Consider the following 57,671-nt stretch of genomic DNA (forward strand, 5'->3'; position numbering starts at 1 on the left):
TCCTTCTGAGGCAAGGGGATAATAGTACGATTGTTCCAAAATGACACGTAAATTAGGATAAGCCTAGATGAGTAGATGTCCATAAAACCTATACTTTCTGATCCTTCAAGCAAAAACGCCTTCGGCGTCCTTCGGACGTCGGAGTAGCTTTGCGGAGGTTATTCAGAAATGGATAAGCGTGAAACTTATACATTCTGAATAACTCAAAAAAAGCTCGTTACACCGTCCGTCAAGACGGGGGAACGAGCTTTTCGTTCTTCTCGGGCGGGCAGCCGAACGACGGTCTATTCGACTGAAACTTCAGCCACCTCTCCGCTGTATGCTTCCACTGGAACTCGCTCAGCACGCGCTCCTTTCCCTTTTTGCCCATCTCGTTGCGAATCGATTCATGGGCGAGCAGGTAGCCGATCCGGGAAGCCAGCTCCGGCACGATGTCCGGCTGATCGTCTGTCACAAGATAACCTGTCGAACCGTCAACGACGATTTCCTTCATGCCTCCGGCTCTCGTCGCCACGACCGGAAGCTCGGCAGCCATCGCCTCGATATTGACGAGCCCGAACGCTTCCTGGCCGACGGACGGTACGACGGCAATATCCGCCATCGCGAACCAGCCCGTGATCTGATCGTGCGGAACATACGGTTGAAAATGAACATGCTTTTTCCAGTGCTCCGCCTGTTTGTACAACCTTCTTACATATTCCGTCTGACGATGGAAGCCGTATTGCGCGCTGCCGACGATCACGAATAGCGCATCGGGCTCCGCAGCGATAATCCCTGGTATCGCCGACAGCAGATGGTGCACGCCTTTCTGCGGAACGAGCCGCCCAACGTACAATATAATCGGTCTTAGGCCCCATCCCATTTTCGTCCGCCATTGCTTGCGAGCAGCCATTCCTTTCGGAGTAGATTTTCCCGGGAATCTCGACGCGTCTACGCCCAGATGGTTAACCAGAATCTTCTCCGTGACCTGAGGGACACTGCCGCAAATATAGGACTTCAGAAACTCGCTGTTCACTTGAATATCGTCCGCGGCACGAAGACATTCCAGCATCTGGGCTTCATTTAAGTACGGCGTGCCGATGTAAGTCGTCGAGTGCAGGTTTACGATGATGCGGGAATAAGGAAAATCGCGTTTAAGATAAGGTACCCACAGCGGACGGTTCTCGACTTGAATAACGTCCGGCCGGAATTTCGCCAGCCTGCCGCATACGAGCCTAAAGTACCTTTTTTTATCCGTTGCGGGAAACCGCTCGATCCGAACGCCGTTAAGCCGGTCTCGGGCGGGCAGCCTTTTGCCGAGACGGCCGTAGATTCTGGCGTCGATATCCGGCAACAGGCAGGGTACGACTTTTTCCACCACGCGCTCGACCGAGCCGCCCATCGACGACGGTACGGTATACGCTCCAGGGGTTACGAATGCCGTTTTCAGCATCGTCGCACTCTCCTCGCCTGACCTAATCTAGGCTGACAAAACAGCATATACGAATACCGTGCGATCCGTCACGGCGTCTACCCGCCGCTCCTCCGCCCATCGCGACTATTGCACTTTGGCGATCAATGTGTCACAATTCACGGGAATGTAATTTACGACAAAGGAGTGCACGGCCGCATGGCTCGCTCGCTGCTGCGCTTGATGACGGAGCTGTCCTCTCGCAAGTTCGTGTCCCGCATTACGGGACGTTTCGCTAAATCCTCGCTAAGCCGCCGATGGATTCCCCGCTTCGCCAAAATGTACAACATTCCTGTCGAGGAAGCGGAGAAACGGCTGAACGAATATGTATCTCTCAATGATTTCTTTACGCGCAGGCTAAAGCCGGGCAGACGTCCGATCGACGCGGCCGCCGATGCTTTGGTAAGTCCGGTCGACGCGCGCATTACCGGTTGCGGCGTCATCGAAGACGGGATGCTGCTTCAGGTGAAGGGCCAGGATTATACGCTGGAGGAGCTGCTTAACGGCTCTCCCCGGATTTCCCAATACAGGCACGGCTATTATTGGGTACTTTATTTGAGCCCGACGGATTATCACCGCATCCATTCGCCTTGCGAAGGCGAGATCGTCGAAACCGAGCACATTCCCGGCAAAGTGTATCCCGTCAACGAATTCGGCTTGACGTCCATGCGCCGCGTGTTGTCCCGCAACGAGCGTCTCGTCACCTACGTCCGCAGCGACGTCGGGGAAACGGCCGTCGTCAAGGTAGGCGCGCTGAACGTCAGCAGCATCAAGTACGTGGAACCGATGCCGAAGACGCTCGGTCGCGGCGACGAACTCGCCTATTTCGAGTTCGGTTCGACGATCGTCCTTCTCACCGAAGACGGAACGTTGCAACCGCGCCCGGATCTCCGTACCGGCGACAAAGTGCGCATGGGCGAGAAGCTCGGCACGTTGATCCGCCGTTCCTGAATCTATCGATCGTAAAAAAGCTCGTCCGACAGGCCATTAGGCCGACGGACGAGCTTTTTTACGCGAGGTCGATTCCCGCTATTCCGGCGGCCTATCGGATTTCCGAAGGACTTTTGCCGGTGTACTGCTTGAATTGACGGCTGAAGAAAAAAATATCGCGGTAGCCGAGCGCGTCGGCCACCTCCGTCACGTTCATCCCCGCGTGCATGAGCAGATGCTGCGCCCGTTCGATCCGCGTCCGGATCATGTAAGTCTGCACGGACATGCCGATCAATTCCTTGAACTTGATCGAGAAGTAACGCGGGGACAGTCCCGCCCGCTTGCCCAAATCTTCGACCCGATGCACGACGCCCGGATGCTGCTGGATGTAGTTGGCGACTTCGCGGATGCTCTCGGTCAACTGGTTGCTCGCCTTGCGCTCGACGGGTTCCTCGCGATCATGGCGTAACAGGTGGATGAGCAGTTGCTTCAGGATGAGCTGCGCCTCGATTTCGGCCGCGAACGTACGCACGAGGAACAACCGGACGTACTTGGCCAGCATGTGCTCGAAATCGAACGTATCCTTCAATTCCCTGTAAGGGGCGGGAACGTCGGACACCGATTCGTCGACGTCGAAATGGATGTACGTCAGCACGAGCGGCTTTTGCGGATTGTGGGTCGCGCTCGTATGGTCGCCGGGACGGAAAAGAAAGCAGCTCCCCTTGCCGAGCTCGTAAGGCTTGCCGTTCAGGAAAAGCTCGCCTTCGCCGCTCCAGACGTAGAACATATCGTAGTTCGCGAGCGGCTTTTCCCGCTTCTGCCACTTCCAGCCCGGCTCGCACGATATTTTGGCGAACGCCGGCAACAGCCGAAGCGACGACGGGGATACGTTAAGCATGAACGGTTCCTCCTTGGACTATGTCGATGTCGATCCATCCGAGCCGGGTCGCCGCGTCCCGAATTTCCAGCACGCCTCGGCCGATGCTTTCTTCGTTCAAATGCGCGAAGCCGAATACGGCCGACCTGCCTGGCGCCGGAGCGCCTTCCGTATCCGGCGCGTAGCCGTATGCCGCTCCGTCTTTCCAAGCGACGCCTCGTTTCGCGCATTCCTCTACGAGCTTATCGTAACGATCTTCGTCCAGTTTCCACTTCGCGTACAGATGTAGCCCCGCGTCCGAAGGCACGACTTCGAACATTCGCCCGAGCTTCTCTTCGATACCCGTTCTCAGCTTGCGCTCCAGTTTGCCGAACGTTCGGCGCATGCGCCTCATGTAGCGGTCGTATCCGCCCCCGGACATCCAGCTCGCGAGCGCCTGTTGCTCCGCGATGCCCGTCGGGTACGGATCGTACAACCCCTTCGCCGCGGCGAAAGGACCTAGCAACTCGTCCGGCAGAACGGCGTAGCCGATCCGGACGCCCGCTCCCATCGAACGGGAGAACGTGCCGACGTAGACGACTCTGCCTTCCTTGTCGAGCGACTTCAACGGCTCGATCGGGCGGCCTCCCCAGCGGAAGTCGCTGTCGTAATCGTCTTCGACGATCCACGCGTTCCGGCGCGCCGCCCAAGCGAGCAGCGACCTGCGGCGTTCGTAGCTGAGCACGACCCCGGTCGGAAAATGCCTCGTCGGCGTTACGAACAGCAAGCCGGCGTCCCAATCGTCGGTAATGATGCCGTTGGCATCGACCGGCTGCGCGAGCGTTCTCGCCCCCGTGGCGCGAACGGCGAGCCGGATGCCGGTATAGCAGGGATTCTCGACCACCGCGGTCTTCCCTTCCTCCAGCAGCAGCTGGGTTAGAAGCGCGATCGCCTGCATCGAGCCGCCCGTAACGACGACCTGGCCGGCTTCGCAAGAGATGCCCCTCTCCCGTCGCAGCCGTTCCGCGATCGCTTTCCTCAGCTCGAAGCTTCCTTCCTTCTCCAAGCCGGCTCTTCCCGTCTCGCCCAGAACCTTCCATTGATGAGCGACTTCGGCTTTCCACTCCGTCCAAGGAAACCAATCCCGGCCGACCCCTTCGGGCACGAACGATACCGTTGCTTCCGGAAGCTTCGCGGCGCGCGCCTCTTCCTCGGGCGGTGTCCCTTTCCGTCCGGCGCGTTCGGGAAGCATCGACTTCCGGTCGGCGACTTCGGCCATAAGCCTTCGCGCCCAACCGGTCAACGCGGGAGCCGCTTGGGGAAGCGGTTCTCTCTTCGCCGCGCCGACCGGCTTCGCCCAGTCCGGTTGCCCGTCCGAATCGTCGAGGCCCGCGACGAACGTTCCTTGGCCGATGCCCGCCTGCACGAACCCTTCCGCCGTCAGCATCTCGTAGGCGAGGCTGACGCTGCCCCGCGACAAGCCGTACAGCGAAGCGAGCGTTCTCGTCGAAGGCAACCTCTCTCCCGGGGCGAGCTTGCCTTCCGTGATCGCTTCGCGAACGGCCAAGTAAAGCGCCAGATGCTTGCTGCCGCACTCGGCCAGCTTAACGGAATACGCGAAAGGGGAACTCAACGGACTCGCCTCCTGCCGATCATAATGGACTAGTGTTTTTAATGTAAATTGGATCTTTTCACTTGTCAATGCCGACGATAAACTTAGCCTCAACCAATCGGTGCGGGAGGCATGCAAGATGAGAAGAAAAGAATTCGAAGTGACGGAAAGCGAGCTCTGCGAAAGCTTCCTGAAGGAAAAAAACGACGGCGTCCTGACGTTCGCCGGGGCCGACGGATGGCCAAAGGCGGTTCCGCTCAACTACGTGTTTCACGGAGGAGCGATTTATTTTCACGGCAGCAAGCAAGGGGAAAAAATGGCCGGCCTCGCCGCGAACCCGCGGGCCGAATTCGTCGTGTACCAAGCGCACGCGTTTATCCCTTCCTATTTCTCCGATCCGTATTTGGCTTGTCCGGCTACCGTCTTCTTCCGTTCCGTCCGCGCGAGGGGCAATGTCGAGCAGGTGACCGACGCCGCGGAGAAAGCGTCCGCCCTGCAAGCGCTCATGACCGTGATGCAACCGGAAGGCCGGCATGCGCCGATCGACGCGGCGGACGCGAAATATTCGGCTTCTCTTAAGGGCGTCGCCGTACTCCGGCTCGACCCGATCGACATCGCAGGCAAGTTCAAATTCGGCCAAAACCTGTCCGACAAACGAAGGGATCAAGTCGTAGGCGGACTAAGCGAAAGAGGTTTGCCCGAGGACGAAGATGCGATAAAGCGTATACGCGACAGCGCGTTAAAGTGTCCAATGCGTGACAACTAGGAGGACCGGATTGTTTTTTATGGCGAATCGCGCCGATTGCAATGACGCTCCTCCTTCAATGGTGTATAATATCACCTAATGAATATTGGAAGGATGGAAGTTATGAACCCGCTCGCGCAGCAATTGAACGACACGCTTTCCCGGGACAATCCTCATGTCGCCGAGATGTTGTCCGGTTTGGGCAAAGCCATCTACATGCCTAAGCTGGGCATCCTTAGCCAATCCGCAGAAGCCAAGCAAAAGGCTAAGCTATACAACGCCACGATCGGCATCGCGACCGAGAAGGGCAAGCCGATGCATCTGGAAGTCATTCAAGAAACGTTGTCCGCTTACGATCCGAAGGACATTTACGAATATGCGCCGCCTGGCGGCAAACCGGAACTACGCAACATCTGGCGAGACAAAATGCTGACGGAGAACCCGTCCGTCGCGGGCAAGAACATCAGCCAGCCGGTCGTTACGAACGCGTTGACGCACGGACTTAGCATCGTTGCCGACCTGTTCGCCGAAGCCGGGGACGCCGTCGTCGTTCCGGACAAAAACTGGGAAAACTACGAGTTGACGTTCCACATCCGCCGCGGCGCGGACATGGTGACGTACCCGCTGTACGACGCCGACAACCGCTTCAATTCCGCCGGCCTGCGCAACGCGCTGCTCGCCCAGAAGGAACGCGGCAAAGCGATCGTTCTGCTGAACTTCCCGATCAACCCTACCGGCTATACGCCGGGCTTGCAGGAAGCTCGCGACATCGTCGCCGCGATCCGCGACGCCGCCGAAGCCGGCATCAACGTCGTGGTCGTGACGGACGACGCGTACTTCGGCTTGTTCTTCGAAGATTCGTTGCAAGAGTCGCTGTTCGGCCAACTCAGCGGCCTTCATGACCGCGTGCTCGCGGTCAAGATCGACGGAGCGACGAAAGAAGAGTACGTTTGGGGCTTCCGCGTCGGCTTCATCACTTACGGCGGCCTGACCGAAGCGAGCCTGACCGCATTGGAACAGAAGACGATCGGCATCATCAGAGCGACGATCTCGAGCGGCCCTCATCCGTCCCAGACGTTCATCCTTCGCGCTTTGACGTCGGACCGGTTCCAAGAGCAGAAAGAACAAAAGTTCCAAATCATGAAAGGCCGCGCGAACAAAGTGAAGCAGCTGCTCGACAGCGGCAAGTACGGCGACGAATGGGCTTACTATCCGTTCAACTCCGGCTACTTCATGTGCTTGAAGCTGCTCGTCGCGGACGCGGAAGCCGTTCGCCAGCGCCTGCTGAACGAATACGGCGTCGGCACGATCGCCCTCGGTGAGAGCGATCTGCGCGTCGCCTTCTCCTGCATCGAGGAAGAGAACCTCGAAGACTTGTTCGACCGGATCTACCAGGCGGTTCTGGACGTGAAGAACGGCCGGGCTTAAGCGGATAGTTTCTATTCTCGGCTCGGCTCGGCTTGCGCGGGTGAAAGAGCACAATTGCGGAACCGAACTTCGCTATTCGAACCAACCCCCGCCCCTCTGTCTGACAACCTGCAAAAATGCAGTTTGATCGCCTCGAAATTAACAAATCGGCTCAACAACCTGCAAAAATGCAGTTTGTTCGGCTCAAATGATGAAAATCTCGCTAGAAACGGCAAACAACCTGCAGATTTGCAGGTTGTCGGCGAACGAATATAAAATGGATCCAAACAACCTGCAGAAATGCAGGTTGTTTGCGTTTAAAGAGCGAAAATCGGCTTCGCATCCGACGCCAGGCGTGGCGGCATCGAGAAGTCGGAACACATACGGCTTCCTTACTTCCCTACTCGCTGAATCGGCAAGAAAACGCCTATCCCCTACAGATCGTCCTCTTCGTCGTGCGCCGCGATCTTCCGCGGCACTCGCCAGCCGCACCAAAGCAGCCCGAACGCCGCGAGCGGCAGCCACAGGTCGAGGCGGAACGCCCCGCCCCAGCCGGCAATCCCGTCGCCCGCGACGAGTCCCGACGTCGCGATGCCGATCGCCGCCAAAAGCAGCGCGGCCAAAATCCCGGCGGACCGGGCGATCGAGGCCGCCGCGAGGAGGCGGCCTTCCGGAGGCAGCGGCAGCGTCGCCGCCGTCTCGACGAGCCTGACCCTGCGCAGCTCGCCGAGCTGCAGGCCGAACAGGAAGATCGCCAACACGTACGCGATGCCGTCCGCCCATGCGTTATCGGAGACGGCGAGCACGATGCCGGACAAGACGATCAAGCGCCATAAGGCGCCGAACGTCTCTCCTCGCAGGAATACCTTGGCGTGCAAATACGCCCATGCGCTCGAATGCCGCCACGGAAGCCGGTCCGCCGTCCAGGCGATCCATCGGCGACGCGAAGGCTTGGACGTCTCGGTCGGCACGTCGACGAACCAGCCGAGGAACGCCATCCAGCGGCGACGGATCGCCGCCTCTTCTTCGATGAGAGCGTCCCAGGGCATCGTATGCCTTACGGGCAATCGCCACAGCAAAGCCATTATCGCCATGCACGCCGCCGTCAGCAAGACGGCGATCGCGAGCGGCTTGAGCAGCAACAAGGCGAAGATGATCCCCGTCAGCAGCCATCTCGCGAGCCGCAGGCCATGCCGCCAGCCCTTCGACGCGCATTGGCGTTCCTTCCAGCCGGCGTAGACGTTGCCCCCCGAGAGAATCGCGGCCAGCGCGGCCAGAAGCGCGACCGGATGGCTGCCCGCCAAATCCGCCGTCTTCGGGGCGTCCATGTAGATCGGCGCGTATACGCAGAAGACGGCGACCGCGCGTAGCGCGGCCGCGACGATCGCGCGGATCAGGCTCGGCTGGATATATGCGCTTAGCACGCCTTCTTCCATCGGCAGCAGGAAGACGGTGTCCGCAGGACGCAAGTACGTACGCAGCGGCGCGCGGACGGATGCCAGCGTCAGCGCCGCCGCTCCGACGGCGCCTGACGGCCATTCGGCCGGAATCGCCTTGATGAAATCCAAGTACCACGCGAGCGCAGCGAAAAACAATGCCGATACGAAGAGACCGAAGCCGCTCTGGAACACGTAACGAAAGTGCGGCACGATTTCCCCGCGGAACGCGGCCGCCCGGCTTCCCCGAAGGCCGGCGAGAAATCGCCGTTGCTCTTCCGTCGTCCTTTCACGCACGCGGCACGCCTCCTTCCTCCGCCGCGACGAGCGACTCGAACGCGTCGTCGAGCGTCTCGCCCGGACCGCTCCGTCCCGCGAACGCTTTGACTTGTCCCGGCGTTCCTTCCGCGATCAGCCTGCCCTTGTGCATGACGACGAGCCGATCCGCCTTTCTTTCGAGCGCCGGAAGAATATGCGAGCTGAGCAAAATGCCGGTTCCGCCCGCCCTAGCATGATCGAGCGCTTCAAGCAGTCCTCGGATCGCGAGCGGATCCAAGCCGAGGAACGGTTCGTCGATGATGAGGAGGGGAGGGCTAACGAGCAAAGCGTTCATGAGCATCACTTTCTGCTTCATCCCTTTGGATAGCGTATCCGGCAGCGATGCCAGCGCCTCCGTCATGCGGAACGTCTTAGCGAGTTCCTCCGCCCTGGCGTTCGCCGTCCGTTCCTCGATGCGGTACGCCATCGCCGTCCACCGCAGGTGTTCCTTCACCGTCAATCCGGGGATCAGCGAAGGCTGCTCCGGCACGTAGGCCGCGGATGACCGGAACCGATCGCGATCTTCTTCCAACGTCGCTCCCGCCACTCTGACCTCGCCGCTATGGGGCACCATAAGCCCGAGAATATGTTTGATCGCCGTGCTTTTTCCGGCGCCGTTCAGTCCGATCAAGCCGACCATTTCGCCCGGCATGACCGTGATGGACACGCAGTGCAGCACCGGCCTGCGCGGGCTGTAGCCGCCGACGACGTCTTTCATGCTTAGCGCCGGCGCGCTCCCGTCTAGCCGATTTCCCGTCCGATCCTGCTTTGCCGCCAATCCGTCGACCTCCCCGAAGCTTCCGCCGTTTACGCTCTATTATACCGGGCTCGGCTCGCGGACACAAAAAGAGAGAACCGCCCGGTGCGCTCGGCGCGCCCGCGGCGGTTCTCTACTCCCTTATCGCTTTTGGCGCGCATTCGCCAATAGAAACCCCTTTTGCGTTAAGCCGTAACGTCGATCTCTTGAATGACGCCGTTGTTGCCTCTGACGACGACGTTCAGGTCCGTAGACAGAATGCCGTTGTTGCCGGTCACCTTCAAGTTCGCGGAATCCACGTTATAAATCGTCGTTTGCTGCGTGCCGTTCACCGTTTTCACGATCGTCAGCGTCGCGATTTTTCCTTGCGCGTTAAGCGAAATGTTGCTGATTTTGCCGGCGTCGTTCAGCGTGAAAGCGACCGCGTCGGCCGTCTTGGTCACCTCGATGAAGACCGCTTTGCCTTCGAACGTGCGTACGAGCGCTTGGTCGCCGACTTGCAGCGAGGACAGCGGAGATTTCACGTCCTTGCGGAAAATGAACACGTTGGCGTCTGCCGCCACGGTAACCGACGTATTGTCCGCTTTCTTCACCGTCAGGTTGCTGCCGTCGATCGCCGTGATCGTTCCGATGATCGCCTGCGCGTTGCCGGTTTCGGGCAGCTGCTGGTCGACGCGGTCGAGCAAGGTTGCCAGTTCGGCGCGGGTTACCGGCTTGTTCGGCAAAAAGATTTTATTGTAGGAATTAGATGCCGAATCGTCGTTATCTTCGTTATCGCCATCATCGTCGTTATCATCGTGATCGCGATCATCGTCGTCGCGATCATGATCTTTTTTGTAAGCCGGAACGTCGATGCCAGTAATGATATTTTTCTCCAAAGCTACGGCTATGTAGCCGACGGAGCCAGCAGGAATGTCTTTCGCGTCCCTGAAAGGAAGCTCCGTATCCATTTTCGTTTTCGCTTCGGCTTCGAGCTTCATCGCCTTCACGAGCAAGACGGAAGCCCAAAGACGGGTAGCCGGCTTTTCCGGTTGGACGGACATTTCGTACTCCGAGAACAAATCGTTCTCGAGCGCGACGGCAACGTAACCGACGGCCCAGCCGTATTTTTTCTTCAATTGGTCGAAGTCTTTGAAGTTCAACTTCGCGTTCATGTTCTCCGGCTTCTCGGCTTCTTCCTTCAGTCCGAGCAAACGGACGGCCGCGACGATCGCTTCGATGCGGGATATGTTGTTCCGCGGCTTGAAGCTTCCGTCATCATAGCCGTTGAATACGCCTTGCGCGGCCAGTCGGATGACGTGGTCGTACGCCCATTTCCACTCTTTGTTATTCAGATCGCCGAAATCGAGATGAATGGATTTTTTATTGCTTTTACCTTTGTCTTTGCCGTTCGCCGAAGCCATCAAGCCTGTCGTTCCGCCTACGAGCATCGTTAGAGCAAGCGTCGCAGCCGCCGTTTTTTTCAACATCGATTGTTTTTGAGCCATTGGAATCTCTCCTTCGCGAGTTCAACGTATTTGGATGAGGATGGTTGGGATGATTTCCCCTTCGCCTATACGTTTCGCGCAAGTTCGCGATTTTGTGAGGGTCCTACCGGAAAAATAAGCCTAAAGTACGAGAAAAGACCCTTTCCCGGGCAAATCGGGAAAGGGTCCTTCATCCAAACGAGGTCGCCGGTCACGGTTTGCCGTTGTCTCCGGGCGCGTTCGTTTCGCGTTTTTCTTTGAGCCATTTGGGCGCGCCTTTGTTTTTGCGTTCGCGCTCCCGTTCGGATTTGGATTTGCCCGGTTTGGCGGCAGGCGCTTTGACGGCCGCTTTGACCGGCGGCTTCTGCGAGACGTCGTCCCGCTTGTCCGCCTTGTCCGGCGTCCGGCGCTCCGGCTTGCCCGGGCGCGCTTCGTCCGACGGCTTGGCCGCCAGCCGGCCCCGCAGCTCCGCCGCCGGTTTCCCCGGTTTCGCTTCAGGCTTCGCTTGACGGCCTGCAGCCGGCGAGGAAGGCCGCGTCTCCGCTTGGCCTTCCGGCTTGCGAGGCGCTTGCGCTTCCTTCCGTTCCTGCGACTTCAAGTACTCGGCCTTCGATTTCCATTCGAACTTCGGCTTGCCGGACGCCGACTGGCTCCGTCTCGCGTCGCTCTCCTCCAGCGTGACGACTTTGCCTTCGTAAGTCGTTCGAGGTTCGATCGTAATGCCGAGCTGCTTCTCCAGCTTGTCGACGATGAAGCGCTCCTCCGGGGAGATGAGCGTGATCGACGTTCCTTCCCGTCCCATTCTCGCCGTGCGTCCGGAACGGTGCACGTAATGGTCGGCGTCGAGCGCAGGCTCGTATTGGATAACGAGCGTTAATCCCGGCAAGTCCAGTCCGCGCGCCGCCACGTCCGTCGCGATGAGCAGCTTCGTCTTGCCGCCGCGGAATCGTTGCATCGTCTCTCCGCGCTCCTGGCCTCTCGTATCCCCGTACAAAGCGTCGACCGACAAGCCTTCGTAGCGCAGCTTGGCGAGCAATTCGCCGATTTTCTCCGTATCGTTGACGAACAGCAATGCCGAAGAAGGCTTCATATGCAGCACGAGCCTGCGGATCAAATCGATCTTCTCCCTGCGGTCGGACAGGAAGTACCAGTGCTTCAGCGTCTTGGACAAGCCGTTGTCGTTCTCCGCTTCCGTCACGTCGGACACCCACGGATCCTTCTGCCACTTGCTCTCCGCTTCCCTCATCGCCTGCGAGCGGGTCGCGGAGACGAAGACGGTCTGGCGATCGCGCGACGTCTTCTTCATTAGATGCTCGACGTCGGACTTGCCGCCGAGCGAGAATACGCGGTCCGTCTCGTCGATGACGACGTAAGTAACGGCATGCAGCGACAGCTTCCGCGTGTTCGCCACTTCTCTCACCCGTCCGGGCGTACCGACGACCAGCGCGGGTTTGCTCTTCATCCGTTCCAGCTGCCTCGCGATCGAAGCGCCGCCGATGAGGGCGACCGCTTTCACCCCGAGCGGTTGCCCGTACGTCTCCGCCTCGCGCATGATCTGCATCGCGAGCTCTTGCGTCGGCGCGAGAATGAGCGCCTGCGTCTCTTTGCGGGCGCCGTCGATCCGTTGAAGCGCGGGCAGCAAGTACGCGAGCGTCTTGCCCGTTCCCGTCGGCGACACGATCACGCCGTCCTTGCCCGAGAGCAGTTCGGGCAACGCTTGCCTTTGCACCTCGGAAGGTTCGTTGATGCCGGATGCGGCGAGCTTCGCCGCGAGTATCTCGTTTAATCCTAATTCTTGGAATGCCATTTCTCCAGCCCCTTTATCGGTCTTGCCTATTTCTTGTTCATCATCCGACCGAACAACGCGTCCGTCGCGCGCGGGAACAGCTGCATGATCTTCGCCCCGGCCGAAGCCGCCCACGGCATGTCGAGCTCGGGCTTGCGCCTCTCCATGACCCGGACGATCGCGTTCGCGACCTTGTCCGGAGAAAGGATGAACCGTTCGATGTTCTTAAGGTACGTCCCCTCCGGATCGGCCCTGTCGAAGAACGGCGTCGCGATCGGGCCCGGATTTACGGCGGTCACGTAGACGCCGCTGATCTTTAGTTCTCTGCGCAGCGCGTTCGTAAAACCGAGAACGGCATGCTTGGTGGCGGCGTAAGCGGTCGATTTGGCGGTCGCGACTTTGCCGGCCATCGACGCGACGTTCACGATATGGCCTTGCCCCGCTTGCAGCATGATCGGAAGAACGGCGAGCGTCGCGCGCACCGTGCCCAAATAGTTCACGTCCATCATATCCTTGAAATGCTCGATCGTCGTCTCCGCGAAAGGCACGAATTCCCCGTAGCCCGCGTTGTTGAGCAGTACGTCTATGCGCCCGTATTTCCGAACGACTTCGGAGACGACTTCGCCGACTTGTTCGTCGGAAGAGACGTCCATCGCGTATACGGCATGCTCGCCCGGAATCGAAGCGGCTTGGGCCGACAGCCTACCCAAGGAGCGAGCCGTCAGCACGGGAATCGCCCCCCGCTCGGAGAGCCGCTTCGCCGTCAACGCGCCGATACCGCTGGACGCGCCTGTGATGAGCACTACTTTGCCTTGCAACGTCGCTTTCATGGCGATCCTCCCCGGGAACTCGATAGATAGGGCACGACTTCCCCATTCATGAAAAAAGCCCCTGACGGGGCTGTAGCGATAGCTCGTATGACGCCGTATGAATACTAGCATAGGTCAACGCTACGCGATCAATACTTGAATTTCCATTTCGCCGATTCCGTCCATGATTAGGGGAACGGCCAACGCCCGGCTTGCGCCCGTCGCGGATGCGAAATGAGAGTTCATGATCTTCGGCGGCGTAATGTCCACGTGAACGCCTTGGTTGTACAGCATCGTGCTTGCGTTGCCGCTGATCATGTTGCCAAGCTCCGATATCGCGCTTTTACCCATTTCGTCGATCTCTGTAATGGCGTAGCCGCCCATCATGGCGGAGACGATTTTTAGCGCTACCGATTCGCTTAATCCGAACACGATATCCCCGGTCATATGTCCGGTCAGTCCGATTTGAATCCATACATGGTTTTCGGCGAACTTGATGTCCCTGATCGCCAGTTGTCCGGTGCTGGGACGGATTTGTACCATCTGCTCGATGACCATGCGCGCGGATTCCAAAAACGGGTTGATGTACTCGGCCTTCATGTCTGAACGCGCCCCTTTTCCACCTTGGATTGTACCGCTAGCCGTAATCGCTTTCCCTCATTATACTGAAATCGTAGGTACAAGTATACAGGTTTTTGTCAAAGGAGGATGAACGATGCCGAATGTTTGGGCCCATATTCAGTTCGGACGCGAGGTACTTTCGGCCCTGGGAATGGAAGGCGCGCTGGACGACCGTCGGTGGAAAACCGCGTTCCAGCTCGGCTGCCAAGGCCCGGATTTCCTGTTCTACGACCGCTTTCTTCCTTGGCAATCGGCTTCGGCGCTGAACCGTCTCGGCACCCTGATGCATAACGAGCGTTGCGGCCCGTTTCTGCTCTCCCTGCTCGGCCGTTCCGCTTCCCGCCCCCTCTCCGATCCGGCTTCGGGCTATGCGATCGGTTTCCTGCTGCACCATGTGCTCGACCGGCATCTGCACCCTTTCGTCTTCAGCCGTTCCGGCTTCAAGAAGTGGCACCATCAGCGCTTCGAGACGGCGATGGACGCGGTCGTCATGTTCCGCCGCGCGGGCATCCGCACGGGCCGGACGCCCGTCGCGCCCGAGCTCGACACGGACGGACGGCTGCCCGGCTCGGAAGACTTCGTCGCGGCCGCGGCGGAGCATTATCCGGCCCTCGCGGCCGCAATGACGGCGGAAGGCCTGAACGCCGCCGTCGCCCAGATGATACGCGCCCAGCGCTTGTTCTTCGATCCTTCCGGCTGGAAGGGCATCGCGCTGTTCGGGCGGATCGCTCCGTTCTCCCCGCCTCGCTGCCTTCCCGAGTGGGATGTTCTGAACGACGCGCGCCTTCCTTGGATCGATCCGACGGACCGGACGATCGTTCGAGAAGAGAGCTCCGATGAGCTATGGGACCGCGCGCTCGCCGATGCCGGGGAAACGACGCGGGCCGCGCTCGATTGGCTGGATTGCGGGTACGGCAAAGAAGCAGCCCGGCTGAGAACGAAGTTCGCCGGACTGCTTCGGGACGTCTCCTATGAAACCGGGCTGCCGTGCGGTGCCGCGGTCATTACCTTCGCGGATTCGGTCGTTCCTGACCTTTAAGACCGAATCAGCCTAGCTGCTTGCTCTTCCGCTTTGGTCAAGTTGACGAATTTCAGCAGTACGATCCCGACGAGGAAGAACATGGCGACCGCCAGCAGCGCCAAGCGGCTTGAATCGCTGAAGAGCTTAACGATCCCGAACAAGAGCGGTCCCATGAATGAGAACAATCGAGTCGTGGAACTCAGGAATCCGTTGAACTCCGTAATTCTCCCCTGCGGAATGATTTTGCTGAAGATTGCCCTTGCCGTCGCTTGCGAGCCGCCTTGCACAAGTCCGACCAAGCAAGCCAGCAGCAGAAAATGAAGAGATGTCGTCATGAAGTAACCGAGGATCACAATCATCAAATAAGTGACGAGCGCGCCGTAAAGCATTTTCTTGCTGCCGATCTTTTCCGCCATCCGTCCGAACAGCAACGTTGCCGGGAAGCCGACAAATTGCGTAATGAGCAACGCTTGAATCAAATCCTCGTTCTCGATGCCGATCGTCTTGCCATAACTCGCCGCCATAATAATAATCGTATTGATGCCGTCAAAGAAAAACCAACACGCGAACATGAACTTCAACAGCTCTGGATATTGCTTTATTTGCAAGAACGTTACCTTTAATCTGCTTGCGCCGGATTTCAAGCTGCCGATGACGTTGCCCCCTGCCTTCGCGAGCGGGACGTCTTTCACGTTCCGGAATAAGGGCAACGAAAAGACGAACCACCAGATGCCGACCATAACGAAGGAAATTTGCGAAGCGGCCGTCTTATCCGGCAAGCCGAGCTCCTCCCAGCCTAAAATCATCCCAAGGTTGACGGCCAGCAATAGGCCCCCGCCCAAATATCCCATCGCGAAGCCGCGCGCGCTCACCTTCTCCCGTTGTTCCGGAGTCGTAATATCGTTGAGGATGGAATCATAGAACGTGTTCCCTGTGGCGAAACCGACCATCCCGATAACGACGAGTACCGAAGCGACCCACATGTCCCCCGTTCCAACGTATGCGAGTGAAGCGCTCGCGAGAGCGCCGATGATACTGAATACCCTTAATAAAAGAACTTTTCTTCCGCTTTGGTCCGCAATGGCGCCAAGTAGCGGCGCAATCAAAGCGATGGCAATCGCCGATGCCGTCTGCGTAAAGCTCCAACTGCCGTCCGAGCCGCCTGCCACGTCAATGAAATAAATGGGCATGACCGCGGCCATGATCGTCGTCGCGAAAGCGGAGTTCGCCCAATCGTACATCACCCAAGAGCGGATTTGTTTCGCAGTATCCATTAAGTTGTCGCCTCTCCCGCTATTCGCTAGCGCCGTTTGCCGAAATCATTCGACGGATCGGGCGTCTTTTCCTTCGGGTTCGGGTTGTTTTTAACGGGATTTAATAAAAGCCGCGAGTTTACAACTCAGGACGAGGACCTTCGGCCAGTCTTCTGCTCCAGGCTTCCTCCAGCATGTCCTCGAGCCATTCCTTCTCCGTCCTGTTGAAGCGCAGCACGCCTTCAATCAAGATGACGGAACCCCTCGGCAGCTTCTCTCTCTTGATATCCAGTACCGATTCAATATGCTCGATTCGCCCCTTGCACGATTCCAGCTGCTTTTGCACGAGTTCCTCCACGCGTCCCAGATCCATATGCCGGACGAAAGGAAGCGTCATGAACAGCGGGTGCTGCGGATAGAAGATTTGCCCCATCTGGGCATAGAGCATATCGAGCATTTGCGCCTTCCCGCTCTCCGTAATGCGGTAGACGGTTTTATCGGGGCGGTTGTCGCCGGGAACGGGAATCGTCTCCGACACTTCGATGAAGCCGTCCTGCCGGAGCTGGTCGACCGCGTAATAGAGCGAGCCGTCCTTCACCCGGAACGTCTGGTCCCAATTCCTTCCCTTGATCGTCTGCCGGATATCGTAAGGATGGCGTTCCTTCTCCAGCAGGAGGCCGAGGACGAGCAGCTTAATGGACATGGTCCGCTCGCCTTAGTGGAACGACGGTTCCGGTTTGCCCGCGCCGCCGCCTTGCGGGTTGGACGAGCCGGGAGCGCCTTGCGCGCCCGGCTTCGGAGCCGCCATTCTCGCGTTCCCCATCAGGAAGACGAAGACGAGAGCGAGGATCGGCAGAAGGAGCGACCACTGGAAAATGAACAGGATCGAGTCGGACAATTTGCCGAGAAGCGCGTTGACGATTTCGGGCGACAAGCGCATCTGCGCCTGAACGTCCGGATCGAGCAGCGCCTGGCCGCCTTTGATCTTCTCCGCCATCTCCGCGGGAATGTTCGGCAGTTGCTTGATGCCTTCCTGGAACTCGTGCTTCTGCAACGTGCCGAATACCGTGATGCCGAGCGCCGAGCCGATCGTCCGGAAAAACGTGATCAGCGACGAAGCGGAGCCTTTATATTGAGGCGGCACCGCGTTCAGCGTCGAGATGTTGAGCAGCGAGAACGACACGCCCATGCCAAGGCCGACGATGACCATGAACACGCCGATCAGGAACTGGCTCGTCGAAGGATCCATCACGAAGCCGAGCAGGAACGACCCGACGATCAGCGTAATCGCGGAGACGAGCATGACGTCGCGGTACCGGAATTTGATGCCGATCCGTCCGCCGAGCTGCGCGCTGACGACGACGCCGAGCATCATCGGGGTCAGCACGGTGCTCGTTTCCGTCGCCGTTTTGTGGAACACGCCTTGAATGAAAATCGGGATATACGTCGCGGACGCCATCATGACGCCGCCGTACAAGACGCTGATGCCCATGCTGCTCGTAAACAGCTTCGTTTTGAACAGGCTCAGCTTGATGATCGGATCTTTCGCGAATCTTTCCGCGATCAGGAACAGGACGGTCATTACGCCGGCCGCGACGAACAGGGAGATCGTTTGAGCGGAGCCCCATGCCCAGCCGTCCGTTCCGCCCAGCTCGAGGCCGAACATCAGGAACAGAATCGCCGCCGTCAGCAGAATCGCGCCGAACCAGTCGATCGATTGCTTTTTCGACACTCTCGTTTCGTGATAGCCTTTCAAGATGAAGATGATGGACAAGATGCCGATCGGCACGTTAATGTAGAAAATCCAGCGCCAACTCAGGTTGTCGGTAATCGCGCCCCCCATAATCGGACCGAATACGCTGGAGAGGCCGAACACCGCCCCGAACAAGCCCATCATTTTGCCGCGCTTCTCCGCCGGGAACAAGTCGAAGATGATCGTGAACACGATCGGCATGAGCGCGCCGCCGCCGATCCCTTGAATCGCGCGATAAATGATCAGCTGATCCATGTTCGTCGCGGTGCCGCACAAGATCGATCCGACGAGGAACAAAGCCAGGCCGAGCAAGAAAAACCGTTTGCGACCGTACATATCCGACAGCTTGCCGAAGATCGGGGTCGATACGACCATCGCGATCATGTAGGCTGAATAAACCCAAATAAAGCTTTCGAAGCCTCCGAGCCTCTTGATAATCGTCGTCATCGCCGTCGAGACGATCGTCTGATCGAGCGATGCCATGAATAAACCTAGCAAAAGCCCGGCAACGACGAGCTTGACGCTGCTGTTTTTCGTATCCATGCCTGTAACTCCTCCTGAACCTTCTTCGTCTATCTGTATACTCTAATTTGAGTACTCACCCATTAGTATACTCAAATTTGAGTAAGCTTCAACCCCTTTGCGACGCTTTCGATAATCCCCTATAATGAAAACAGCGACAAAACCTTTTTATATGATAAGTACATCGCGATAAATTTATTCAATGCAGCGGGGGAGATCAAATGAACATCAGCCAATTGGAGACGTTAGTGACCATTTCCAAGACGCTAAGTTTCCGCAAGGCGGGCGAAGTGCTCAACTTGACGCAACCGGCCGTTTCCGCGCAGATCAAAAGCCTCGAAGACGAATTCAAAGCGGTGCTCGTCGACCGGAACCACCCAGTCACGCTAACCGACAGAGGCCAGGTATTCCTCGAGCATGCCGGTCAAATCCTTACGATCGTGGAGCAGCTCAAACAGAAGCTGTCCGATCTGAATCATGTGCCTCAAGGGCACATTTCGCTCGGCACGACCGCATCGATCGCGATTCAAATTTTACCGCGCGTGTTATCCTACTTCCAGAACCAATTCCCTCTTATTCGAACGAGCATTGTCTCGATGCCCTCCACGCAAGTGCTGTCCAGCGTCGTGAACGGAACGATCGACATCGGCATCGGCTACTTGCAAGACCGGAGCGCTCACGTGGAAACGTCGGTGCTTTACTACGACACATTCGATTTCGTCGTGGCGCCGCAGCATCGGCTCGCGAAGGAAAAGCGCATTACGATCGGCATGTTGAAAGACGTGCCTCTCATTTTGCTCTCCCCGGATACGCTCGGTCGCCGGTTCGTCGATCGCATCTTCCGCGAGCACGGCCTGGAACCGAATTTGGTCATGGAGCTCGGCAGCAGCGAAGAGGTCAAACGAATGGTCGAATTGAACATGGGCGCGGCCATCGTATCCAAGTTGTCGATCGCCGGAGAGCTCAAGCGCGGCACGTTGAAAATGATTCCCGTGACCGAATTCGAGGTCAGCCACCCGGTCGGCGTCATGACGAAGTCCGGAAGATACGTCAACAGCGCCATGAGGCAATTCCTGAACGACTTGAAAGGAATGCCGGAAGATCAGTTCATCGGCAGCGAATAACGAACCCGCGAGGAGAGATAACATGAAATTCGACCTGCATACGCATCACGAACGTTGCGGACACGCGACCGGAACGATCGCCGATTACGTCGAAGCGGCGATCGGCGCCGGCTTGACCGTCGTCGGCATTTCCGATCATTCGCCTTATTTTGCCCACGAAGACGACCAGCCTTTCCCGCGTATCGCGATGGCGCGCAGCGACTTTCAGCGTTACGTATCGGAGGTACTGCGGCTGAAGGAAGAGTATAAAGGCCGCATCGAGGTGCTGCTCGGCATCGAATCTGACTTCTTCGTTGACAAGCTCGACGCCTATCGCGAGGCGTACGCCGCTTATCCGTTCGACTACGTCATCGGCTCGGTCCATCAGACGAGGGGAGTGAGCATTTTTAACCGAAACCGGTGGAAAAATCTGGGCCCGAAAGAGCAGCTGGAGGAGAAAAAGCACTATTACGAGCTTATTCGCCTATCCGCGAACAGCGGGATGTTCCAGATTCTTGGCCATATCGACGCGATGAAGGGGTATTACCCGGGCTTCGCGGACATCGCGGGGGCGGAAGCCGAGATCGACGAGGCGCTGAAGGCGGTGGCGGCGAACGATCTGGCCATAGAGATCAATACGAGCGGCAAAACGAAGGACGTCGGCGGCTGGTATCCATCCGACGCGATTCTGGAGCGCGCGCTGCATTTCGGTGTCGACGTGACGTTCGGGTCAGACGCCCACGTGCCGGAGCGCGTCGGCGACGAGCTGGAACTCGTCCGTCAACGGTTGATCGAGATCGGTTTCGATCGCTGGGTGTTTTTCAGGAACAAAGAGAAAGTCGCCGTTCCGATTTGAGCGGTATGCAAGCAAAAACGCCTTCGGCGTCCTTCGGACGTCGGAGTAGCTTTGCGTAGGGATCGGATGGGTATAAATCGGTCCGAAATTTATACTATCTGATCCTTCATGCAAGTCCGTCTCCGAATGTCGGGGACGGACTTTTTTTGGGGCTAACTACCGAGAGGCCAGAATCGAGTCAATCTGCAAAGCGCTCTCGCGCATCGCCTCGGCCGCCGGCTTCTCTCCGACGAATATTCTCGTGACCATGCGGGAGAACACGTCGTCCACTTCGTCCCATTGCGGAACGGGCGGACGCGGTTCGGCATGCTGAAGCTGTTCGACGTAAATCCGATATACCGGTTGAAGCTTGGCGCGGTCGAAGTCCTTGATCGAAGGGATCAGTCCCGTCTCTGCCATCATTTCCTGCACGGGCTCGGACACCATGAATTTCATGAAAGCCCACGCCTCTTCGGGATGCCGGGATCCCCGGAACAGCACAAGGTTCTCTCCCCCGATGACGGACGTTCCTTCGCGAACGTCCGACGGGAATAATCCGGTCACCATGTCGTTAAGCAGCGGTCCGTTGTTCGTATTTTCATTGGAAGTGAAAAACCAGTGGGCCTCGTCGATCATGAGGATTTTGCGATTAAATAAGCCGTCCCATCCGCCGGGCTCCCCCCCGACGACGGTCGGGCTCATGAGCCCTTCGTCGAACCATCCCTTCAGCTTCTTCATCGCCTCCACGCTGGCGGGACTGTCTAAATAACCGCTCGCCTTATTCAGCGAAGGACTGAGCAACTCGCCTCCGAGCGTGCGGAAATACGGCAGCATTCCCCATGTGCTCGAACAGCAAACGCTGATGCCGTATAAGCCGGCATCCTTCGCCTTTAGCCTCCGCGAAGCGGCTATAAGCTCGTCGAACGTGCTCGGCGGCGCCGATAACCCCGCTTCTCGAAGCAGCGATTGATTATAAATCGGCACCATCGTCGTCGCGTCCAGCGGTATGCCGTAATAATGGTCGTTATAACGGTTCGTTTGTATGAGCGAGCCGGTGAACCGATTCTCGTAATCGGCGAAGTCGTTCATCTCCGTCAGATCGGTTAGCGCGCCGCTGCGCGCGAACTGAGGCACCCAAATAATGTCCATCCGCATAACGTCCGGTTGCTTGTCGTCCGCGATGGCCGCAACTATGTTGTCGTTCAGTTGGGACGTGTAGTTCTGACGTACCGCATGCACGACGATATTCGGATGCTCCCGCTCGAAGATCGGCAAAATACGCGTCTCGAACACTTTCGATTCTACGTCGCTGTAAGTATGCCAGAATTGCAGATCGACCTTTGGTCCCTCGGGCGCATCACTCCCTTGCGCGGCGGGATTTTCCACGAGCGAGTACGAGGAGCACGCCTCGCATAGCGCAAGAACGAGCAGAAGAAGAGGCAACCAGACAGCCCGGTGCCTTCGTCGTTTTCTCCTATCGCAACCGTTTTGCTTTATTCTCACGTGGCTCCCCCCTCTCCATGCTGCGAACGGCTACGATACTCTGCAGGCGTGCTGCCGGACTCTCTCTTGAACATCTTGAGAAAATGCTTCGAACTGTTAAACCCGCTGTGGATGCCGATATCGTACACCTTAAGCGTCGTCGTCTCGAGCAGATGGCGAGCATAATGTATTCGGAGCCGAATAACGTAATCGATAAAATTAAGCCCCGTACGCCGCTTAAACAGTTCGCTGAAATAATTGCGGCTCATATGAACGCTATCCGCTACTTCTTGCAGAGAAAGCTCGGATCGGTAATGCTCGTGAATGTAACCGAGCGCGGTTTGAATCGCATAAGCGCCCCCCGTGTCGTCGGAGGCGGCGGGCATCGCGAACGATCCGCTAATCCCTTTGCCGCCTTGATAGCCTGCGAGGACGATTGCGAGAACGTCGTCCAGAACGCCGGCCTGACGTATCCGCTCATTCTCTTCCATTAGCAGCTCCAGCTTCTCCTCGGCTTTCAAATAGAGCTGTCCGGATGCGATCCTCAGCAGTACGTCGCCGGCTTGCTTGCGAATTTCTCCAGGGGCGACCGCCCGCGATCGCCACAGTTCGAACAATTGCTGAAGCGTCCGTTCGCAGGCGGCATCGTCGGAATCGGCGAGCTTGCGGGAGAATCGATCGCGGAGCACCGCCGATTGTTCTCTCGCCTCGGATTCCCTGGCAGCGGCTTGCGGACTTCCGGGCAAGCCGACCGTTCCGTCTTCGTTACGCCTTCGTATCTCCCCGTCGTAACATTCGCCTAGGCCCCCGAAGAAAGCGAGCGTAAACGCGCTTTCCGCCCAAGCGTAAGCATCTTGCAGCCGATCCAACCGATGAAACGGAGGACTGACGCCTACCGTAAAGCGCATTCCCGCGGCGTCATTGCGAAGGGCGAGCTGCGCCTCGCGCACGAGACTGGCGGCCGTGGCCGCAGCTCCCCCTTGTGTCCGGTCCGGCAACAGCAGCGCTAGCTCTCGATCTTCCATCGCGCATACGGCGCTATCGGGCAGAAGCGCCGCCAGCATCTCCGCATAACGTTCAATGCCGCGTCCCGATTCCTCCGTTCTCCAGACGGAGAGTACGTAGGGACCGGGAAACTCTCCCTCATTCCGGATAAGGTCGGCCGCTTGACCGTTCAGCGCCCGATGGATCTCCATCTCGAATCCATGACGCCTTCGCCGTACCTCCTCTTTCGAATAGAGCACGGATTTCTCCTCAAGGGAAAGTTCTTCATCGAGCTTGCGCCTGCAGTCAACCAATAATCGGGTAACGTCCTCCGGCTCCATCGTCGGCTTAAGCAGGTAATCTACGACGACGCCAAGCTGTACCGCTTGGCGAGCGTAATCGAAATCGCTATAGCTGCTGATAATAATCGCTTTCAGGTGGGGACGGTGGAGCTTAGCAAGACGGATCAACTCGAGTCCGTCCATCTTGGGCATCTTGATGTCGGTAATCAGAATATCGATTTCCCGCTCCGTCACCATGCCGAGTGCCGTCTCTCCATTGCCGGCTTCGCCCGCGAGCTCAACGCCCGCTCCTCTCCAATTGACCGTCGATGCGAGACCATACCGAATGATTGGCTCATCGTCGACGATTAGCGCTTTATAGGTCATTTTCCGCTTCTCCTCTCGGCACCAACGTCAGTTCCACGATCGTGCCGCTGCCCGGCTCGCTCCGAATGTAGACGCCGCTTCCAGGACCGTAATAGAGTTGAAGCGTATCGTGAACATGCTTCAGCCCGATCCCGAACATGCCCGACTTCGACGATTCCCCGCCTTCCCGCAGCAGCGATTTCAGGCGAGCGGGTTCCATGCCTACTCCGTCGTCCGAGACGGTAATGAAGACCGCTGCCGGTCGAATATGCGCTAACTTGCCGACCGTTAGCGAAACCGTTCCCCTTTCGTTCTTCAGGGCAAGCCCATGAAAGATCGCATTCTCCACGATCGGCTGCAGCAGCATTCGGGGGATTTCGAAATCAAGCAACGTCTCGTCCGCCTCTATGTCAAGCTTCAGCTCCGAACCGTAACGGAATTGCTGGATGACCATATATTTATCCAGCATTTCCAACTCCCGGCGAATCGTCGTAAACACGCCTTCCCTGCCCATGCTCGACTCCATCAGCTCGACGAGAGCGGCGATCCCTTTGTACGCTCCGTCCGCGCTCCCCAGCTTGATCATCCAACGAACCGTAGACAGCGTATTATACAGAAAATGAGGATTGATCTGGTGCCGCAGGGCACGGATTTCCGCTTCCCGCTTCCTTGCGCCTGCTTCGTCCACCTCTTGGATCAGCGTTTCGATTTGGCCGGCCATCTGATTAAACCGAAGGCTCAGCTTGCCGATTTCATCCCGCGAGCGAATGCGGGAGCGCGCTTTGAAGTTGTTGTTCTCGATCGCTTCCATTTGGCGGGTCAGTTCCTTGAGCGGTCGCGTAATTCGCGTAGAAAATAACAGACCGACCAGCAGCGCAACGAGCAGGAACAACGCCGTGTAGCGAGTTATTTTGCTTTGCAGCGATTCGATATCCCCGATGATTTCCTTCACCGGCACCTGTCCGACGAGCTTCCAGCCGTTCGCCATCCGGACGGAAACGACGTAATGTTCCTCCCCATCTTGGTAGGATTGAAATTCAAGCTCATCCTCGTTCTGGGCGTTGATTGTTTGAGCGACCGATGCTTCCCGGAGCGGTTGTCCCCACTGGTTAGGATCGGAATCGATCAGGACTTGGCCCGTACGGTCCACGACGGACCAGCGTCCGGTTCTGCCGAGCTTGATCCGCTGCGCGGCGTCGAGCAGCAGTTGACCGTCCAAATTAACAAGAATGACGCCTTCAGTCGCCTTCGTCTTCAGATTGCGGAACGCGTCAACCAACGTAAGCACGATCTCGGTATTATCGCCGCCTCCGCTAAAAGGGTCATAGCCGAGCGGCAGCCACGTCTCGTTAACCTGGTCGGAGACGACTCTGCTGTACCACTCATGGCTCGAAAGCGTATACCTTTTGACTTTTGAAGCATTAAACAAGCCGCTGCCCCAACTTTCCCCATCCTCCCGTAAAATATAAATGCTGCGAACGAAAGAACTGGAGTAAATCGTGTTGTTGAGCGTTTGACCGATGGAATCTTTGATTTCGAACTTATCGTCCACGGACAAGTTTCCCTGCCGTTCCCGATTGAGGGCATCCTGCAGCCGGGAATTGCGGAAAATTTGCTGGCCCATGTCGGTGCCTATCGTCAGCATGAGCGACAAATAATCGGCGGTCTGTTTGGCTCCCTGCTTCGTGGAGGCCCTCACTTGATCGCCGATTATGGATACGGTAGAGCCGTAATAAGTTGTGCTGATGAACGTCGCCGACAGAAAAATGAGGAGGATAACCATAGAGGTCAGCTTTGTGGAAACCTTCTCGAAGAGCAGCCTCTTGAGCCATTTGATCATGCGCGCCACAGCCGTTTTCGAAGGAATTGGTAATTTGAGTATAACACAGGGCTTGCTTCGCGAGTGGCGCGATTCCTTATGAATCTTTAACCTTGCCGACCTTGACCAGTGCTCGAAACGTACCTTTCCGAAGGCGTTCCGGCGAGAAGCCGGATGTAAACGACGGACCAATAATCAAGGCGTTCCAGCGTGAAACGGGCGTAAAGACCTGCGTTATCCCCATGGCGCACCCAATCGAAGCTTAGCGGAATCGAGCGAATAGAATCGCCGTCCGGCGAAGCGACATAGATCCCTTCGATTTGTTCGACGATTTCCACCGTCAAGGTAATGCCGGCGATCGGTTCGGGGTCGCGCGCTTTCGGCGCATGCCAGATCTCGTTGTCGAGTCCCGTTAGATTGACAAGATGGATGACGTAGGCGTCCGGTTTTTCCTTGGCAAGCGTCCACACGGTACCCGCTTTTGCTTCGGTCGAGAAGGTGGCGTTGCCCGAAGACGTTCCGAATTTGAGCTCGTTATTGATTCCGCCGGTGAATGCATCCGTCCAGTCGTCGAGCGTCGGATCGAAAAGCAGTTCGCGGTACATGACGATAAAATCGTAAAAACGGCCGAGCCGTTGCCGGAAAGCCGACGAGGCTTGACCGTACTTCGGATAATAGGGATCGGCTAATAATCCGCCGTTCTCTCCGAGCAGCAAATGATAGGCGCCCGAAGCGAATATGACAGCCATGGCAACTGTCGCGCCGATTTCCGCTTCAATCGGATTCGCGGGATGCTCCGGATGGAATGCGGGCAAATAGGCGGCAAGTATGATCGGTTTGCGCGATAAAGCCCGCGTTCGCCTGACGAGAGCGTAGAGATCCCGAAACCGCGAGATCGGGTCCCACACCTCGATATAGATCGCGTCTTGCGCGGCTTCGGCCGTCGCATGGACGGGATACGTGCCGACGTTGTTGAAGATGAGACCGGCTTCCGGCAACTTCTCCCGGGTACGGCCGATTAGCGCCGGATAAAGTTCGGACAACCTTACCGCCTCGGAACAGCCGTCGTTCGTCTTTCGAATCGCCCGTTTAGGAAACCCGTATTGGTCGAGGTGGAGCCCGTCGAACCCCCATTCGATCGCGGTACGGAACTCGTCCGTCACATGTTCCGTCCAAGGCGAGCCCGGCGAGATGTCCATGATGTAGAAATAATCGCCAAGGCTATAAGGAGTTCCATCTCCCCGATACAGCAGTTGATCCGGATGATTGAGCGCGTAGTCAGGCAAACTTGCGTAAACGGCAGCGTAAGCGAAAGAGGCGATGCCCCTCTCCCGAAGCAATGCGATTTTCCGGCGTACGGCCGCCAACGAAACGGTTCGCCCAAGCGGATCCGTAAACGGCTCCTCATCCGTCAGCAGTTTATCGTGCCGGTACATCCAATCGTAAAATTGCACGATATTCAAATGGTGGCCAAGCAGGAAATCGGCGGAACCCTCATCGTGATCGCCCGGCGAGAAGTCGCTAAGGAAGCCATAACGGGGCGCTTCGCTCCAATGCCCGGCGACGTCGAACGCTGTTTCTCCCCACGTTTCGGACTCTCCCTCCATGCCTTCTCCCGCATCGGCAAAAACACCGTAAGCCCCCGAATCCGCGAATCCAGGCAGCACGATCTCGCCAGCGAGCTTATTCTGCGGGCCGGGCAGCAGTTCGCCTGCCCCCTGGAGAATAGGCCGATCCAACTCGCAAACTTGCCATTGGAAACTCGCTCCACCCTCGACATCCGATGAAGCCCGCGTTTCCACGCGAATTCTCACCTCCTCTCCCGGCCGGTACTGGGCTTTGTCCGGTAGCAGATGGAGCCGCCGAATTTTTTTCAAAATGAGAACCCCCTAGGTTTTCAAGCTGCCATCCGAAAGGTTGGCCCGCACGAACTGTTTTTGAAAAACGAGAAAAATAGCGATCGTCGGAACGAGCGCGATAATCGATGCCGCGAAGAACAGTCCGTAGAACGAAACATATTGTCCGCGGAACATTTGCAACGCGATAGGCAGCGTCCGATGGGCTTCCGATTTCATGACGGTGAGCGCGACGACGAATTCGTCCCACGTGCCCTGGAACGAGAAGATCGCGAGCGTGCCGAGAGCGGGCAACGACAGCGGAATGTAAATGGAACGGAAGATGGTGAAGCGTCCCCCTCCGTCGATGACGATCGATTCTTCCAGTTCGCGGGGGATGCGCTCGAAAAACCCTCGCAAAAAAAACGTGCTTCCGACAAGCCCCGAGCCCACGTATAGCAGGATAAGCCCGGAGTAGCTGTCGACTAGGCGCAGGCTTCTGAGAATGGTGAATTGAGGGATGATATTGATGATCGCCGGGACGAACAGCGTGAAGATGAACAGCCGGAACAGCTTTTCCTTGCCGGGAAATTCGAATCTAGCGAACGCATAAGCCATACAGGACGACAAGGTCAACGAGAACAACATCGTACAGCCCGTGACGACAAGACTATTGCGAAAATAGAGCTGAAAATGGTTTTTCCCCCACGCTTGCGTAAAGTTGCTTATCGTTTTCGTGTCCGTCATAAGCTTCTGCGGGCTAGGGAGGCTGTAATTGTCGGTCGTAAGCGAAGTGAGGACCATATACGCGAAAGGACCGATAACGGCGACGATCCCGACGGCGAGCAATAGGTGGACGAGCGTCGTTCTGACATTCATCATCATGGGCGCTTCTCCTCTAAAATTCAATCCGGTCGCGTCCGATGGAGCGTTGCTGCGAATAAGTCAGCGCGAAGATGAGCAGCCCGAGGCAAACGCTGATCGCGGATGCGTAACCGAAGTCGAAATATTGGAACGCCTGCTTGTAGAGATACGTGTTTAACAATTGCGTGCTATCCATCGGTCCTCCTTGCGTAATTGCGTATACTTGGATAAAAGCTTGGACGGCACCGTTAACCAGATTGATGATGACGTAAGCGGTTAGCGGGCGGACCAGGGGCAGCGTAATATTCAAAAAGGAGGCTGTTGGCTTCGCCCCGTCGATCTCGGCGGCTTCATAGAGCGACCTGGGTATCGACTGAAGCGCGGCAAGGTAGAGCACCATAACCCATCCCGCTCCTTTCCAAATGCTGACGAGCCAGATAACGAGGTTGGCCGACCACGTATTTTGCAGCCAGCCGATCGGCTCGCCGATCAAATGAAGGATGTCTACGAGTATATAATTGATTACTCCCTCGTGCCCATCGGCGAACAGAAACCGGAACAAGTACGAGACGACGATCCATGAGCTAATGACGGGCACATAATAAACGAGCCTCCAGAATACTTTGAGCCGCACGGTTTTCATTTGGATGAGCAACGCGAGCACGATGCCGGCGATCCATTGTCCGGGCACGGTGACTACCGCCATGAGCAGCGAGTTGCGCAGCGCGGTACCGATCATCGGATCGGTGAAAACGTTCTTGAAATTGGATAATCCGGCCGCTTCGCTCGTCTCCGGTTTGATCACGTTGTAGTGGAAAAAGCTGATATACATTCCTTTCGCCATTGGATATAACACGAAAGCTAGCGTTAGCGCGAGGCCGACGGCGAGATAGGGCGACACTTGGGCATATTGCTTGAATGCTTTGCGCATGGGCGGAGCCGTCCTTTCCGGAAAACAAGCCGCGGCCGGCCGCATACAATCTTCGGCAAGCCGCCGCTCGTCTCATTCTGTTGCGGTTTGCGGTTTCAGTCGGTTACTCGCTCAGGAATCCGTCGATTTGCGACGCCGCTTTGTCAAGCGCATCCTTCGGTTTCGCTTTACCGCGGAATACGGATTCGAACGCGGCTCCGATGGCGTCGTTAATTTTGTTGGCATTCGGACTTGGCGTACGGGTATATGCCGTCCCGAGCTGGTCGACGTACGATTGCAGGTACCAGATGTCTTTGAGGTCCGGCGATTGAGCCGCTTCTTTGTTCGTCGGGATTTGGCCGGTTTGCTTAACCATAAGAATCTGGATTTCCGTTGAAGTCATGAATTGCGCGAACTTCCATGCCGCATCCGGCTGCTTAGCTCCGTTGAATATGACTAGATCCTCTCCGCCAATGACGGAATGGCTTTGACCGTCGGGACCGGACGGAATAAGAGCCGGAAGCATTTTGTCTTTCGTATCGGCGTCCCCGATCAGCGAGTAGAACCATGGGCCATCGGTAATCATCATATAGGAAGCGGCTTTGCCTTTGTCGCCGCGCAGCCCCTCCCACGTTCCGGGCTGGCCGCCGAGGATCGGAGGCGCGAGCAAACCTTCCTTGTACCATCCGTAGATTGTATCGAGCGCTTTGAGGCTGGCGTCGGAGTTCAGGAAACCGGTCGCTTTCGTATATTCGGGATCCGTGTATTGCCCGCCTAACGTCCAGAACCATGCCGAGAAATCCCATACGTTCGTGCCGCCGATCGTAATTCCCGAGAATTTGCCCTGCTTCTTGATATTGCGGGCGAGCGTCACAAGTTCGTCTATCGTCTTCGGAGGCTCGGAAGCTCCGGCTAGGGCAAGCAGTTCTTTGTTATAAATGGCGACGCGAGTATTCGTATCGAGCGGAATGCCGTAATATTTGCCTTTGTATAAATTCGTGTCGACAGTCCCCTTGAATGAGTTGTCTAAAATGGCCTGGGCATCCGGGAAGCCGGAAATCTCTTGCAACGCGCCTTGTTTCGCCATATTGGAAACCCAAGTATTGTCCATACGCATAATATCCGGAGGCGTGCCTCCCGCTACGGCCGTAAGCACCTGTTGATCAAGGTTCTCGGTCGGCATGCGGGTAGCGTGGATTTTAACGCTCGGGTAAACCGCCTCGAACTTCGGAATGACTTGCTCGAGCAGCACCTTTTCTTCGCCTTCGCCGTATGCGTGCCAGAATTCCACTGTCACCTGAGGCTCATCGCTCGCCGAAGCCGATGCCGACGGGCTGGCGCTAGGACTTGCCGGTACGTCGGCCTTTTCCGTGGATGAAGGAGCGACGCTTGCGCTGGGCGAGGCGTCTTTGTTGTTATTCGAGCCGCAAGCCGACAGAATGGCGGCCGACAGCGCGAACAAAGCGATTCCTTTCGTGAACTTGAGAACGCTACTCACTGAATTTCCCCCTTGAAAGCATGAATGGTTACGCTTTCAAGTATAAAGCGCGGACGGTCGTTCCAACATTTCACAGTTTTCCGTTTTGGTACGTTTTATTCCGCACTTCGCCGGGCAATCGTCAGCTCCTCTTGGCCTGTAACCGGTTTCTTTTGATTTTGGTGCGTTTTGTTCCGTTTTAGCGGAACATAAACGACCAAGCAAAAACGCCTTCGGCGTCCTCCGGACGTTGAAGAAGCTTTGCGGAGATGATTCAGAAATGGATAAGCGTGAAACTTATAAAATCTGAATCATTTTAAAAAGCCCAGACGGTAAAAATCCCCGCCCGGGCCCCGCATTTTACTGTACGTTACCGTAGAACCACGCTTCCCCCGTCGTCATCTTCCGGTCGTGCAGCGCCTGCACGTCATCCTCCGACCAAGCGGAGGTTGACGGGTTTTGACGGACGAGCACGACGTTGAGGTTGGAATAGTCACCTGTCGCTACCGCCCCGGTGCTAGACAATTCGGATAAAGGGATAACCATTTCGATATCCCCGCTGGACGTGCTCCACTGCGGAGCGATAACGCTTGTGATGAAATGGTCGAACGTCCACGTCCCGCCGGACACCTTGAACATCGCATAGGTACTGCTGTCGCTCCAGCGACCGACCATATACTGCGCGCTATGGTCAAGCGTTCCGCCATACATGCCGGTTCCGAGCGACGCGGCGGCGCCGTGCTTGTAATCTTCGGCGTACACCATCATCGCGAAACGCGGCGCGGTGTTATACGCCGACAGGCTACCGCTTTTGTTCTTGATTCTCACGTACAAGTTGCTCGCGTCATTGCTAATATAGACTCGCTGAATGTCCGTGTCTCCCGAACCCGATACGCTTGCGTTGTTGTCGAGATAATAAGGCACGTTGCTGTACTGCGAGAGGTCGTTCGACACGGTTGTCGTAACCGTGATCGCTTTGTACGCGCCCACGTTCTCCTGCGGCGGAATGACGCGCAAGTCGGCCTGACCGCCGTAAGCGAGCGCCGTCACGACGAACCAGGCGGCCGTGACCGGCTCGACCATCGTGCTCGGGAGCGGCTTCAGCGTAATCCGAGAAACGGCTTCCCCAGGCGCCATATAGCCGACGCCCATTCTCGACACCATCCACTTAAGCTCCGCCAGCGCGGTCGTCAAGTCTCCGTTGTAGATGGAATAGAGCGCATGGTACGAAGTCATTTGCGGCCAAGACGGCTCGTCGCTTTGGGCTTCGTTGCCCGCCGGGCTATAGGGCGACGTGTAGTAGAAGTTATCGCTGTCGTAACGGGCGATTCCATAGGTGTCGTGCTGGAGGTGGGACAGCACGGTCGACACATGGCTGCTCGCGCGGGACGAAGCGGAGTCGATCGTACCATATACGAGCGCCGCCATAGAGGAAGCGTCCACTAACGTATTGGCCGTTCCGCTCGTCGACACCGCCCGGTTGAAGCTCGTTCCGTTCCACATCCCTTTCGGGCTCCAAGAGTCGCTCTTGTTGATGTTGGTGCGGATTTGGCTGGCTACTCCGTTATAATTGTCCGCCAACGCAGGAAGAGTCTTCGCTCTCGCCATGTACTGCGCGGAATCGAGCCCGGTCGCATAGAGCGATTGGGTGAAAATATTATACTCGACCGTTTCCTCCCAGATGCTCGCATCCGCCGGGCCGAAGCCGTATGGATCCGTTCCGATCGCGTTGTAAATGAAGTCGGCGGATTTCTTATAACTCGTCCAGATGTTCGTCAGGAAAGTCGAGCTACCGGTTATTTTGTAGTGCAAGTACGCTCCGATCAGATAGATTCCGATGGAATCGTGCTCGGGCTCGACGAAGGAAACGTAGCTGCTATCCCATAAATTAAACGTCGTCTTGAAACTGCCGTCGCTTTGTTGCCTGTCTTTCAGCCAGTACCAATACTTCTCGGCATCGGCCGTAAACCCCGCCTGGTCGAGAATCATCGCCGTCACCGCGCTATCCCTCGCCCACACTTTGTAACCGTAAGCGATCGGATTGGTCGCGGCAGGCATCGCGCCGGATACGGGATTGATCGAATTTTTGATCGCGATCAACGATCTCTTGTACGTTTTGTTGATGCCGTCGTCGGCGAAGCTTACCGATTTGCCTCCGCTAAGCCACGTAGCGTAGGAGTTCTGCGTCTGCGTGAACCAGTAAGACGCCGTTTGGGCGCGCGCGGTGTCGATCGAGCTTTGGGCATGGGCTAGCGTGTCGCGTACGGTTGCCACGAAGGATAACGTGACCGAGCCGTTGGCGGGAATCGTAATCGAATTCTGGAACGCTACGCTGATATCCGTCGCCGTTACGCTAGCGTTGTTCTTGAGCGTACCGTTGTTGTCGAACGTGTACCACGGAGCAACCGTGCTGCTGCTCGTGTTGGACACGGTGTCGTCCCCGGCCTGATACCCCGTCGCGGTCTGGAACGCGCCAAGCGCCACGTAATATTGCCCGGAATTACTCATGTTGACGATAAGAGCGTTACGGGTGCTATCGTACGAAGCGGAGTTGGTTGAATTCGCGCCGCCGATCGTCTTGTTATTGACGTGAATTTGCTCTAGCAGGTTGTAATTGACCGCGCTTCCCCCGGCATTCGTGAACGTGTAAGTGGCGACGGTAAAGTTCTGATTCGGCACCATGGCGTAGTCTTTCGTCACCGTCACTGGCATGCTCGAACCGTTATAGTCCAAATACTTCGTCCGCAATATACCCCCGTCGTCGTAGTACGCCTCGGAGTTGAAGTTATGAATCTGATCGTACTTGACCGAATGCGACTCATCCCGGAAAAACCCCGAATAGTCCTTGATCTGGTTCGTGTTGAAATCGTTGCTGATTCGCATCTCCCCGATCCGCGGGCCGAACGTTCCGGTATCGTTCTGAGATAGCTTGCTGGCCATCCAGATATTCATCGAATCCGTCCAGTTGGACATATAGAGGCTTGTCGCGGATTGCGTCGATGGCGAAGTCGGCGGATCGGCGTGAACGACGGGAGCCAGCATCTGCAGCGTCGTACCCAACAATACCGCCGCGAGCGCAACCATCCCGCTTTTTTTCCAACCTTTGCTTTCTCTCATGGGAAACCCTCCCAAGAATGATTTTTAACTAACGGTTATCGAGAAATTCGTACCTTCCCACCTATCCGTACCCGTTTCCATAATGCCGTTGCCGTTATCGTCCCAGAGATAAGTGAAATTAACGGTCGTGCCCGAAGTAAACGGTCCGATCGAATTTTCGAAACTATGGCTCGCATCCGTTGAACCATTGCTCCACATCGGCGTATCGGTCACGCCGGTCCAGCCGTTAACGCCCCAATGCAGCCAACCGAATTCGCCATTGCGCACAGTGATCCGATAGCCCGCGGGCACAGTCGTTATCTGCCGGTCAAATTGCCAAATATACGTTTTGTCCACGTTCAGCCTGTCGAGATTGATCGCTCCCGGACTTGTCGCGCTCTCCCAGATGACGATCGAATGAATGCCCGGCTTCAGATGCGCGGTCAACTCGCCGTCTGCCCATGTATCCCAATTCGCCGTTGCCGGAAACTGAACCGTGCCCGCGTAAGCCCCGTCGACGTATACGTCGCGCGCCGCAGCAGAACCTCCGTTCGCGTAACGGAACCGCAACGAGTAATCATCGTCGGTTACCGCCTTCACGAGGAAGGAAACCCCTTTGCCGCTACCGCCGCTAAAGCCGTCAACGAAGCCGCTCCCCGTGTATCCCGAATGGTTCGTGTTCGTCGATACTCCTGTTTTGATCGCCGACTCGGCTTCGTATTGATTGCCCGAAGGAACGGTAAACGTACGTTTAACGTAGATCATGTCCCAATACTGCAGCGACGGCACGGTGAACGAGATGTAGTTGCCGCTGGCGTCCGACCCGGTCGTGAACGACAGTTCGGAGGTAAGCCCGCCGCCGATGTCCGGTGACGCGACATAGACGTGGCTGACCGATTCGTTCGGACCGACGTAAACTTTGGTTGCCAGACTCGATAGCGTCGTCGGAGCCGTCGCGCTGTTACGCCATTGGTTGTCGTTGCCCTTCAGATTAAGCAGATGGACGATATCGTAATCCGGCGTTCGCTTATTGATCGTCCAGATCGTATTGCCCGTTCCGTCTCCGCTAAGCGTCTGGCCCGCAATCGAGACGAACTGGTTGCCCGAATCGTTATTGATGACATCGGAGTCGAACAGCAGGTTTTCGTAAGCGGTAATGAACGAATAGTGATCTTTCATCGCGTTTACGAGCAAGCTGCGCATGCTCTTGCTGCGGTTCGGGTAGTATTCGTGCGGCAGCATCTGGTTGTCGTCTCCGAGCTCGATATGCGTCGCTCCGCTGGCCGCCATCATCGCGTCGGCCAACCGGACGGACGCGTCGTCGAACGTGCCGAGCGTAAGACTGTCCAGGTTGATCGCCCCCGCGTTCGCCGCGTCGTACGCAACCTTAACCGTATGCGTGCCCGCGGTCAGATCGACCTGCAGCCATGCGTCGCTTGCCCAAGCGTTCCAATTCGGTTGGTTGTAGAAGCCGATCGATTGGACGAGCGTGCCGTCGACGTAAATATTGCGGGTCGCCATGCTGCCGATGTTGTTGCCATAGGCGAACACGAGCGAGTAATGTCCTTGCTCCGGCGCGCTCACCGAGAAGGTGACCGAATCGCCGACGGCGTCGAATTGGTCGACGAAACCGGTACCGGAATAGCCTGCATGGTTCGTATTCGTCGTCACTCCGACCTTGGTCGCGGATTCCGCTTCGTACCGCGGCCCGATGTTCTCGGCATAGTCCATGTACCCCGCGAGAACGACCGCTTTTCCGCCGCTATTCGCCCGCAGGGAGTCGATATAATTTTTGAGCTGGCCGTAGCTGTTCGAGTTGTACCATATTTCGCTATAGTTAAAATCCGTGTTCGCGTTTTTGCTTACGTCGTTCGCCGCCCAACCGCCCACGGAGCCGTCGACGATGTTGAAAGCAAGCTTATTCTTGGAGGCATTATTGGAGGTCAAAGCGGTTTTCGCCGCGTTAAGAAACGGGGAAAAACGCGCGGACAAATCGATAGAGCTGCCCCCGTAGTTGTACACATTGTTGCGTTGTCCCATCTGATCCACGTGGATGCCGTCGAATCCGGCAGTGTTGACCGCGTCCTTGTATTGATTCTGAATGTAAGTTTGCCAACTCGTATTCGCCGGGTCGAACATCCACAAGTACGTCGATCCGTTGCCGAAATCCACGTTCATTTGGCTTGCGTGCGCCGTATCGGAGTAAATGCCCCATGTCGGACTGATTCCGTACGTGCTGTAACCTTCGCGCGCGGCATACACCATCGCATACGCCATGGCAGCCATATTCTGATTATGCGTGGCGGCGACTTGGTTCTGGATCGTGGACCAGGAGATCGTCCGGTTGAACAGATCCTGCCAAGTCGCATCCACCGTTCCGCCCGTGCGCTTGAACAACGTATCGTGCCGCCACATCCAGTCGTAATATTGCAGGGCGTTCAAGTGGTAGTCTTGCGCAAGCTGATCCACTTTCGCCGTGCTCTGCGTCGAAGTCTCGGATGAAGGGAAAACGGAGAGGTAACCGTAGCGCGGGTATTTAGCGAAATCCGAAGATACGTCGATCGCTGTCGTCCCTGTTCCGAACGCTCCGCAGTCGATTTTGACGAAGTAACCTTGGAAGTCGGTGGCCGGAGCCGTCCAGCTGAATGTGATCGTGGTCGTCGCTCCGCTAGCCAATGTAACGGATTGCGAAGCGGTATAGACGGAAGTTTCCAAATGCGATATGGCTAGCGCTGCAGTACCTGACCAGCTTGTACCGCCGTGGTTCGTGAGCTGCGCTTTGATCTGCACCGTATTGCCCGGGCCGTAGCGGGCTTTGTCCGTATACACCCGGTCTACGTTTCCCGTTACTTGGGCGTGGGCGGTATTCACTGAAAACGCTGGGACACCCGGATAAAGACAAACAACGATGAGCAGAGCGATCAGTGCCGGGAACCCGAATCGTCTGGCGCTTATCAATCTAACCAACTCCTTTGCCGATTGGTGATGCGGTCGTGCAAGCTTGCGGGCTTGAGGTTGACCGATGCCGATGACGGCTTGAACAATGAAACTTGAATTATCACCTCCTGAGACGATGGTTTATGACGGGAACCAATAAACCGTAACTGTCGCGTTGCCGAAACAGCCATAATTCCCGTTCAGACATTTCCAGTATAAGGCATTCCGTCTATGGCGTAGAGGATAGGATATTCCTATTTGGTGTCGTCTTTTCGGGAGAAAATGAAAACGGTTACCAATCCGAGCAAAATAATAAACGAGCCCTTGGGCTCGTTTCGCATAAAAAAAGGAAGCCCGCCAACGGTGGCAGGCTCCAAGCATATGAAAAAAGGGGGTCTTGCTTATTATAATAGCCCGTCACTGAGACAGGGAGATCACAGGAATGTTTCATTTGTGTAACAAATGCCATGAAACCGCGCCGATTCGTGTTTTCGAATTACTTACTTTTCGGAAGTGAGTATGTTAGAATAAGAGCAAAGGGGGAATCGGCATGGACTATTCCAAAATGTGCCCCAAATACGAATCGGCAGCCGAGCTGCTCGGCAAAAAATGGACGGGACTGATCATCCGCGTGCTTCTCGGAGGTCCGAAGAGGTTTAAGGACATCAAAGAGCAAATTCCGGAGATGAGCGACAAAATGCTGACCGACCGGATGAAGGAGCTCGAAGCGTCGGGCATTCTGACGCGGACCGTCTATCCGGAAATGCCGGTACGCATCGAATACGAACTGACCGAGAAAGGCCGCCACTTGGATGAAGTCATTCATTCCATTCAAAATTGGGGCGAGAACTGGATGTAACGGTCGGCGTTCAGCCGGCAATGTAGAAGGACCCTGCAGTAGTCATCCTCGATGACTTCGCGGGGTCCTTCTTCGTTCGCGCGACTATAGCTTAAACTTGTTGACCGCCTGCTCCAGCTCGCGAATGCGGCCGGACAAGGAAACCATCGCGTCCGCCACCATCCTGACGGATCCCATCTGCGTGTCCGAGATGTCCGCCACTTCCTGCGACCGCTCCGCGATCGACTCCGAGATCGCTTCCGTCTGCGCGACGAGCGCCGACAATTCCTCGACCTGCGCTTCGATTTCCTGCCCAGCCGCCGCGATTTCCCGAAGTTCCGATTCCATGTCCTTGATGCCGTTCGAAATATCCTCGAACACGCCGCCGGCCTCGCGAACGACGGCCGCCCCGCTTTTGCGATGCAGCGACGATCGCGAGTCCATTGGACGTCTGCAACAACCCGTACGTATCCGTCGATGCCTTCACCTTATCCACGATGGACAGGTCTTTAAGCTTGTCCGAAAATTCTTCCGGAACGTCGCCGGCTTGGCTGATCACGTTTCCGTCGAAGCCCACCGTCGTCATGAAGCCCAGATGAGGAATGATCAATTGTTCGCCTAGTTGCGCGATCAAGCGTGCCGCGGAATCGCCGACCTCGAGCGCGTGCGCCTTTTCGATTGTTCCGGGACGTCATTCTCTATTTCCCCCATATCCATCCATATCTATCCTTAACCAATTTGATGTCCCTCTTCCTTGTCCTCCTCGGTTCGACAGAGATTACTGGAATTCGTCGAATGCGCGCAACTTTTTCGATAGTTTTTTAGTTTAGTATGTAGAATGCTGTCGAATATCGTCATTCCTCCTCGTCATCTTAGGTTCCGAACCGCGCTTAAAAGGAGAGAGCAAGTTGAAAAAAATCATCTATATCATTATCGCCGCCACGATCGTCGGCGGTTTATGGTCACACGTTCACGCGTTAAACGAAAAATCCACGGACAAGCCCGACGCCGTGGCGACCGCTACCGTCATGCCTGAACCTTCGGTAGATCCGCTTGCGACAGAGACCGCCACGCCGGATCCGTCGAAGGAACCCGAAGACCAACCGACCGACGAGCCGTCGGAGCCTGCTAAACCGGCCGAGACTTCGAAACCGCCGAGCAGCGACGGCTTCGACTTCGGCAAAGTCATCTCCGCGGAAGATTTGCCGGCGTCGACGATCGAGAAACAAGGCGATCTCGGTGTCGTGACGAACGCGACGAGCCTGTTCGTGCTCGCCAATAAGAAGCGCAATCTGCCGTCCGACTACGTGCCGCCAGATTTGGTCGTACCAGACGTGCCGTTCTCGTTCTCCGGCGACTCGCCGAAGAAAAAAATGCGCAAAGCCGCGGCCGATGCGCTCGAGTCTCTCTTCCAGGCGGCGAAAGACGACGATATCGAATTGAAAGCCGTATCCGGCTATCGTTCTTACGCAACCCAGAAAGCGTTGTTCGCCGCGAACGCGAAGAAGAAAGGCGAGGAAGTCGCCAACAAGACAAGCGCGCGTCCCGGACAAAGCGAACATCAAACCGGCCTCGCCATGGATATTTCGAGCGCCAGCGTCGGTTACGCCCTCGAAGAAACGTTCGCGGATACGAAGGAAGGCAAGTGGTTAGCTTCCCACGCGGCGAACCACGGTTTTATCATCCGTTTCTTGAAAGGCAAAGAAAAAATCACCGGCTATTCGTACGAGCCTTGGCACGTCCGTTACGTCGGCCAAGAAGTCGCCAAAGCAGTCGTCAAGCAAAAAGTGACGCTCGAAGAGTACTTGGACGAAGCGGCCGAAGTGATCGGGCGGTAAGTCTCCGGCGCGACGGCGATTAACCGGACTCCGCGACTCGCCGAGTTCCGGCCTCGCGTTGCAAGACTTTCTCGGATCGAGTACACTATCCACAAGACGAAGAACGTCCTTTTCCAACGGCTGTTGGGAGGGGCGTTTTTTATGATTGGGGGAGGAACCGGAATGAATATCGAAACCGCATACTCCGATTTCATGCTTACGCATATTCGGATGAGATCGGGAGAACGGAAAGGAAGGCTGGAGTCGCGCGATTTTCACGGGGAAAAGCTTTTCCTGAAGCAAGTCTGGTGGCCGCTCAAAGGAAACTTGCTGGGCCTACACCCCGAATATGAAATCGCCGACTGGCGCGGACGTTCATACTTCGCGGATTTCGCTTGGAAGTCGCCTTGGGGGCTGACCATCCTCTTCGAAATCAAAGGATTCGGCAAGCACGTCAGGGATATGGACAGGAACGGCTACAACAACGAGTTGAATCGCGAATTGTTTCTGCAAGCGATTGGATATCGGCTCGTCTGTCTCACGTATGACGACGTAGCCGAGCGCCCCAACCAATGCATCACCTTGCTTCGCTTGTACTTCAGCCAGTTTCATGCCTCTGACGCTCCAGTAACCCTTTCTTTATTCGGCGAAAAAGAAGTATTGAGGTTCGCCCTTCGGCAATCCGGCGCGATTCGCCCGATAGACGTAAGCCGATATCTGCAGACGGATCCCCGCACGACGAAAAGGCTGCTCGAACAGCTCGTCGCGAAAGGATGGCTAACGCCTGTGCGAGTAGGAAGCGGCGAGCGGATCGTACGTTACGAAGCCGCTAAAGAAGCAATCAAGTATTTGAGCTAGCCCGCCTCTCATCACTTCAAGTTAGTTCTACGCAGCAAGCTGCGGGGAATTAGACCCAAAGCGATTCAACTAAAGGGAAATCACGCATTTAAATAAGGCGTATTTCGAAATCCTGACATTCTAAAAGGAAAAAGTACGCTTATTTTCCTCCTCATGACCAAATGGAGGCGTTTTGGAAGTATTAAATGCATATTTTCCCTTTAGTTCTCAGTTAGCCGATTCTTCGTGGAAATTAGTAGTATTTTTTCCACTTAAGCTACGTTAGAGAGGTTAGTCTAAGCATGTGCATGGGTAGCTACAGCGTCGAGGTTAGTCTAGGTTCGTACATGGGCAGCTATAGCGTCGAGGTTCAAAAAATGAAAAAAAACCGCCGGGAGAGCCTAAGCTCTCTTCGACGGTCGAACAAATAAACTTACATGCCCAGCCATTGCTTGAACAGTTGCTTCGTCGTGTCGCGGTTCATGGCCGCGATGGACGTCGTCAGCGGAATGCCTTTCGGGCACGAGCGCACGCAGTTCTGCGAGTTGCCGCAGCCCTCGATGCCGCCCTCTTCCATGAGCGCTTCCAGGCGCTCGTGCTTGTTCATCTCGCCCGTCGGGTGAGCGTTGAACAGACGCACTTGCGAGATCGACGCGGGGCCGATGAAGCTGTTGCGGTCGTTAACGTTAGGGCACGCCTCGAGGCAGACGCCGCAAGTCATGCACTTGGACAGCTCGTACGCCCACTGGCGCTTCGATTCGGCCATGCGGGGACCCGGTCCGAGATCGTACGTGCCGTCGATCGGGATCCACGCTTTGACTTTCTTCAGCGCGTTGAACATGCGCTCGCGGTTGATGACGAGGTCGCGAACGACCGGGAACGTCGACATCGGCTCGAGCCGGATCGGTTGTTCCAGCTTATCGACGAGAGCGGAGCACGCTTGGCGCGGCTTGCCGTTGATAACCATCGAGCAGGCTCCGCACACTTCCTCGAGACAGTTCGATTCCCAGCATACGGGAGCCGTTTTCGCGCCGTCGGCTTTAACCGGGTTTCGTTGAATTTCCATGAGCGCGCTAATGACGTTCATGTTCGGACGGTACGGCACCTCGAACTCCTCGGTGTAAGAAGCGGCTTCCGGACTGTCCTTACGCGTGATGACAAACTTGACTTTGCGTTGCGCGGTTGCCGTTGCTGTTGTCGTCGCCATGGCTTAGCCCTCCTTCTTCTTGTTGGTGGAGTAGTCGCGTTTACGCGGCTTGATCAAGGACGTGTCGACCTCTTCGTACGAAATTTGCGGACCTTCCGCCGTCCAAGTCGCCTTGGACGTCTTGAGGAAGTTGTCGTCGTCGCGTTCCGGGAATTCCGGCTTGTAATGCGCGCCGCGGCTCTCGTCGCGCAATAGCGCGCTGACGGTCATCGATTCGGCCAGCTCCAGCATGTTCCACAGCTGGCGGGTATAAGCGGCGCCGGAGTTGTTCCAGTTCGCTACGTCGTTGATGTTGATTTTCGCGTAACGCTGCTTCAGTTCTTTGATTTTGCCGACCGTTTCTTCGAGCTTCTTGTTGTAACGAACGACGGTCATGGTGTTCGTCATCCACTCGCCAAGCTCTTTCGCGATGACGTAGGCGTTTTCCGTGCCGTCCATCTTCAGGATCGACTGGAATTTGCTCGACTGCTTGTTGCGCTCGCGCTCGAACACGCTTTCGGATACGTCTTCCGCCGACTTCTTCAAGCCTTTGATGTATTCGACCGCTTTCGGTCCCGTCACCATGCCGCCGAAGATCGCGGACAGAAGCGAGTTAGCCCCGAGACGGTTCGCGCCGTGATATTGGTATTCGCACTCTCCGCAGGCGAAGAGGCCCGGGATGTTCGTCATTTGGTTGTAATCGACCCACAAGCCGCCCATCGAATAGTGGACCGCAGGGAAAATTTGCATCGGGATCTTGCGCGGATCGTCGCCCGTGAACTTCTCGTAAATCTCGATGATGCCGCCGAGTTTGACGTCGAGTTCCTTCGGGTCTTTGTGGGAAAGATCAAGATACACCTTGTTCTCGCCGTCGATGCCGAGCTTCTGGTTGACGCAGACGTCGAAAATTTCCCGAGTCGCGATATCCCGCGGTACGAGGTTGCCGTAAGCCGGATATTTCTCTTCGAGGAAGTACCAAGGCTTGCCGTCTTTGTACGTCCAGATGCGTCCGCCTTCGCCGCGCGCCGACTCGCTCATGAGGCGGTTTTTGTCGTCGCCCGGAATGGCCGTCGGGTGAATTTGGATGAACTCGCCGTTCGCGTAATGAACGCCTTGCTGGTACACCGCGCTCGCCGCGGTTCCCGTGTTGATGACGGAGTTCGTCGTTTTGCCGAAAATAATGCCGGGACCGCCGGTCGCCAGAATGACCGCATCTCCGCGGAACGTGACGCATTCCATCGTGCGCAGGTCTTGCGCCGAGATGCCGCGGCATACGCCGTCGTCGTCGAGGACGGCTCCCGTGAATTCCCAATGCTCGAACTTCTGAACGAGCCCTGCCACTTCCCAGCGGCGAACTTGCTCGTCCAGCGCGTACAGCAGCTGTTGGCCCGTCGTCGCGCCGGCGAAAGCCGTGCGGTGGTATTGCGTGCCGCCGAAACGGCGGAAATCAAGCAAGCCTTCCGGCGTGCGGCTGAACATGACGCCCATCCGGTCCATCAAGTGAATGATGCCGGGCGCCGCTTCGCACATCGCCTTGACCGGCGGCTGGTTCGCGAGGAAGTCTCCCCCGTATACCGTGTCGTCGAAGTGTTCCCAAGGGGAGTCGCCCTCGCCCTTCGTGTTGACCGCCCCGTTAATGCCGCCTTGCGCGCACACGGAGTGGGAACGTTTCACCGGCACGAGCGAGAACAGGTCGACCCGCACGCCCGCTTCGGCCGCTTTGATCGTCGCCATCAGTCCGGCGAGACCGCCGCCGACGACGATTACTTTTTGAGTAGCCATCTATGTTTTCCTCCCAAGTAAACGGCTTCGTTCCGATGGGGAGCGAAACCCGTTTGTATCGAGCGATTCATGCTTATCCTTGCGTCGCGAAACCGATCAACGCCGCCGCGTCCGAAGAGAATTCGTCGCCGCGGAACGCCACGAGGGACAGCAGGAACAACGCGGACATAATCACGAATATGACCATGCAAATATTAGAAGATACCTTCTGAGCGCGAGGGCCTACCGTAATGCCCCAGCTGACGAGGAACGCCCACAAGCCGTTGGCGAAGTGGAACATCGCCGCCACGACGCCGATGACGTATGCCGTTAAGGCGACGGGATTGCTCAGAATATCGTTCATATGCTGGCCGAGATCCTCGTGCCGAACGTTGCCGAGCGTAATTTGGAATCGCGTCTCGTAGAAATGCCAGGCCACGAAAATAAACGTGATGACCCCGGTAATCCGCTGCCACGTGAACGCCCAGTTGCGCCCATAGCTGAATCGACCCGTGTTAAGATTCGATTGGTAGGCGATGTACAAGCCGTATACGCCATGGAACAGAATCGGCAGCCAAATGACGAACAATTCCATCCAGAAGACGAGCGGGATACTGTTCAACAAGTCGATGCTGTCCGAGAAGCCCTCCTGTCCTCCTTCGAACGCGGAGTAGTTGGTCAGCGCGTGCTCGACGATGAACAGCCCGAGCGGAATGACGCCGAGCAAAGAGTGAAGCTTTCTCGGTAAGTAGGAATTACCTGCCATGTGTGTGTTCGTTCTCCTTTCGCATCCGTGCTTCGACAACGATGACGACGAATTTCCAAGCGTCACCATTTTGTCACCGCTATTAAGGTTACTCTATTTTCGCTTATAATGGAACTGCTTATTTAATATTAAACCTTATAACCTACGCGCATAAGAGGAGCTGTGAAACATGCTGGAAGACATGCGTTTGTTCGCCGCGATCGTGGAGCAGAGAAGCCTGAACAAAGCCGCCGACCGCCTGAATTTATCCCAGCCCGCGCTATCCCGCCGGTTATCCCGGCTAGAAGCCGAGCTGGAAGTCGATCTGTTCCGCCGCATCGGGAAAAGGCTCGAGCTGACGCCCGCGGGCAAGCTTACGTACGAGTTCGCGTTGGATCTCCGACGGTTCCACGGCGACTACTTGCAGAAGCTGAACGCCTTCAAGTCTACGGAAGCTCCCGTTGCGACGATCGGAGCGAGCCTGACGACGCTTCAGACGACGCTTCCCGAGCTGATTACGGCCATGACCGGCAAACATCCTAACTTGGAAATCAAAGCGGTTACCGGCAAATCCCACGAAATCGCGACGCTAGTCAAAGAACGCAAAGTCGATTTCGGCATCGTCGCCTCTTCGGTCGTCGACGACCCAGGCATTACCAGTTTACCCTTGTTTGACGATCATCTTATCCTTGTCCTCCCCAGAAAACACATTCTATTGGAAAGAACGCATCTGGAGATGACCGATCTGAACGGTTTACCGATGATTTTGTTCGCCCCGGGCACCTGGTATCGCACGCTGACCGACGAGCTGTTCAGAACCTACAAGCTGAAACCGGACGTCCGGATGGAGATCGACTCGTTCGAAGCGATCATCCGCCTGCTGTCCGCTTGCCGGGCGGGAACGTTGCTGCCGAAGTCGTATTTGCGCGAGCAAGTTTTGGCGGATAACGATCTGTACCTGGTCCGCATCAGAGAACTCGAGGAAACGAATCGGACGACGTCCCTCATCCACGGCGATCCCGCGTGGCTCGCGCCTTCCACCCGGTACCTGATCGAAGAGACGACCGCTTATTTCGCGCGCAGGACCGGACCCGGAATCGAGTAACCCGACCGTCGCCGTACCCTGGCGCGAGCCGTTTCCTATAGTTACCGGTTTATCGGGCATACCCGTTGTGGTAGCCTTTTACATATGCCGCTTGGCTTTGTTTCCCGCTTAAGTACAAGTTCAAAAAGTCCGGTTTTCAAGATTCGATGTCGAATAATCTTCCTGGTCGCTTCGTGATCAAAATCGGACTTTTTGAACAACCTTATTAAAGGGGAATACCAAGGCATGGCATAATCACGGCCTAAACCTTACGGTGCGGGGGACAATATCGAAAGTATGTGCAGGATGCATATCCGCCATGTACTTGGGGTGAACCGCAGCGATGCGCAGGGCCGATCTCCCGGTCCGAACCCGACAGCTAACCTCGCCGGCCGATTATCAGGAGGACATCTCAGATGACGCACAGTTGGAAAAAGCTCGGAACGCGCGCGAGCGCGCTAGTACTCGGCGCCGCCCTGGCGCTTCCGTCGTTGACGGCCCACGCGGCCACCGCTCCGTACACGGCCAAGGAAGGCGATACGTTCTGGAAGCTGTCCAAGCAATTGAACGTTCCGCTTCAGAAATTGATGAACGTCAATCCGAACATCGATCCGCTCAACATTTACGCGGGATTGAAGCTGGTCATCCCGAACAACGGCATAACCGCCGCTTCGAAAGCCTCGCCGAACGCGGTGACCGCGCAATCGGTCACGACGACCGCCGGGCAATCGCTCGGCTTCTCCAAAGTTCTGGACATCAAAGCAACGGCCTATTCCGATTCCGCCGAAGAGAATGGCTGGGGTCCCGTCGATTACTTCGGCAAACCGCTTAAGCTCGGCACGATCGCCGTCGACCCGAACGTCATTCCGCTCGGCACGCGCGTATACGTGACCGGATACGACTTTTCCGGCTTGCCGGACGGCGGATTGATCGCCACGGCTACCGATAAGGGCAGCGCGATCAAGGGCAACCGAATCGACATCTTCGTCCCGGGAACCCGCCAATTCGTATCCGGATTCGGTTACCAGAGCGTTAAAGTTTACATTTTGAAATAACGGAACGACACGAAGAGGGCCGGACGCCGCGCGACGAACGCGAAGCGAACCGGTCCTTTTTGAACGCCGAAGGCGTTTTCGCTTGCGTTTATGATTTATACTCCTTCACGCCTAGCAGCTCCGATAAGGATACCGGTTCGTAACGGTGAAGCCGAAGCCAATCGATCAATGCCGGAAGCGCCTGTACCGTACCGCTAAGATTTTGCCCTTCCCCGCCTCCCGCGTGCATGAGCACGACGGCTCCGGGCCGGACGGAACGCGTCACGTTGCGCAGTATCTGCTTCGCGCTGAGCTGACGCCAATCGGAAGAATCGACGTTCCAATTGACGACCGTATAACCTTGTTGCTTCGCCCATCTGAGCTGCGTCTCCGTGATTTCTCCGTAAGGCGGCCGAACCAATCTCGGCTTGAAGCCGACGATGCCGTCGATGATCGCTTCCGCCCGCCCGATTTGATCTTGCACCTTCGCGAGCGGCAGCTTGGAGAAGTCGGGATGGCTATACGAATGGTTGCCGATATCGTGGCCTTCCTTCCGGATGCGCGAGACGATGTCCGGATGTTTCTTCGCGCGCGTACCGACGACGAAAAACGTCGCCGTCACTTTCTTTCTTCTTAACACGTCAAGTACTTGCGGCGTGAATCGCGGATCGGGTACGTCGTCGAACGTCAGGGCGACTTTGCGCGTATCCCCGTGCGCGGATAAGACGAAGGCTCCTTCGTACTTCTTCTCCATATCCGACCATCTCATGCCGGAAGGCTTGGCGAGCGCGATATCGGGACCGTTCTCCCAGAAAACGAAAAGGGTGACGGAGCCGATCAGCGCCATCACCGCTTTTATTAGTCGCGCCATCGTCATCGTCCGTTTCCTCCCGGCTTCTCGTCTCGACTATATCGTGAACGAAAAGCGGATTTTTCATGCGCCCGACGATGAACGTTTTTCCTCTAATCCCAATTTTCTCGCCAACCAAGCCGTCGTGCTCGCCTGCACGAGTATCGTGAATACGACCGCCATGAGAACGACCGCCGACACTTTATCCGCATGGGCGATACCGCTCGCGACGATCATGCCCGACAGCGCCGCGGGAATGACTCCCGTCTCCCTGACCCAGCACATGAACAGCAGTTCTTTCCCCGTCCATCGGGTTCTGCGGTCGGGCCATGCGGACGAGAACACCGTAAGCGGCCTGGCGATGAAGACAAGCGCGGCGACGACCGCCAGCGCCGGCCAGAAATACTGTCCGAGCAACGAGAAATTCACTTGGCTGCCCAACAAAATAAAAATGAACATCCGCATCATAACGGAGGCGTTGTCCGCCACGTGCCCCATTTCCTCCAGCTTGTCGTCGATCGAGACGCCGAGCAGACGGGCATTGCCCCATACGAGACCCGCCGTGAATGTCGCCATCAGACCGCTCACGTGCAGCAATTCGCCCGCCAAGTAGGCGGCAATCGCGACGGAGAGCATCGACAGCGCCGCGTAATCGCGGAACCAGCCCCATTTGGCGTGACCGACGAGAAAAACGATCGCGGCCGATATCGCGAATCCGACCGCGAGTCCGCCGACCGCCGTCTTGACGAAGTCGAGCGATACGCCGCCGACGTTCGGCGAGCTTCCGGACACAATCGCGGCCAGCAAAGCGAACGTCAGAATGGAGCCCGTCGCGTCGTTAAAAGCCGATTCGCTCTCAACCGTTTCCCTCAGTCTCAGCTTGACCGTCACTTGGCGAAACACGGGAATGATCGTCGCCGGATCGGTCGACGAGATGACCGCTCCGATCAAGAGCGAAGTCATCCAATCCAATCCGAACGCCTCATGGGCGACGAGCCCGACGATGCCGGCAGTGACGACGACGCCGACGGTGCTGAGCAGCGTGACGGAGACGAGCACTTGCTTTAAGCCGTGCCAGCGGATGTTCCTTCCGCCGTCGAATAAGATCAGCGCGGATCCCGCCGATAGGACGAGCTGGTTCGTCAGCGACGAGCTCTCTTCGGAGATCCAGTGCAAGCCTTGCCCCAAGATCATGCCCGCCCCGATGAACAGCACGACGTCGGGAACTTTAATCCATGACGCGAGCCTTCCCGTCAGAATTCCCGCGGCGAAGACGAGCAGGAACAACAATAGCAGATGGTGGACGGTTTGCGCGACTTCGGTTTCCATTAAGCGGATTCTCCTATTGCCCGATGGACTCTTGGAATTGTTCGATCTGATCGTTCGTCCCGATGACGACCATGACGTCGTCCGTCGACAAGACGTCCTTGGCGACCGGAGCGATGATGATGCCCTTCGGCTTGTTGATCGCGACGATGCTGCAGCCGAAGCGCCCTCTCGGATTCACGTCGTCGAGCGATTTGCCCGATAGACAGCTCGGCACCTGAAGCTCGGCGATCGTATATTGCTTGGAAAGCTCGATATAATCGAGCAGATTCGGAGAGACGAGCTGATGAGCGACGCGCACGCCCATGTCTCTTTCGGGATAGATGATCCGATCGACGCCGACCCGCTCCAGCACGCGGCCGTGCAGATCGGATACCGCCTTCGCGACGACCTTCTTGACCCCGAGGTCTTTCAAGAGAATCGTCGCGAGAATGCTCGCCTGGATATCGTCGCCGATCGCGACGACGCCGCAATCGAAGTTGCGGGCGCCGACCGATCTCAACACTTCCTCCTCGGTGGCATCCGCGACGATCGCGTGCGTCAGCACGTTCGACATCTCCTGCACTTTTTCTTCGTCCCGGTCCACGCCGAGCACTTCATACCCCAGATTAATAAGCTCGCGACCGAGGCTGGAGCCGAACCGGCCAAGCCCGATAATGACGAATTGGTTCAATTTCATGACGTCAACTTCCTTATCCGATTATGATTTTGCCTTCCGCGTGACGATAAAGCTGACGTCCTTGTCTAGGTCCGAGCGCGTAAGTCAACGTGAGCGGTCCGAGCCGGCCGATGAACATCATGATAATGATGATGATTTTTCCCGCGAGCGTCAGTTGGGGCGTGATCCCGAGCGATAGCCCGACCGTGCCGAAAGCCGACGTGACCTCGAACAAAATTTTCAGAAATAGTTGATCTTCCGTCGTCGATAAGATCATCGTCGCCAGAATGACGAGGCCGAAGGCGAACATCGTGACCGTCAGCGCTTTGTACACCCTTTCTTGGGCAAGCCGGTATTTGAAAAACACGACGTCTTCCTTGCCGCGCACCATCGCAACGACCGCGCCGATCAGCGCCGTGAACGTCGTCGTCTTGATGCCACCACCCGTCGATCCCGGAGACGCGCCGATGAACATGAGGATGATCATGAAGAACTGGGTTGCTTGCCTCATCGCCCCGAGATCGATCGTGTTCACGCCGGCGGTTCTCGGGGAAACGGACTGCGTGAACGCCGCCAATATTTTCTCCCCGAAATTCAGTTGCGCCATTGTCGAATTCGTATACTCGAACACGAAGATCAGAATCGCGCCCGCCAGAATGAGAATGCCGCTCATGCTCAGGACGACTTTCGAATGAAGCGACAGCTTCCGCTTCGGATTGCGAATGTCGACGAGATCGGCAAGCACGACGAAGCCGAGACCGCCGAGAATGATGAGCAGCATCGTCACGATGTTGACGAACGGATCGCCGACGTAATCGACCAAGCTGCGGTAATCTCCCATCACATCGAAGCCGGCGTTATTGAAGAAGGACACCGCATGGAACACGCCCCGGTACAACGCCTTCCCGAACGGCATATCGAACGTGAACCGGATCGTGAACAAGACTGCCCCGGCGAGTTCGATCGACAGCGCGTAGAGAATCACCTTGCGGACGAGCCGGATAATGCCTTCTATGCTCGATTGGTTAAACGATTCTTGAAGCACCAACCGTTCCTTGAGCGAAATTCGCCTCTTCAACGCGATCGCGAACAGCGTCGCCATCGTCATGAAGCCGAGTCCGCCGATCTGGATCATCGTCAGAATGATCAATTGTCCGGCCGTCGTCCAATACGTCCCCGTATCGACGACGACGAGACCGGTCACGCACGTCGCCGAAGTCGCGGTAAACAGCGTATCGATGAATCTCGGTTGCGCGTCGCCCGTATGGGCGAACGGAAGCATCAGCAAGCCGGCACCCGTTAAAATGATCGCGGCGAACCCAATAACGAGAAGACGCGGCGGAGAAGCCATTATAGATTCGAACAACTTGCGCAGCACTGGCTTTCCCTCCATCAACCGATGATGATTTTACCTTCCGCATGGTGGAACGCGAGGAAGATATTCTCTAGTTTGCCCGAAAGCGTCGATTCTCCCGTAAATCCGATCATCTTATGCCTTCTGACCGCACAAAAAAAGCACTGGAATCCCAGTGCCCGAAAATCGCACACGATTCCTGTTCGCGCTTGGCCTACGAGGTTAGCTGTCGGGTTCGGGCACGAACAGGCTGCCCTATCCAACGGCGGTCGGCGCCGCCGCTTGGAATTCACCCCGGTCTCCGCGAATACAATAGAACTTGTACCCGTGAGCGGTTGGTTCCCCCGTTTTCCGTCGTTCGGAAATTCGGCTCTTCTTTCGTTTCATCGTCATCTATGAAACGTACCACCGAATTATATTCTTTCCATCGGAGGGGGACAACACCAATTTTAAGTCAAACCGAGGCGTTTGAACGACTATGGTAAAGCTATTCGCCCGATAGGACGCCCAGACAACGATTATCGTCCGCTTTGCTTTCATTTTCGCCGAAAATGCGAGATACTGGATGAAAATAACGGCAGCGGATTCGCGCGGCCTTGCTGTATGCGTTTACTTCGGCTTTTATTGCGTAAGGAGAGATGTCAAATGAACGGAACGCAGCTTTCGCGACTGGATCGCCGCTGGGTATGGACGGCCGCGGCCGGCCTTTTCCTCTTCTTGCTCGTCCAAGTATTCCCCAATACCGGCCAATTGTTCTCGTCGGGTACGGAAGGGGTGCTCACCCGGGCGGAGGCGGAGACCCAAGCGTTCGCCTTGGCGGAGAGCAAATTCGGTCTCGCCCCGGGAATCGCGCGGAACGCGGAAGTGACCCACCTCTCGGACGGCGACGCGGTCGGCTACCTAACGAAAAATCAGCTGAACGCCGTTTACGATAAGGAATGGTCCGATCGCGCACCGACGGACGTCTATGCCGTCTCCCTTCAATCCGCCGGTTATTCCGGCAGGCTTGTCCTGTATCTGAACATGGAAAAAGGGACTCTCGTCGGCTGGGAGCACGCGTCCGAAAGGGAGAGCGCGTCCCCCGCTTCTTCCGGCGAGAGCAATAGCGAATCCGTCGCTTCAGCGCTGCAATACGCGGCTCGTTGGGGGGTAGACCCCGCCGATTGGAATCCGGACGGTCTCGCGCGCGAAGACGGATCCGTGCGGTTCACCGCCGCGTCGAACAAATCCGCGATCGGAGAAGCGGCCGTCAGCTTGGACGTTCGCGTACCCGCCGCATACAGCCCCTTGTCTTCGGCGTTCCCGCCCTGGCAGGGCGGCTACGTCAACTACGGCGTCGACTTGCCGGCCGATTTCCTGAAGTATATGGATACCCAGCAATATTGGTCGACCCAATTGTCCGTGTTCGGGTTTCTGTTGCCCAGCATTCTATTGTTCGTGCTCGCGATCGTCTATGCCGGCACGTTCGGCGATCGCACGTCGTTCGTGAGAGGCATTTTCTTGTCTTCGGTTTTCTTCGTTCTTTACGCCGGCATCACGTTCAACATGATTCCCGGACTCCGGGCCGGCACCTGGCAAGACGGCTCGGGCGTCGGCGAACAAGCGACGATTATCGTCAGCCTGATCACCTACTTCGTGATGGCGCTCATGACGTATTTCTCCGCCGTCGGGGGAGACGGGTTGTGGAAGTCGATGGGTCTCGCGTTATGGCCGCGATGGCAAGAAGCGGATTACGGGGACAAAGTGCTGTCCAGCATGCGAACAGGCTATTTCCTCGCCTTCATCCTGCTCGGAACGCAGTCGGTCATCTTGCTCGCGCTGGAGAAAACCGTCGGCTCGTTCTCGTCTTCCGACGCGACCCAGTCGATGTACAATATGAGCCTCCCTTGGTTGTTGCCGCTGCTCGCATGGTGCGCCGGCATATCGGAAGAGTTGCAAAGCCGTTTCTTCGGCATCGCGCTGTTCCGCAAATGGTTCGTCGGGATCGCCCGCAAGCTGACCGGCCGCGAGCCTTCGGGACGGACGATTTCCGTCCTGACGTTCGTCGCGATCGTGCCTCCCGGCTTGCTCTGGGCGCTCGGACACGTCGGTTACGCGATATACCCGTTCTATACGCGCATTATCGAGCTCGTCCTTATGTCGTTCCTGTTCGGCTGGTTTATGCTCCGGTTCGGCATTATGGCCGTCATCTTCGCGCACGTCACGCTCGACGCGATCCTCATGGGCGCGCAAATGATGTTCGACGGCTTGCCGGGAGACTTCGCCGCCGGCGTCTTCAGTCTCGCGATGCCCGGACTCGTCGGGGCATTCATCTGGTGGGCGCATCGGCGGTTCTCGAAATCGGCGAAATGGCGAGAAGCCTAACAAATAAGGGAGTTCCCCAAAGTCGTTCGACTCCGGGGAACTCCCTTATTAAAATTACGGTTTCTCCGCGTTAAGCGTCTCGAGAATGCGCTGCGCGAGCGCCTCCCCGATCGATACCGCCTTGAAATCTTCGACCTTCGCTTCTTTGATCGCCTTCAGCGAGCCGAAATGGCTAAGCAGCTGCTTGCGTCGCTTCTCCCCGATGCCGGGTACCGCGTCGAGACGGGAAGCGACCATGGACTTCGCCCGCTTCTCCCGATGGAACGTGATCGCGAACCGGTGAACTTCATCCTGGATGCGTTGCAGCAAGTAAAACTCCTGGCTGTCCCGCGGCAACGGCACCGCCTCCGGCGGATCTCCCACGAGAAGTTCCGCCGTTCTGTGCTTCGCGTCCTTCGCCAGGCCGCACACCGGTACGTCCAAGCCGAGCTCGTTACGAAGCACGTCGAGCACGGAAGCGATATGTCCCTTGCCGCCGTCGACGACGATCAGGTCCGGCAGCTCCAGACCTTCCTTGAGCACCCGCTCGTAACGGCGCCTGACGACTTCCCTCATCGACTCGTAATCGTCCGGACCTTGCACCGTCTTGACGTTGTATTTCCGGTATTCCTTCTTGTCCGGTTTGCCGTTCGTGAATACGACCATCGCCGACACGGGGTTCGACCCTTGAATGTTCGAGTTGTCGAACGCTTCGATCCGGTTCGCGCTCGGAATGCCGACCCATTGCGCGAGCCCTTCGGTCGCCTTGACCGTGCGGGATTCGTCCCTTTCGATCAGGCGGAACTTCTCCGCCAGGGCGACGCGGGAATTATCGCAAGCCATCGAGACGAGCTGCCGCTTCGTGCCCCGCTGCGGCAAAGCGACTTTGATCTTCAGCCAGCGGCGCAGCGTTTCGCCGACTTCGGCCGCTTCCCCTTCTTCCGCTTGCAACACTTCCGCCTGCGCTTCGTCCGCCTCGCTCAACGCTGCCGCGGCCGCCGACATCGCCGAATACGAGGTCGGCGTCTCCGCCACGGCCTCCGCCACGTAGACCGCCGAAGCGGTGTCCGGTTTCTCCCCTGCCGCTTCCTCCTCCTCCGGAGGAGACGGCAGCAGCACCTCGCGGGGCAACGCGGGATTATCGCTGTAATATTGGGTCACGTAACTGATGAAATCGTCGTATGCGTCGCCGAAGTACGGGAACATCGACATATGCCGCTGATTCATTTTGCCGTGGCGCATGTACAGAATCTGCACGCACATCCAACCCTTGTCGACGGAGTACCCGAACACGTCCCGGTCCATCGCATCGGACATGTTGATCGTCTGTTTCTCCATGAGCGCCTCGATCGCCACGATCTGATCGCGGTATTCGCGCGCCCGCTCGAATTCGAGAGACTCGGCCGCGGCTTCCATTTTACGCTTCAGCTCGCGCTTGATTTCGCCGTGCCCGCCGTTCAGGAACCGCGAGATCTCTCCGATCATCTCGTCGTACCGGGACTGTTCGACCGGATATTCGCACGGCGCGACGCATTGCCCGAGATGGTAATACAAACAAACTTTGTCCGGCAGCGTATTGCATTTCCGCAACGGGTACAACCTATCGAGAAGCTTCTTCGTTTCCTGCGCGGCGAAGGCGTTCGGATAAGGTCCGAAATACTTCCCTTTGTCCTTCACGACCCGCCTTGTCACTTCCAGCTTCGGATGCTTCTCGCTCGTGATCTTCAAATACGGAAACGACTTGTCGTCCTTCAGAAGCACGTTGTAACGCGGAAAATGCTCCTTGATCAAGTTGCACTCCAGAATCAGGCACTCGGTATTGCTGGCGGTAACGATATATTCGAAGTCGCGGATTTCCGAGACTAGCTTTTGCGTTTTGCCGTCATGGCTTCCGTTGAAATAGGAGCGTACGCGGTTTTTGAGAACTTTCGCTTTGCCGACGTAGATGATTTTGCCTTCGTCGTTTTTCATTAAGTAGCAGCCCGGTTGATCCGGAAGCAACGCGAGCTTGTGGCGGATGGTTTCCATCGCCTGCTCCCGACCCCGTGCAATATGCCGTTCGTCCATTTCGGCCCCTCCTCCAGACGCTTGCCGGGCAGAACACCCGTTCCTCCCATTGTAGCACAGCTTCAAGGTTACCGCTCATTTCCGAGCCCCCTTTGTCGCAAACTTGTCACCGTAACCTTCCGGGAACTCTTTACAACAAAAAGAGATGTTGGGTATACTGTAGCTATCGAATGTGTCAGGAGGCTTCCCATGGAAAACGTAAAAGATCCCCGTCAGCACATTAACGAAGAGCCGCGCGACGATTTAATGGACCTGGTAATGGGCTTCGGAGGCATGTTCGGCTTCATGTTCGTCGTGTTCGCGATCGCGGTTATCGTTAAATTTAACATTTCCTAATTTCCGCCTTACTACGGGAATCGAGAAGGCCGCCGGGGAGCGATGCTCCCGGCGGCCTTTTTGCGTTCCCTTCGCCTACGTCCGCTCGAAAAAACCATCCCTCCTTCCGGAAGAATGGTTTCATATCGACTCCGACCGTCGTCAGTTCGCTTCCTGCTGCTTTGGCTTGGCGGCCCGCGCGACGATATCGTCGTAACGCTTCCTTTCTTTGCGTTCGATCTGCACGATTCTGCCGTCATGCACGACGATGTTCACTTCGCCGTACTCCAGACCGTTAACCTGCTCGGCGATGCGACTCAGCCAACGCTCATCCACTTCCACCGGTTTCGCCATCTCGATACCCTCCCGAATTGTACGATTATGGATTGATCTTACTTCTTATGTTCCCGGCTCATGCGGTTTTCCAATAGAGATTTCAATACGAGCGTGACGATCGCCAGCAGCATGAGCAAGGACGAGACGGCGAACGAAGCGCTGAATTGGTACTCGTTGTACAAAATCTCGATATGAAGGGGCAGCGTGTTCGTTTCGCCCCGAATATGGCCGGAGACGACCGATACGGCGCCGAATTCGCCCATCGCCCTCGCGTTGCAAAGAATCATGCCGTAGAGCAAGCCCCACTTGATGTTCGGCAACGTAACCTTGAAGAATACGCGCCATCCGCGGGCGCCCAGGCTAACCGCGGCTTCCTCGTCCTGCACGCCCTGCGCTTCCATGAGAGGAATAAGCTCGCGCGCCACGAACGGGAAGGTGACGAACATCGTCGCGAGAACGATGCCCGGCGTCGCGAAAATAATGTCGATGTTATGATCGTCCAACCAAGGGCCGAGGAAGCCCTGCGCGCCGAACAAGAGCACGTAGATCAAGCCGCTGACGACCGGAGATACCGCGAACGGCAAGTCGATCAGCGTGACGAGCAGGTTTTTGCCGCGAAACTTGAATTTCGCGACCGCCCACGCGACGCATACGCCGAATAACGTGTTCAGCGGCACGGCGATCGCGGCCGTGATCAGCGTCAGCTTAAGCGCCGACAACGCTTCGGGATCGGACAAGGCAGCGACGTACGCGGCCCAGCCTTTGCGAAGCGATTCCGCCATGACGGCCGCCATCGGCAGAATGACGATCAGCCCGAGGAACAGAAGGGCGATGCCGATGAGCGCGATCCGGACGCCGCGCGATTCCGTCAGATGCGGACGTTCCGGTCCGCTTTGCCCCGCGCGGGGATTCGTTACGATTCCGGCCATCGGCTTAGCCTCCCTTCACGTTTCGCAACCGGCGGTTGCTCCAGCGCTGCAGCACGTTGATAAACAGGAGCAACACGAACGAAATGAGCAGCAAGACGACGGCGATCGCGGCCGCTTGACTGTATTGGTATTGCTCCAGCTTCGTGATGATCAATAACGGCGCGATTTCGGTTTTCATCGGCATGTTGCCCGATATGAACACGACCGAGCCGTATTCCCCGATGCCGCGGGCGAACGCGAGAGCGAACCCCGTCAATAGCGGCGGAATCAATTCCGGCAAAATGATTTTGAAAAACGTTCTCCCCCGATACGAACCGAGCAGGACGGCCGCTTCCTCCATATCGGATTCCATATCCTGAAGGATCGGTTGAACCGTCCGCACGACGAACGGGATGCCGATGAAGATCAACGCGATCGTAATGCCGATCGGCGAATAGGCCACTTTCACGCCGATCGGCTCGAGCAGCGACCCGACCCAGCCGTTCGGCGCGTAAATCGTCGTGAGCGCGATGCCCGCGACGGCCGTCGGCAAGGCGAACGGCAAGTCGATCAAGCCGTCGATGATTCTTTTCCCCGGAAAATCGTAGCGCACGAGCACCCAGGCCAGCAGCAAGCCGAAGACGAGATTCACGAGCGCCGCGAAGAACGACGCGTACAAACTCAGCTTATAAGAAGCGACGACCCGAGGGTCGGAAACCGTATCCCACCATTCCGCCGGAGACAGGTTCGCCGACTTGAGCACGAGCGCGGCCAGAGGAATGAGGACGATCAAACTGAGATAGAGGACGGAAAATCCGAGAGTTATCGATAAGCCCGGCAATACCCGGTCTTTCTTGCGGAAGATTGTCATGTGTCCGTATGAACTCCCCGGCCCGCGCCTTTAATCAGGAACCGGGCGTATAGATTTGATCGAAAGTTCCGTCGTCGGCGAAGTGTTTCTCTTGCGCCGTTTTCCAGCCGCCGAAGTCGTTGTCGATGGTCAACAGGTTCAAGTCCTTGAATTGGTTCTTGAATTTATCGGCGACCGATTGCAGGCGCGGACGGTAGAAGTTCTTCGCCGCGATCTCTTGGCCCTTCTCGGAATACAAGTATTTCAAGTAGGCTTCGGCCGCTTCGCGCGTGCCTCTCTTATCCGCGTTCTTGTCGACGACCGCGACCGGAGGTTCGGCCAGCACGCTGATCGAAGGCGTGACGATTTCGAATTTGTCTCCGAACTCCTTCAACGCCAGATACGCTTCGTTCTCCCACGCGAGCAGCACGTCTCCGATGCCCTTCTCGACGAAAGTCGTCGTCGATCCGCGAGCCCCCGTGTCCAGCACGGGCACGTTCTTGAACAGCTTCTTCATGAAATCGAGCGTCCGCGGCTCGTCGTAGCCGAGCGTCTTCGTCGCGTATCCCCATGCGGCCAGGTAGTTCCAACGGGCTCCGCCGGACGTTTTCGGGTTCGGGGTAATGACTTG

The 57,671-nt window shown here is 56.8% G+C and carries 47 protein-coding genes and 2 riboswitches (1 of these 49 running past the window's edge); of the genes, 13 read left to right on the plus strand and 34 right to left on the minus strand.

Features of this window, described 5'->3' with window-relative positions:
* Positions 1–229: 229 nt before the first annotated feature.
* The gene (locus ACFPPD_RS12345) at positions 230–1,432 is read right to left on the minus strand and encodes a glycosyltransferase family 4 protein (RefSeq protein ID WP_209749894.1); all 1,203 of its coding nucleotides are present in this window, start codon (positions 1,430–1,432) and stop codon (positions 230–232) included.
* A gap of 177 nt (positions 1,433–1,609) precedes the next feature.
* On the opposite strand from ACFPPD_RS12345, the gene asd reads away from it, so the two are divergent.
* Positions 1,610–2,401 carry an archaetidylserine decarboxylase gene (asd, locus tag ACFPPD_RS12350; protein ID WP_209749893.1) on the plus strand — a complete coding sequence of 264 codons (792 nt, stop codon included), beginning with the start codon at positions 1,610–1,612 and terminating at the stop codon, positions 2,399–2,401.
* 91 nt (positions 2,402–2,492) lie between these two features.
* Here asd and ACFPPD_RS12355 read toward each other — a convergent pair whose 3' ends face one another.
* Entirely contained in the window at positions 2,493–3,278 is a 786-nt protein-coding gene (locus ACFPPD_RS12355; protein ID WP_209749892.1) for a helix-turn-helix domain-containing protein, read from the minus strand.
* Positions 3,271–4,869 (minus strand): MocR-like pyridoxine biosynthesis transcription factor PdxR, encoded by a 1,599-nt coding sequence (gene pdxR / locus ACFPPD_RS12360; protein WP_209749891.1) that lies wholly within the window; start codon positions 4,867–4,869, stop codon positions 3,271–3,273. The genes ACFPPD_RS12355 and pdxR overlap by 8 nt, the downstream gene beginning before the upstream one ends.
* A 118-nt stretch (positions 4,870–4,987) precedes the next feature.
* On the opposite strand from pdxR, the gene ACFPPD_RS12365 reads away from it, so the two are divergent.
* Entirely contained in the window at positions 4,988–5,614 is a 627-nt protein-coding gene (locus ACFPPD_RS12365; protein ID WP_209749890.1) for a pyridoxamine 5'-phosphate oxidase family protein, read from the plus strand.
* A 102-nt stretch (positions 5,615–5,716) separates the two neighbouring features.
* Positions 5,717–7,021: an aminotransferase class I/II-fold pyridoxal phosphate-dependent enzyme gene (locus ACFPPD_RS12370; RefSeq protein ID WP_209749889.1), complete on the plus strand. Its 1,305-nt coding sequence runs from the start codon at positions 5,717–5,719 to the stop codon at positions 7,019–7,021.
* A 413-nt stretch (positions 7,022–7,434) separates the two neighbouring features.
* On the opposite strand, the gene ACFPPD_RS12375 is transcribed toward ACFPPD_RS12370, so the two are convergent.
* The 6 genes from ACFPPD_RS12375 to ACFPPD_RS12400 all read right to left on the minus strand — a co-directional run bounded on the left by ACFPPD_RS12375 (position 7,435) and on the right by ACFPPD_RS12400 (position 14,172).
* Complete coding sequence (locus ACFPPD_RS12375; RefSeq protein WP_209749888.1) at positions 7,435–8,733, minus strand: ABC transporter permease; 1,299 nt, start codon at positions 8,731–8,733, stop codon at positions 7,435–7,437.
* Positions 8,726–9,472 carry an ABC transporter ATP-binding protein gene (locus ACFPPD_RS12380; protein WP_209749902.1) on the minus strand — a complete coding sequence of 249 codons (747 nt, stop codon included), beginning with the start codon at positions 9,470–9,472 and terminating at the stop codon, positions 8,726–8,728. Before ACFPPD_RS12380 ends, ACFPPD_RS12375 begins: the two co-directional genes overlap by 8 nt.
* 224 nt (positions 9,473–9,696) lie before the next feature.
* Positions 9,697–10,998, minus strand: a complete 1,302-nt coding sequence (locus ACFPPD_RS12385) for an S-layer homology domain-containing protein (protein WP_209749887.1) — start codon at positions 10,996–10,998, stop codon at positions 9,697–9,699.
* A gap of 190 nt (positions 10,999–11,188) precedes the next feature.
* Complete coding sequence (locus ACFPPD_RS12390; protein ID WP_209749886.1) at positions 11,189–12,784, minus strand: DEAD/DEAH box helicase; 1,596 nt, start codon at positions 12,782–12,784, stop codon at positions 11,189–11,191.
* A 26-nt stretch (positions 12,785–12,810) separates the two neighbouring features.
* Entirely contained in the window at positions 12,811–13,593 is a 783-nt protein-coding gene (locus ACFPPD_RS12395) for an SDR family NAD(P)-dependent oxidoreductase (RefSeq protein WP_209749885.1), read from the minus strand.
* 120 nt (positions 13,594–13,713) lie between these two features.
* Entirely contained in the window at positions 13,714–14,172 is a 459-nt protein-coding gene (locus ACFPPD_RS12400; protein ID WP_209749884.1) for a chemotaxis protein CheX, read from the minus strand.
* 115 nt (positions 14,173–14,287) lie between these two features.
* On the opposite strand from ACFPPD_RS12400, the gene ACFPPD_RS12405 reads away from it, so the two are divergent.
* The gene (locus ACFPPD_RS12405; protein ID WP_209749883.1) at positions 14,288–15,232 is read left to right on the plus strand and encodes a zinc dependent phospholipase C family protein; all 945 of its coding nucleotides are present in this window, start codon (positions 14,288–14,290) and stop codon (positions 15,230–15,232) included.
* Here ACFPPD_RS12405 and ACFPPD_RS12410 read toward each other — a convergent pair.
* From ACFPPD_RS12410 to ACFPPD_RS12420, 3 genes are all read right to left on the minus strand, one after another.
* Positions 15,229–16,488 (minus strand): MFS transporter, encoded by a 1,260-nt coding sequence (locus ACFPPD_RS12410; RefSeq protein WP_209749882.1) that lies wholly within the window; start codon positions 16,486–16,488, stop codon positions 15,229–15,231. The two genes, ACFPPD_RS12405 and ACFPPD_RS12410, sit on opposite strands and share 4 nt — an antisense overlap.
* A 118-nt stretch (positions 16,489–16,606) precedes the next feature.
* A complete protein-coding gene (locus tag ACFPPD_RS12415; RefSeq protein ID WP_209749881.1) occupies positions 16,607–17,170 on the minus strand; it encodes a PadR family transcriptional regulator in 564 nt (187 codons plus the stop codon).
* A 12-nt stretch (positions 17,171–17,182) separates the two neighbouring features.
* The gene (locus tag ACFPPD_RS12420) at positions 17,183–18,763 is read right to left on the minus strand and encodes an MDR family MFS transporter (protein ID WP_209749880.1); all 1,581 of its coding nucleotides are present in this window, start codon (positions 18,761–18,763) and stop codon (positions 17,183–17,185) included.
* Positions 18,764–18,963: 200 nt separating this feature from the next.
* Here ACFPPD_RS12420 and ACFPPD_RS12425 point away from each other — a divergent pair, with 200 nt between their 5' ends.
* Both ACFPPD_RS12425 and ACFPPD_RS12430 read left to right on the plus strand, forming a co-directional pair.
* On the plus strand, positions 18,964–19,866 hold the full coding sequence (locus ACFPPD_RS12425) for a LysR family transcriptional regulator (RefSeq protein ID WP_209749879.1): 903 nt from the start codon (positions 18,964–18,966) through the stop codon (positions 19,864–19,866).
* Positions 19,867–19,888: 22 nt separating this feature from the next.
* Entirely contained in the window at positions 19,889–20,701 is an 813-nt protein-coding gene (locus ACFPPD_RS12430) for a histidinol-phosphatase (protein ID WP_209749878.1), read from the plus strand.
* A gap of 156 nt (positions 20,702–20,857) precedes the next feature.
* Here the strand turns inward: ACFPPD_RS12430 and ACFPPD_RS12435 are convergent, their stop codons facing one another.
* From ACFPPD_RS12435 to ACFPPD_RS12475, 9 genes are all read right to left on the minus strand, one after another.
* The gene (locus tag ACFPPD_RS12435; protein WP_209749877.1) at positions 20,858–22,183 is read right to left on the minus strand and encodes an extracellular solute-binding protein; all 1,326 of its coding nucleotides are present in this window, start codon (positions 22,181–22,183) and stop codon (positions 20,858–20,860) included.
* The gene (locus ACFPPD_RS12440) at positions 22,180–23,814 is read right to left on the minus strand and encodes a helix-turn-helix domain-containing protein (protein WP_209749876.1); all 1,635 of its coding nucleotides are present in this window, start codon (positions 23,812–23,814) and stop codon (positions 22,180–22,182) included. The genes ACFPPD_RS12435 and ACFPPD_RS12440 overlap by 4 nt, the downstream gene beginning before the upstream one ends.
* Complete coding sequence (locus ACFPPD_RS12445) at positions 23,804–25,633, minus strand: sensor histidine kinase (protein WP_209749875.1); 1,830 nt, start codon at positions 25,631–25,633, stop codon at positions 23,804–23,806. Before ACFPPD_RS12445 ends, ACFPPD_RS12440 begins: the two co-directional genes overlap by 11 nt.
* Positions 25,634–25,719: 86 nt before the next feature.
* Positions 25,720–27,489: a glycoside hydrolase family 66 protein gene (locus ACFPPD_RS12450; protein ID WP_209749874.1), complete on the minus strand. Its 1,770-nt coding sequence runs from the start codon at positions 27,487–27,489 to the stop codon at positions 25,720–25,722.
* Positions 27,490–27,501: 12 nt separating this feature from the next.
* Positions 27,502–28,332: a carbohydrate ABC transporter permease gene (locus ACFPPD_RS12455; protein ID WP_378082382.1), complete on the minus strand. Its 831-nt coding sequence runs from the start codon at positions 28,330–28,332 to the stop codon at positions 27,502–27,504.
* 13 nt (positions 28,333–28,345) lie between these two features.
* Complete coding sequence (locus tag ACFPPD_RS12460; protein WP_209749873.1) at positions 28,346–29,242, minus strand: carbohydrate ABC transporter permease; 897 nt, start codon at positions 29,240–29,242, stop codon at positions 28,346–28,348.
* A 103-nt stretch (positions 29,243–29,345) separates the two neighbouring features.
* Entirely contained in the window at positions 29,346–30,719 is a 1,374-nt protein-coding gene (locus ACFPPD_RS12465; protein ID WP_378082385.1) for an extracellular solute-binding protein, read from the minus strand.
* Positions 30,720–31,058: 339 nt separating this feature from the next.
* Complete coding sequence (locus tag ACFPPD_RS12470) at positions 31,059–33,815, minus strand: glycoside hydrolase family 15 protein (protein WP_209749872.1); 2,757 nt, start codon at positions 33,813–33,815, stop codon at positions 31,059–31,061.
* 24 nt (positions 33,816–33,839) lie between these two features.
* Entirely contained in the window at positions 33,840–36,665 is a 2,826-nt protein-coding gene (locus ACFPPD_RS12475) for a glycoside hydrolase family 66 protein (RefSeq protein WP_209749871.1), read from the minus strand.
* Positions 36,666–37,281: 616 nt separating this feature from the next.
* On the opposite strand from ACFPPD_RS12475, the gene ACFPPD_RS12480 reads away from it, so the two are divergent.
* On the plus strand, positions 37,282–37,590 hold the full coding sequence (locus tag ACFPPD_RS12480) for a winged helix-turn-helix transcriptional regulator (RefSeq protein WP_209749870.1): 309 nt from the start codon (positions 37,282–37,284) through the stop codon (positions 37,588–37,590).
* Between the two features lie 84 nt (positions 37,591–37,674).
* Here the strand turns inward: ACFPPD_RS12480 and ACFPPD_RS12485 are convergent, their stop codons facing one another.
* Positions 37,675–38,013 carry a hypothetical protein gene (locus tag ACFPPD_RS12485; RefSeq protein ID WP_209749869.1) on the minus strand — a complete coding sequence of 113 codons (339 nt, stop codon included), beginning with the start codon at positions 38,011–38,013 and terminating at the stop codon, positions 37,675–37,677.
* A 464-nt stretch (positions 38,014–38,477) separates the two neighbouring features.
* Between ACFPPD_RS12485 and ACFPPD_RS12490 the strand changes: the two genes are divergently transcribed.
* Both ACFPPD_RS12490 and ACFPPD_RS12495 read left to right on the plus strand, forming a co-directional pair.
* Complete coding sequence (locus ACFPPD_RS12490; protein WP_378082387.1) at positions 38,478–39,407, plus strand: D-alanyl-D-alanine carboxypeptidase family protein; 930 nt, start codon at positions 38,478–38,480, stop codon at positions 39,405–39,407.
* Positions 39,408–39,569: 162 nt separating this feature from the next.
* A complete protein-coding gene (locus ACFPPD_RS12495; protein ID WP_209749868.1) occupies positions 39,570–40,244 on the plus strand; it encodes a hypothetical protein in 675 nt (224 codons plus the stop codon).
* A gap of 412 nt (positions 40,245–40,656) precedes the next feature.
* Here the strand turns inward: ACFPPD_RS12495 and sdhB are convergent, their stop codons facing one another.
* The 3 genes from sdhB to ACFPPD_RS12510 all read right to left on the minus strand — a co-directional run bounded on the left by sdhB (position 40,657) and on the right by ACFPPD_RS12510 (position 43,936).
* Positions 40,657–41,430: a succinate dehydrogenase iron-sulfur subunit gene (sdhB, locus tag ACFPPD_RS12500; RefSeq protein ID WP_209749867.1), complete on the minus strand. Its 774-nt coding sequence runs from the start codon at positions 41,428–41,430 to the stop codon at positions 40,657–40,659.
* A 3-nt stretch (positions 41,431–41,433) separates the two neighbouring features.
* Complete coding sequence (sdhA, locus tag ACFPPD_RS12505; protein ID WP_209749866.1) at positions 41,434–43,191, minus strand: succinate dehydrogenase flavoprotein subunit; 1,758 nt, start codon at positions 43,189–43,191, stop codon at positions 41,434–41,436.
* Positions 43,192–43,264: 73 nt separating this feature from the next.
* Entirely contained in the window at positions 43,265–43,936 is a 672-nt protein-coding gene (locus ACFPPD_RS12510; RefSeq protein ID WP_209749865.1) for a succinate dehydrogenase cytochrome b558 subunit, read from the minus strand.
* 169 nt (positions 43,937–44,105) lie between these two features.
* On the opposite strand from ACFPPD_RS12510, the gene ACFPPD_RS12515 reads away from it, so the two are divergent.
* Positions 44,106–45,020 (plus strand): LysR family transcriptional regulator, encoded by a 915-nt coding sequence (locus ACFPPD_RS12515; RefSeq protein ID WP_209749864.1) that lies wholly within the window; start codon positions 44,106–44,108, stop codon positions 45,018–45,020.
* Positions 45,021–45,248: 228 nt separating this feature from the next.
* Positions 45,249–45,410, plus strand: a riboswitch (cyclic di-AMP (ydaO/yuaA leader).
* Between the two features lie 5 nt (positions 45,411–45,415).
* The gene (locus tag ACFPPD_RS12520) at positions 45,416–46,054 is read left to right on the plus strand and encodes a 3D domain-containing protein (RefSeq protein ID WP_209749863.1); all 639 of its coding nucleotides are present in this window, start codon (positions 45,416–45,418) and stop codon (positions 46,052–46,054) included.
* Between the two features lie 88 nt (positions 46,055–46,142).
* Here ACFPPD_RS12520 and ACFPPD_RS12525 read toward each other — a convergent pair whose 3' ends face one another.
* From ACFPPD_RS12525 to ACFPPD_RS12540, 4 genes are read right to left on the minus strand one after another with little or no spacing between them, the layout of a single operon-like run.
* Positions 46,143–46,910 (minus strand): polysaccharide deacetylase family protein, encoded by a 768-nt coding sequence (locus ACFPPD_RS12525; RefSeq protein WP_378082389.1) that lies wholly within the window; start codon positions 46,908–46,910, stop codon positions 46,143–46,145.
* Between the two features lie 57 nt (positions 46,911–46,967).
* The gene (locus tag ACFPPD_RS12530) at positions 46,968–48,212 is read right to left on the minus strand and encodes a cation:proton antiporter (protein WP_209749862.1); all 1,245 of its coding nucleotides are present in this window, start codon (positions 48,210–48,212) and stop codon (positions 46,968–46,970) included.
* 13 nt (positions 48,213–48,225) lie between these two features.
* Entirely contained in the window at positions 48,226–48,888 is a 663-nt protein-coding gene (locus tag ACFPPD_RS12535) for a potassium channel family protein (protein ID WP_209749861.1), read from the minus strand.
* A 13-nt stretch (positions 48,889–48,901) separates the two neighbouring features.
* On the minus strand, positions 48,902–50,218 hold the full coding sequence (locus ACFPPD_RS12540) for a TrkH family potassium uptake protein (RefSeq protein ID WP_378082400.1): 1,317 nt from the start codon (positions 50,216–50,218) through the stop codon (positions 48,902–48,904).
* Between the two features lie 200 nt (positions 50,219–50,418).
* A riboswitch (cyclic di-AMP (ydaO/yuaA leader) is annotated at positions 50,419–50,603 on the minus strand.
* A gap of 263 nt (positions 50,604–50,866) precedes the next feature.
* Here ACFPPD_RS12540 and ACFPPD_RS12545 point away from each other — a divergent pair.
* On the plus strand, positions 50,867–52,585 hold the full coding sequence (locus tag ACFPPD_RS12545) for a CPBP family intramembrane glutamic endopeptidase (RefSeq protein WP_209749859.1): 1,719 nt from the start codon (positions 50,867–50,869) through the stop codon (positions 52,583–52,585).
* Between the two features lie 54 nt (positions 52,586–52,639).
* Here ACFPPD_RS12545 and uvrC read toward each other — a convergent pair whose 3' ends face one another.
* Positions 52,640–54,631 (minus strand): excinuclease ABC subunit UvrC, encoded by a 1,992-nt coding sequence (uvrC, locus tag ACFPPD_RS12550; RefSeq protein ID WP_378082391.1) that lies wholly within the window; start codon positions 54,629–54,631, stop codon positions 52,640–52,642.
* A gap of 189 nt (positions 54,632–54,820) precedes the next feature.
* On the opposite strand from uvrC, the gene ACFPPD_RS12555 reads away from it, so the two are divergent.
* Positions 54,821–54,967, plus strand: a complete 147-nt coding sequence (locus tag ACFPPD_RS12555) for a YqzM family protein (protein WP_209749858.1) — start codon at positions 54,821–54,823, stop codon at positions 54,965–54,967.
* A 141-nt stretch (positions 54,968–55,108) separates the two neighbouring features.
* Here the strand turns inward: ACFPPD_RS12555 and ACFPPD_RS12560 are convergent, their stop codons facing one another.
* The 4 genes in view from ACFPPD_RS12560 to ACFPPD_RS12575 are tightly spaced (at most 38 nt apart) and all read right to left on the minus strand, a layout consistent with a single transcriptional unit that may run on beyond the window.
* Positions 55,109–55,300 (minus strand): YezD family protein, encoded by a 192-nt coding sequence (locus ACFPPD_RS12560; RefSeq protein WP_209749857.1) that lies wholly within the window; start codon positions 55,298–55,300, stop codon positions 55,109–55,111.
* Between the two features lie 38 nt (positions 55,301–55,338).
* Complete coding sequence (cysW, locus tag ACFPPD_RS12565) at positions 55,339–56,211, minus strand: sulfate ABC transporter permease subunit CysW (protein WP_209749856.1); 873 nt, start codon at positions 56,209–56,211, stop codon at positions 55,339–55,341.
* A gap of 4 nt (positions 56,212–56,215) precedes the next feature.
* Entirely contained in the window at positions 56,216–57,061 is an 846-nt protein-coding gene (gene cysT, locus ACFPPD_RS12570) for a sulfate ABC transporter permease subunit CysT (RefSeq protein WP_209749855.1), read from the minus strand.
* Between the two features lie 34 nt (positions 57,062–57,095).
* Positions 57,096–57,671: the 3' portion of a sulfate ABC transporter substrate-binding protein gene (locus ACFPPD_RS12575; protein WP_378082393.1), read on the minus strand. The gene runs 489 nt beyond the window's last position; only the last 576 of its 1,065 coding nucleotides appear in the window; the start codon falls outside the window, past its right edge; the stop codon is at positions 57,096–57,098.

The sequence above is a fragment of the Cohnella suwonensis genome (assembly GCF_042655365.1).
Lineage (GTDB): Bacteria > Bacillota > Bacilli > Paenibacillales > Paenibacillaceae > Cohnella > Cohnella suwonensis.

Coding starts and splice junctions, on each gene's coding strand:
- ACFPPD_RS12385 (WP_209749887.1), bottom strand. CDS start 10,998: ATGGCTCAAAAACAATCGATGTTGAAAAAAACGGCGGCTGCGACGCTT.
- ACFPPD_RS12445 (WP_209749875.1), bottom strand. CDS start 25,633: ATGATCAAATGGCTCAAGAGGCTGCTCTTCGAGAAGGTTTCCACAAAG.
- uvrC (WP_378082391.1), bottom strand. CDS start 54,631: ATGGACGAACGGCATATTGCACGGGGTCGGGAGCAGGCGATGGAAACC.
- ACFPPD_RS12495 (WP_209749868.1), top strand. CDS start 39,570: ATGAATATCGAAACCGCATACTCCGATTTCATGCTTACGCATATTCGG.
- ACFPPD_RS12560 (WP_209749857.1), bottom strand. CDS start 55,300: ATGGCGAAACCGGTGGAAGTGGATGAGCGTTGGCTGAGTCGCATCGCC.
- sdhB (WP_209749867.1), bottom strand. CDS start 41,430: ATGGCGACGACAACAGCAACGGCAACCGCGCAACGCAAAGTCAAGTTT.
- cysW (WP_209749856.1), bottom strand. CDS start 56,211: ATGGCCGGAATCGTAACGAATCCCCGCGCGGGGCAAAGCGGACCGGAA.
- ACFPPD_RS12460 (WP_209749873.1), bottom strand. CDS start 29,242: ATGCGCAAAGCATTCAAGCAATATGCCCAAGTGTCGCCCTATCTCGCC.
- ACFPPD_RS12390 (WP_209749886.1), bottom strand. CDS start 12,784: ATGGCATTCCAAGAATTAGGATTAAACGAGATACTCGCGGCGAAGCTC.
- ACFPPD_RS12455 (WP_378082382.1), bottom strand. CDS start 28,332: ATGATGATGAATGTCAGAACGACGCTCGTCCACCTATTGCTCGCCGTC.
- ACFPPD_RS12395 (WP_209749885.1), bottom strand. CDS start 13,593: ATGAAAGCGACGTTGCAAGGCAAAGTAGTGCTCATCACAGGCGCGTCC.
- sdhA (WP_209749866.1), bottom strand. CDS start 43,191: ATGGCTACTCAAAAAGTAATCGTCGTCGGCGGCGGTCTCGCCGGACTG.
- ACFPPD_RS12525 (WP_378082389.1), bottom strand. CDS start 46,910: ATGACGATGGCGCGACTAATAAAAGCGGTGATGGCGCTGATCGGCTCC.
- ACFPPD_RS12555 (WP_209749858.1), top strand. CDS start 54,821: ATGGAAAACGTAAAAGATCCCCGTCAGCACATTAACGAAGAGCCGCGC.
- ACFPPD_RS12540 (WP_378082400.1), bottom strand. CDS start 50,218: ATGGCTTCTCCGCCGCGTCTTCTCGTTATTGGGTTCGCCGCGATCATT.
- ACFPPD_RS12515 (WP_209749864.1), top strand. CDS start 44,106: ATGCTGGAAGACATGCGTTTGTTCGCCGCGATCGTGGAGCAGAGAAGC.
- ACFPPD_RS12415 (WP_209749881.1), bottom strand. CDS start 17,170: ATGTCCATTAAGCTGCTCGTCCTCGGCCTCCTGCTGGAGAAGGAACGC.
- ACFPPD_RS12520 (WP_209749863.1), top strand. CDS start 45,416: ATGACGCACAGTTGGAAAAAGCTCGGAACGCGCGCGAGCGCGCTAGTA.
- cysT (WP_209749855.1), bottom strand. CDS start 57,061: ATGACAATCTTCCGCAAGAAAGACCGGGTATTGCCGGGCTTATCGATA.
- ACFPPD_RS12440 (WP_209749876.1), bottom strand. CDS start 23,814: ATGACCTATAAAGCGCTAATCGTCGACGATGAGCCAATCATTCGGTAT.
- ACFPPD_RS12485 (WP_209749869.1), bottom strand. CDS start 38,013: ATGGACTCGCGATCGTCGCTGCATCGCAAAAGCGGGGCGGCCGTCGTT.
- ACFPPD_RS12380 (WP_209749902.1), bottom strand. CDS start 9,472: ATGAAAGACGTCGTCGGCGGCTACAGCCCGCGCAGGCCGGTGCTGCAC.
- ACFPPD_RS12405 (WP_209749883.1), top strand. CDS start 14,288: ATGCCGAATGTTTGGGCCCATATTCAGTTCGGACGCGAGGTACTTTCG.
- ACFPPD_RS12545 (WP_209749859.1), top strand. CDS start 50,867: ATGAACGGAACGCAGCTTTCGCGACTGGATCGCCGCTGGGTATGGACG.
- ACFPPD_RS12355 (WP_209749892.1), bottom strand. CDS start 3,278: ATGCTTAACGTATCCCCGTCGTCGCTTCGGCTGTTGCCGGCGTTCGCC.
- ACFPPD_RS12530 (WP_209749862.1), bottom strand. CDS start 48,212: ATGGAAACCGAAGTCGCGCAAACCGTCCACCATCTGCTATTGTTGTTC.
- ACFPPD_RS12345 (WP_209749894.1), bottom strand. CDS start 1,432: ATGCTGAAAACGGCATTCGTAACCCCTGGAGCGTATACCGTACCGTCG.
- asd (WP_209749893.1), top strand. CDS start 1,610: ATGGCTCGCTCGCTGCTGCGCTTGATGACGGAGCTGTCCTCTCGCAAG.
- ACFPPD_RS12370 (WP_209749889.1), top strand. CDS start 5,717: ATGAACCCGCTCGCGCAGCAATTGAACGACACGCTTTCCCGGGACAAT.
- ACFPPD_RS12425 (WP_209749879.1), top strand. CDS start 18,964: ATGAACATCAGCCAATTGGAGACGTTAGTGACCATTTCCAAGACGCTA.
- ACFPPD_RS12470 (WP_209749872.1), bottom strand. CDS start 33,815: ATGAGAGAAAGCAAAGGTTGGAAAAAAAGCGGGATGGTTGCGCTCGCG.
- ACFPPD_RS12365 (WP_209749890.1), top strand. CDS start 4,988: ATGAGAAGAAAAGAATTCGAAGTGACGGAAAGCGAGCTCTGCGAAAGC.
- ACFPPD_RS12420 (WP_209749880.1), bottom strand. CDS start 18,763: ATGGATACGAAAAACAGCAGCGTCAAGCTCGTCGTTGCCGGGCTTTTG.
- ACFPPD_RS12535 (WP_209749861.1), bottom strand. CDS start 48,888: ATGAAATTGAACCAATTCGTCATTATCGGGCTTGGCCGGTTCGGCTCC.
- ACFPPD_RS12430 (WP_209749878.1), top strand. CDS start 19,889: ATGAAATTCGACCTGCATACGCATCACGAACGTTGCGGACACGCGACC.
- ACFPPD_RS12510 (WP_209749865.1), bottom strand. CDS start 43,936: ATGGCAGGTAATTCCTACTTACCGAGAAAGCTTCACTCTTTGCTCGGC.
- ACFPPD_RS12480 (WP_209749870.1), top strand. CDS start 37,282: ATGGACTATTCCAAAATGTGCCCCAAATACGAATCGGCAGCCGAGCTG.
- ACFPPD_RS12410 (WP_209749882.1), bottom strand. CDS start 16,488: ATGGATACTGCGAAACAAATCCGCTCTTGGGTGATGTACGATTGGGCG.
- ACFPPD_RS12400 (WP_209749884.1), bottom strand. CDS start 14,172: ATGAAGGCCGAGTACATCAACCCGTTTTTGGAATCCGCGCGCATGGTC.